The organism is Saccharopolyspora shandongensis (assembly GCF_900106995.1).
In the GTDB taxonomy this organism is placed as follows: Bacteria; Actinomycetota; Actinomycetes; order Mycobacteriales; family Pseudonocardiaceae; genus Saccharopolyspora; species Saccharopolyspora shandongensis.
Genome location: NZ_FNOK01000063.1, coordinates 1 through 55,847, shown reverse-complemented (window position 1 = coordinate 55,847; position 55,847 = coordinate 1). Strand labels below are relative to the sequence as shown.

Here is a 55,847-nt window from a genome sequence, read left to right as displayed (position 1 = left end):
CGCCCCGAGCGATCGCAGCTCGTCGCGGAGCTGTGCCGCGCCCGGTGCGGCTGGACCTTGGCGGCTGGCCAGGAGGAGGTGTGCGGGGTGTTGTGCGGCGAGGTGGCGGGCGAGAACGGTGCCGAGTGAGCCGGTGCCGCCGGTGATGAGGATGGTGCCGTGTGGATCGGGCGTGGTCGGGATGGTGAGTGCGAGTTTGCCGGTGTGGCGGGCGTTGCTGAGGTGGCGGAAGGCTTCCGGGGCCTGGCGGATGTCCCAGGCGGTCACCGGCAACGGGGTCAGGTCGCCGCTGGCGAACAGCGTGGTTAGGTCGCCGAGCATGGCCTGGAGGTGTGTCGGGTCGGCCTCGGTGAGGTCGAAGGCGTGGTAGCGCAGTCCGGGGTGTTCGGCGGGGTCGCGGGGGTCGGTCTTGCCGAGTTCGATGAAGTGCCCGCCGGGTGTGAGGAGGTCGAGCGAGGCGTCGAGGAGGTCTCCGGTGAGCGAGTTCAGGACGACGTCGACCGGCGGGAACTGCGTGGCGAAGTCCGGGGTTCGGGACGAGGCGATGTGGTCGTCGGGGATTCCGAGTTCTCGCAGGGTTTCCCATTTGCTGGGGTGGGCGGTGGCGTAGATGTCGGCGCCGTAGTGCTGGAGCAGCTGGATGGCGGCCATGCCGACACCGCCGGCGGCGGCGTGCACGAGCACGCGCTGCCCGGGTTGGACCTGCGCGAGGTGGTGGAGTGCGTGGTAGGCGGTCAGGAAAACCGCGGGTGTGGCGGCGGCCTGGGCGAACGTCCAGTCCTCCGGTAGGAGGGCGAGCAGCCGGTGGTCGGTGATCGCGAGCGGGCCCATCGCGCCGGGCAGGATGCCCCACACCCGGTCGCCGACCCGCAGACCGGTGACGTCGTTGGCGATCTCCGCGATGACACCGGCGCCTTCGGCGCCGAGCGGCGGGGTGCCGGGGTACATGCCGAGGGTGTTGAGGACGTCGCGGAAGTTCAGCCCCACGGCCCGCACCGCGACTCGGGCCTGACCCGCTTCCAGCGGTGCTGCGACCTGCGGGAACGAAGTGAGGTGGAGGTTGTCGATGCTGCCGCGCTCGGTCACGTCCAGCCGCCACGCACGCCCTTCCGGCGGGGTGAGAGCGACCTGGGCGCGGGTCAGCCGCGGCACGAGCATCGCGTCACCCCGCACCGCGAGCTGCCACTCGCCGTGACGCAGCGCCATGCCGACAGCGCGCCCAAGCACATCGTCGAGATCGGCGCCGAGGTCGACGTCGACGAGCAGGATGCGATCCGGGTGTTCGTTCTGCGCCACCCGCAGCAGGCCCCACAGTGGGCCGGTGACCAGGTCTGGGACCTCTCCCGGCTGCGCCGCCACCGCGTTCCGGGTCAGCAGGACCAGCCGGGTCGGGGCGAACTCCTCGCGGGCCAGCCACGACTGCACCAGATCCACGGCCTGCTGCGCCGTGCGGGCCACCGCTCCCGGCACATCGGGGTCGCACGGCTCATCGGTGCGGAAGTCGGCGACCACCACATCCGGCACCGGCTCGCGGCAGAGCTCGTCCAGGTTCGCGTCCGGCTCGATGCGCACCCACTGCGCCGGGGCGGCTTCCTCCGCGGGGCCGTGCGGTAGCCAGGAGAGGCGGAACAGTGGGTCGTGCGCCGGGGCGGTCACCGGGCGCAGGGCCAGCGAGTCGATACCGGCGACGAACCGGCCGCGGTCGTCGGCGGTGACGACCTGCAGCGCGTCGCCGGTCCGGCGCAGCCGAACCCGAAGCCGGGTGGCGCCGCGGCGCGCGCGAACTCCCTTCCAGGAGAAGGGCAATCGGAGACCGGTGTCCCAACCGATCAGGAACGCGGTGTGCAGAGCGGCGTCGAGCAGCGCCGGGTGAACGGTCCATTCGCCTCGATGGTCCTCGTCGAGGCCGACCTCGGCGTAGATGTCGTCCCCGCGTTGCCACGCGCTGTGCAGCCCTTGGAACGTGGGCCCGTACTCGAATCCATGGTCGGCCAGATCGTCGTAGAGCCCGACGACGTCGACCGGCGTTGCGCCGTGCGGCGGCCAGGTCTCGAAGACCGTTTCCTCGTCGGGGGAAGTGCCGTGTGCGACGAGCGTTCCCGTGGCGTGGCAGACCCAGTCGTCGTCGGACCGGGAGTGGATCGTGATGGCGTGGCGGCCCGGCTCGTCGCGGGCGACGACGAGGGTCAGCGTGACCTGATCGTCGTCGGACAACGTCAACGGGCTCTGCAGGACCAGCTCCTCGACCTCGTGGCCGCCGAGGTCCCCGGCCGCGTGCAGCGCCATCTCGGCGAACACCGTGCCGGGGAGGACCACTCGGCCTTGGACCACGTGCTCGGCCAGCCACGGGTGCGTCCGAGCGGAAACCCTGCCGGTGAACACGATTTCGCCGGTGCCGGGCACGTCGGTGCGGGCGGTGAGCAGCGGATGCCCGGTGGCCGTCAGGCCGAGTCCGCCGGGATCGCCGGCGGACCGGCGCGGCGACAGCCAGAAGTCCTGGTGCTGGAAGGCGTAGGTGGGCAGGTCGATGTGCCGGGGGTTCGGGAGGTGCGGCGTCCAGTCGACGGCGACGTGGTGGGTGTGCGCGAGAGCGACGTTGGCGAGCAGCTGGTGCTCGCTGTCGTGGTCCCGGCGAAGGGTCGTGATGGTGATCGCGTCGGGGTGGTCGATGTGGTGGGTGAGCGTCGGGTGCGGGCTGGGTTCGAGGTAGACGTGGTGCCCGGTGGTGTGGAGGCGGGTGATGGTGTCGTGGAAGTGCACGGTGGTGGCGAGGTTGGTGTACCAGTAGTCGGCATCCAGGGTGGTGGTGTCGAGTGCTTTGCCGGTGACGGTGGAGTGGAACGGGATTTCGGCGGGCTGTGGGGTGAGTCCGGCGAGTTGTTCTAGTAGTGGTTGTCGGAGTGTTTCGACGTGGTGGCTGTGGGAGGCGTAGTCCACCGGTAGCACGCGGGAGCGCACGCCTTGGTCGGTGAGTGCGCTGTGCAGGGTGCGGATGGCGTCGGTGTCGCCGGAGAGCACGGTGGCGGTGGGGCTGTTGATCGCGGCGACCGAGATCCGCTCGTCGAGGTGCGGTTCGAGGTCGTCGACCGAGAGTGCGGTGGAGAGCATGCTGCCGTGTCCGGCGAGGTGGGTGCGGATCAGCTGGGATCGCAGGGCGACGACACGCGCGGCTTGCTCTAGGTCGAGCGCACCTGCGATGTGTGCGGCGGCGATTTCGCCTTGGGAGTGACCGATGACGGCTGCGGGCCGGACTCCATAGGATTGCCAGACCCGGGTCAGGGAGACCATGACGGCGAACAGGGCTGGTTGGATGACATCCACCCGTTCCAAGGCATCCCCGTTGCGGAGCAGGTCGGTCACCGACCAGTCCTGGTATCGAGATAGCGCCTGATCGCACTCGTCGAGGGCCGCGGTGAACACGGGGTTGGTGTCGAGCAGTTCGCGGCCCATGCCGGGCCATTGACCGCCTTGCCCGGGGAAGACCATGACGATGCGATCGGCGCCGCGAGTGGGAATCTGCGTCGGCCGGATGATGCCCGGCGCCTCGGCGCCGCTGGCGAGATCGCGCAGGTGCTGCAGCAGATCGTGCCGGTCCTTGCCGAGGAGGACGGCGCGGTGCGCGAAGCTGCTGCGCTTACTCAGGGCGGCCCCGACATCCACCGGATCCCAGGCGGCCTGACCGCTGAGGTGCGCGTGCAAGCGCTTCGCGTGCGCTGCGAGAGCCTCCGGTGTCTTGGCGGAAACCACCCACGGAACCAATGCACTACCGACGTCCTGGGATTCAAGACTGTCCCTTGTGGACTTATGGTCGGGTGCTGGCTGTTCCAGGATGACGTGGGCGTTCGTGCCTGAGACGCCGAAGGACGACACGGCGGCCCGGCGAGGCCGGTCGACATCCGGCCAGGGCTGCGGCCGCGAAAGGAGAGCGACGGTGCCGTCGCTCCAGTCGACGTGCGTCGAAGGCGTCTCGGCGTGCAGCGTGGCGGGCAGTTCGTCGTGGTGGAGCGCCTGGACCATCTTGATGATCCCGGCGACGCCTGCGGCGGCCTGGGTGTGGCCGATGTTGGACTTCAGCGACCCCAGCCACAACGGGCGGTCGGTGGTGCGGTGTCGGCCGTAGGCGGCGAGAAGCGCCTGCGCCTCGATCGGATCGCCAAGCGCCGTCCCGGTTCCGTGCGCTTCGACGGTGTCGATGTCGCCTGGGGCGAGCCCGGCGTTGGCGAGCGCCTGCTCGATGACGCGTTCCTGGGAAGGCCCGTTGGGTGCGGTGAGGCCGTTGCTGGCGCCATCCTGGTTCACCGCGCTGCCGCGCACCACCGCGAGGACGCGGTGTCCGTTGCGTTCGGCGTCGGAGAGTCGTTCCAGCACCACCACGCCGACACCCTCGGAGAACACCGTGCCGTCCGCGCCGGATCCAAAGGCCTTGCACCTGCCGTCCCGCGCCACGCCCCGCTGGCGGCTGAACTCCAGGAAGATGCCGGGCGTGGCCATCACGGTCGCGCCCCCGGCCAGGGCCAGGCCCGATTCGCAGGACCGCAGCGACTGGCACGCCAGGTGCATCGCCACCAGCGACGACGAGCACGCGGTGTCCACCGTGACAGCCGGGCCTTCCAGGCCGAGCGCGTAGGAGATGCGGCCCGACATGACGCTCGCGGTGTTCCCGGTCGCGACGAACCCCTCGAACTGCTCGTGGTCCTGGCGCAGCACGGCCGCGTAGTCCTGGCCGTTGGTGCCGGTGAACACGCCGGCGTTCGCGCCGCGGAGGGAGTCGGGGTCGATCCCGGCGTTCTCGACCGCTTCCCAGGTGGTTTCGAGCAGCAGGCGCTGCTGCGGGTCCATGGCGAGGGCTTCGCGCGGGCTGATGTTGAAGAAGGCCGCGTCGAATCCCGCCGGGTTGTCGAGGAATCCGCCGTGCCGCGAGTACGACTTCCCGACGGCGTCGGGGTCCGGGTCGAAGAGGTCGTCCAGGTTCCAGCCGCGGTTGGTGGGGAACCCGGTGATCGCGTCGGTGCCGGAACTGACCAGGTCCCACAGGTGCTCGGGCGTGTTCACGCGGCCGGGGAAGTGGCATGCCATGCCGACGATCGCGATCGGCTCGTCCGCCACGACCGCCCGCGCCGCCTGAACAGTCGAGTGTGGACTGTCGGGAGCCAGCTGGGACAGGACGAAGGTGGCCAGCTGGGCCGGTGTGGGGTGGTCGTAGATGAGGGTGGTGGGGAGGGGGACCTGGGTGGTGGCGGTGAGCTGGTTGCGGAGCTGGATCGCGGTGACGGAGTCGTAGCCGAGCTGGTGGAAGGTGTGGTGGCTGGGGATGGCGTTGGGGTCGGGGTGGTTGAGGATCTCGGCGGTGTGGTGGGTGATGTGGTCGAGCAGGTGGGCGTGTCGCTGCTGCTGCGGGAGCCCGTCGAGCTCTTGGCGGAACGTCGTGGTGGGGCGGGTGTCCTCGGTGGCGGGCGCGAACTGCGCGAGGAGCGGGCTGGGGCGGGTCGCGGTGTAGGCGTCGTGGAACCGGTCCCAGTTCACATCGGTGATGATCTGCGCGGTGTGCCGGTGCGTGAGGGCCGTGTGGAGGGCCCGCAGCGCGGTCTCGGGCGCCATGGGCTGGATGCCGTGGCGGATACCGGTGTTGTGGATCTCGCCCATGCCCTGGTCGTGCCACAGGCCCCAGTTGATGCCGATCGTGTTGTGGCGGTGGTGTTCGACGAACGCGGTGAGGTAGGCGTGCGCGGGCGAGTAGTTGCCCTGCCCGGGGGCTCCGAACGTGGCGGCGATGGAGGAGAACAGGACGATCAGCGGGTCCTGGTGCCGGGTCAGTTCGTGGAGGTGGGCGGTGCTGTCGATGCGGTGGCGGAGGATGTGCGCGATCTGCTCGGGCCGGATGGTGTTGATGGTGGCGTCGTCGAGGGTGCCCGCGGTGTGGAACACCGCTGACAGCGGGAACTCCTCTGGCACGGATCCGAGCAGCTCCGCCACGTCGGCGCGATCGGTGACGTCGCAGCCGGCGATCGTGACGCGGCTGCCCAGTCCGGCCAGTTCCTCCCGGAGTTCCAGCGCGCCGGGCGCGTTCTCGCCGCGGCGGCTGGCGAGCACGATGTTCGGGGCGCCGAGCCGGGCCAGCCAGCGGGCTACCTGGCTTCCGATGCCGCCCGTGCCGCCGGTGACCAGGGTGGTGCCGGTCGGCTTCCAGGGCGCGGTGCCGGTGCTGGGTTTGGGGGTGCGGGCGAGCCGTGCGGCGTGGGTGCCGGTGGGGCGGATGGCGGCTTGGTCCTGGGTCCGGTCGTGGAGGAGCGCGGCGAGTCGGGTGGCGGTGCGGTGATCGGGCGTGTGGGGGAGGTCGATGAGCCCGCCCCAGCGGTGGGGGTGTTCGAGCGCGGTGACGCGGCCGAGCCCCCAGACCGTGCTGTGCGCGGGGTGGGTGAGCGGGTCGTGCGGGCCGGTGGTGACGGCGCCCCGGGTGAGGCACCACAGCGGCGCGGAGATGTCGAGGTCGCCCAGGGCCTGGATGAGCGCCACGGTGGACGTGACCGCGCGAACGGCGGTTTCCGCCGTTGTGTCCTCTGTGGATGAATCGTCGGGCACGGCGAGGAGCGAGATGATCCCGGCCGGTGGTGCGGCGAGTTCGCGGTGGATGAGCTCCGCGAAGGCGTCGCGGTCGAGCGGTTCGACGGTGTCGAGGACCAGTTCTCGTGCGTGCGCGCCGTGGGCGTTGATCGCTTCGGTCACGACTTGCGTTCGCGCCGCATCGGGCGGCGTGATGATGAGCCAGGTGCCGGTGAGGGTCGCGGCGGGCGGTTCCGGGAGCGCTTCCCAGGTGATGTCGTAGCGCCAGTTGTGGGCCGTGGTGTCGTGCCGCTGCTGGTCTCGCCAGGCGACGAGTGCGGGCAGCACGTCGCGGAGCGGGGTGGTCTCGTCGACGTCGAGGGCGGCGGCGAGTGCGGTTGCGTCGCGACTCTCGACGGTTTCCCAGAACCCGGTGTCGTCCTCCGCTTCCGCTGCGTGGTCGGCGGCCGGTTCGAGCCAGAAGCGCTCCCGCTGGAAGGGATACGTGGGAAGCGCGACGCGTTCACGGCTGGGCACGACCGCCTCCCAGGCGATGGGTGTGCCGTGGGCCCACAGGTGAGCGGCGTTGGTGAGAAGGGTCTCCGCGCTGGGGTGATCGCGGTGGAGGCTGGTCGCGGTGACGACGTCGGCCGCCGCGGTGTTGATGTGGTGCATGAGCGTGGGCTGCGGGCTCGGCTCCAGGTAGACCCGGTGCCCGGTGGCGTGGAGCCGGGTGATGGTGTCGTGGAAGTGCACGGTGGTGGCGAGGTTGGTGTACCAGTACTCGCCGTCGAGTCCGGTGGTGTCGAGTGCTTCGCCGGTGACCGTGGAGTGGAACGGGATTTCGCCGGCCTGCGGGGTAATTCCGGCGAGTTGTTCCAAGAGCGGTTGCCGGAGGTTCTGGACGTGGTGGCTGTGGGAGGCGTAGTCCACGGGCAGCAGCCGCGAACGGATGCCCTCGTTCGTCAGCGTGGCGTGGAGGCCGTGGATGGCGTCGGTGTCGCCGGAGAGCACGGTGGCGGTGGGGCTGTTGATCGCGGCCACCGAGACCCGCTCGTCGAGATGGGGCTTGAGGTCGTCGAGGGGCAACGGGGCGGAGAGCATGCTGCCGTGTCCGGCTAGATGCGTGTGGATGAGTTGGGATCGCAGGGCGACGATGCGGGCGGCTTGGTCGAGGTCGAGCGCGCCCGCGATGTGTGCGGCGGCGATCTCTCCTTGGGAGTGGCCGACGACGGCTGCGGGCTGAACCCCGAGCGCCTGCCACAGCCGGGCGAGGGAGACCATGACGGCGAACAGCGCCGGTTGGACGATGTCGACGCGCTTCAGGGAGCCTCCGTTGCGGAGCAGGTCGGCGACCGACCAGTCCTGGAACCGGGACAGCGCCTGATCGCATTCGGCCAGGGCGGCGGCGAAGACCGGGCTGGTGTCGAGCAGTTCCCGGCCCATGCCGGACCACTGGCCGCCCTGGCCGGGGAAGACCAGCACCACGCGGTCGGCATCGGCCGCCACCGGGTCCGCGTTGCGCACCAGGCGCGGCGACGATTCGCCCCCGGCGAGCGCGTGCAGCCGGGCCGGGAACTCGTCGACGCTGCCGCCGAGCACCACGGCGCGGTACTCGAACGCGGCCCGGGCGGTGGCCAGCGACCACGCCACATCCGATGGATTCCAGTCGCCCCGATCGCGGAGGTGGGTGTGCAGGCGCGCGGCCTGGTCGCGCAGCGCGTCCGGTGTCTTGGCGGAAATCACCCACGGCACCAGCGCATCGCCGATCCTGTCCGCGAACACGACCTCGCCGGTTGTGTCCTTTGTGGACTCGACGCCTCGCGCCGGTTGTTCGAGGATGAGGTGCGCGTTGGTGCCGGAAACGCCGAAGGAGGACACGGCGGCGCGACGCGGCCGGTCGCTCTCCGGCCACGGCTGAGACTCGGTGAGCAGCGCGAGAGTTCCGCTGCTCCAGTCGATGTGCGGCGATGGTTCGTTGGCGTGCAGCGTGACGGGCAGTTGGTTGTGGTGGAGGGCCTGGATCATCTTGATGACGCCTGCGACGCCCGCGGCGGCTTGGGTGTGGCCGATGTTGGACTTCAGCGACCCCAGCCACAACGGTCGTTCGGCGCTGTGGTGCTGGCCGTAGGTGGCGAGCAGTGCTTGAGCCTCGATGGGATCGCCCAGCGACGTCCCGGTGCCGTGCGCTTCGACGGCGTCGACGTCGGCGGCCGTGAGCCCGGCGTTGGCCAGCGCCTGCAAGATCACGCGTTCCTGCGACGGCCCATTGGGCGCGCTGAGCCCGTTGCTGGTGCCGTCCTGGTTGACCGCACTGCCGCGGATCACGGCCAGGACCTGGTGACCGTTGCGCTGCGCGTCAGACAGCCGTTCCAGCACCACGACCCCGGCGCCTTCGGCCCAGCCGGTGCCGTCGGCGTCGGCGGAGAACGGCTTGCACCGGCCGTCCTGCGCCAGTCCGCGCTGGCGGCTGAACTCGATGAACATCCCGGGCGTCGCCATGATCGTGGCACCGCCGGCCAGCGCGAGCGCGGATTCGCCCGATCGCAGCGACTGGCACGCCAGGTGCATCGCCACCAGCGACGACGAGCAGGCGGTGTCCACGGTGACCGCTGGGCCCTCCAGGCCCAGCAGGTAGGAGATCCGGCCGGACGCGACGCTGCCCGCGTTGCCGAGGTATCCCTCCGCCTCCGGCGGCGCCTGCCCGGCGAACCGGATCCCGTAGTCCTGGTACATCAGGCCGGTGAAGACGCCGGTGGCGCTGGTGCGCAGCCCGGTCGGGTCGATGCCCGCGCGCTCCAGCGCCTCCCAGGTGGTTTCCAGCAGAAGTCGCTGCTGCGGGTCCATGGCCAGTGCTTCGCGTGGGCTGATGCCGAAGAACGCCGGGTCGAACTGGTCGGCGTCGTGCAGGAACCCGCCGTGGCGGACGTAGGACTTCCCCGACGCATCGGGATCCGGATCGAAGATCGCGTCCAGGTCCCAGCCGCGACCGGTGGGGAAACCGGAGATCGCATCGGTCCCCGAAGCCACCAGCTCCCACAGCCGTTCCGGCGAATCCACGCCGCCCGGCAGGCGGCAGGCCATGCCGACCACGGCGATCGGTTCGTCGGCGGCCGCACGCGCGACCACCGCGCGGGAACGGTGCGTGAGCAGCTCGCCGTGCAGGAACGCGGCGAGCGCACTGGGCGTGGGATGGTCGAAGACGAGGGTGGTGGGCAGCCGCAGTCCGGTGGCCGCCCCGAGCCGGTTGCGCAGCTCCACCGCGGTGAGCGAGTCGAAGCCGAGCTCGGCGAACGCGCGGTCGGCGGGAATCCCGTCCGGGCTGTCGTGGCCGAGCACGGTCGCGACGTTGTCGCGCACCAGGGCGACGAGGACGCGCACGCCGTCCTTTTCGGACATTCCGGCTAGACGTCCGGCGAGAGAGCGGGAGTTGGTGCTCCTGCGCCGGTGTGGAACCAGATCGCTCAGCAGCGGCGGAAGGGTGGACGACCGCGCCAGGGCACGCAGCGCCCCGGTGTCCAGCCGCAGCGGCACCAGAACCGGCCGCGCCGTGCCGCAGGCCGCGTCGAACAGCCGCATGCCTTCGTCGGGTTCGAGCGGGAGGACACCCGAGCGGGCCAGGCGATCCCGGTCGGCGGCGGACAGGTGCTCGGTCATGCTCTGGCCGGTGTTCCAGGTTCCCCACGCCAGGGAGTGAGCCGGAGCGCCGTGGGCGACCCGGTGCTGGGCGAGGGCGTCGAGGAAGGCGTTGGCCGCCGCGTAGTTGGCCTGACCGGGTGCGCCGAAGACCCCGGCTGCGGACGAGAACAGCACGAACATCGCCAGGTCGTGGTCGCGCGTGGCCTGGTGCAGGTGCCACGCGGCGGTGACCTTCGGTGCGAGGACGGCTGCCAGTTGCTCGGGACGCAGGGCGTGCACCGGCGCGTCGTCGAGGACACCGGCGGTGTGGATGACACCGGTGAGGGGGTGCTCGGCCGGGACGTTGCCGAGGAGCTCCCGCACGGCGTTGGCGTCGGTGAAGTCGCAGGCCGCGATGCTGACGCTCGCTCCCATGGCCTGCAGCTCGTCGTGGAGCTCGGCTGCTCCGGGCGCGGTTGGGCCCTTCCGGCTCGCCAGGAGCAGGTGCCCGGTGTGCCGGGCGGCGAGGTGGCGGGCCAGGGCGCTGCCGAGGCCTCCGGTGCCGCCCGTGATCAGAATGGTGCCGTTGCCGGGCAGCGCGACGTCGTCCTGCGGATCGACCGCAGTCAAGCGCGGAGCGACAATTGCGTTGCCACGCAAGGCGATCTGCGGTTCCTCGTGTCGCAACGCGGTTGCGATAGCCCGGTGCACCGCGTCGTCGTCACCGAGCCGATCGGTGTCGACGAGCAGGAAGCGGTCCGGGTGCTCGGTCTGCGCCGAGCGCAGCAGCCCCCACAACGCGGCGGTCGCCGGATCAGGAGCTTCGGACTCGTCGACCGCGACCGCGCCGCGGGTGAGCAGCACCAGCCGAGCGGCAGTGGTCTCGGCGCGGCTCAGGAAGTCCTGCACCGCTCCGAGGACCTGCCGGGTCAACCGCTCCACCAGCTCCGGCAGCGCTTCGCCGTCACCGGGAGCCCGGTGGTCGAGCAGGAGGAGCTCCGGGAGTTCGGCGTCGTCGACCGTTCCGGCCACGGGCGTCCAGGTGACCTGGAACAGGCCGCCCCGTGCTTCGGTCCGCACGGCGGGCAGCGGGCGCAGTGTCAACGACTCGACGGTCGCCACCAGGCGGCCGGTGTCGTCGGCGGTGCTGATCCGGATGGTGTCGGCGCCGGTGCGGGTCATGCGGACACGCGCCGGTATCGCGCCGTGCTGGTGCAGGCGCACGCTGGACCAGGAATAGGGCACTCGGGGCTCGGTGTCCTCGGCCTGGCCGACGAACGCGGTGTGGAGGGCGGCGTCGAGCAGGGCGGGATGGACCGCCCACTCGCCCGCGCCCCGGAGGGCATCGTCGGTCCCGATCTCGGCGTAGACGTGATCGCCGAGTCGCCAGGCGGTGTGGAGCCCTTGGAACGCCGGACCGTAGTCGAAGCCGTGCTCGGACAGGGCGTCGTAGAGATCGCCGATGTCGATCGGCGTCGCGCCCGGCGGCGGCCACGCGGTGAACGCATCTTCTCCTTCATCGAGCGGGGTTTCGAGAAGCGCACCCGTGGCGTGGCGTGTCCAGGAACCGTCGCTTTCGTCCCTCGAATGCAAGCTCAAGGCGGGCTCGCCGGACGCGATGGTCAGGTGCACGGTGAGCCGGCCATCCACCGGCATCACGAGCGGTGCGTGGAGGGTCAGCTCGTCGACGCCCTCGTATTCGAGCTGTGCGGCGGCATGCAGCGCCATGTCGAGGAACGCCGTGCCGGGGAGCAGGACCGTCCCATTCACCGCGTGGTCGGCCAGCCACGGGTGCGTGTCGAGCGAGACGCTGCCGGTGAACACGGTCTCCCCGGTGTCTGGCACCTCCGTGCACGCGGCGAGTAGCGGGTGACCCGTGCCCGTCAGTCCCAGCTGCGCCGGTTCGCCCGTGGCGCTCGGCGCGGTCAGCCAGAAGTCCTCGCGCTGGAAGGGATATGTCGGGAGCGCGATGTGCCGCTCGGCGGGCAGGACGTCGGCCCAGGCGATCGGCGTGCCGTGGGTCCAGAGGCGGGCGGCGTTGGCCAGGAGGGTGCCGGTGTCGGGCCGGTCGCGCTGCAGGGTGCTCGCGGTGATCGCGTCGGGGTGGTCGATGTGGTGGATGAGCGTCGGGTGCGGGCTCGGTTCGAGGTAGACCCGGTGCCCGGCGGCGTGCAGCTGGGTGATGGTGCGGTGGAAGTGCACGGTGGTGGCGAGGTTGGTGTACCAGTACTCGGCGTCGAGGCTGGTGGTGTCGAGCGCGTCGCCGGTGACGGTGGAGTGGAACGGGATTTCGCTGGGCTTCGGGGTGAGTCCGGCCAGCTTTTCCAGCAGTTGCCGTTGAAGGCCGTGGACGTGGTGGCTGTGGGAGGCGTAGTCCACCGGTAGCAGCCGCGCTCGAATGCCTCGTTCGATCAGCACCTGGTGGAGGCGGCGGATGGCGTCGGTGTCGCCGGAGAGCACGGTCGCGGTGGGGCTGTTGATCACGGCGACCGAGATCTGCTCCGGGTCGAGGTACGGCTGGAGATCGTCGACCGACAGCGCGGTGGAGAGCATGCTGCCGTGTCCGGCGAGATGAGTGTGGATCAGCTGCGACCGCAACGCGATCACCCGGGCGGCCTGGTCGAGATCGAGTGCGCCCGCGATGTGCGCGGCGGCGATCTCGCCCTGGGAATGCCCGACGACGGCGGCGGGCCGCACCCCGTAGGACTGCCACACCCGGGCCAGGGACACCATGACGGCGAACAGCGCGGGCTGGATGACATCCACTCGTTCCAGCTCGTCCTCGTTGCGGAGCAGCTCCGCGACCGACCAGTCCTGGTATCGAGATAGCGCCTGATCGCACTCGTCGAGTGCTGCGGTGAACACGGGGTTGGTGTCGAGCAACTGGCGTCCCATGCCGGGCCATTGGCCGCCTTGCCCGGGGAAGACCAGCACCACGCGGTCCGGGTCCGGTGTCGTGGCCCCGGTGCGCTGGACGATCCGGGGAGAGTCGCTGCCGCGGGTCAGGGCGTGGAGTTCGGCCAGCAGCTCGCCGCGGTCGCGCCCGAGGATCACGGCCCGGTGGTCGAGCGCGGCACGGGTGGTGGCCAGTGACCACGCCACCTTCGACGGCGTCCAGCCGGCGTCGAGCACTAGGTGGTTGTGCAGTCGTTCTGCTTGTGCCGCAAGGGATTCCGGGCTCTTTGCGGAGATCACCCACGGAACGACGTCGTCACCGGCGTCCGCGCGATCCACCACCGTGATCTCCGCGGGGGAGCCGGATTCCGAACCGTCCGGTTGTTCGAGGATGAGGTGCGCGTTGGTGCCGGAGACGCCGAAGGCGGAGACGGCGGCGCGCCGTGGCCGGTCGGCTGCCGGCCAGGGCTGGGATTCGGTGAGCAGCGCGAGATTTCCGCTGCTCCAGTCGATGTGCGGCGATGGTTCGGCGGCGTGCAAAGTCGCGGGCAGTTCGCCGTGCCGGAGGGCCTGGACCATCTTGATGACACCCGAAACACCCGCGGCGGCCTGGGTGTGGCCGATGTTGGACTTCAGCGATCCCAACCACAACGGGCGGTCGGTGGTGTGGTGCTGGCCGTAGGTGGCGAGGAGAGCCTGGGCTTCGATCGGGTCGCCCAGCGAGGTCCCGGTGCCGTGGGCCTCGACCACGTCGATGTCGGCTGGAGTGAGCCCCGAATTCGCGAGTGCCTGGTGGATGACGCGTTCCTGCGATGGCCCGTTGGGCGCGGTGAGGCCGTTGCTGGCGCCGTCCTGGTTGACTGCGCTGCCGCGAATGAGCGCCAGGATGTGGTGTCCGTTGCGTTGTGCGTCGGAGAGGCGTTCTAGCACGATGATTCCGGCGCCTTCGGCCCAGCCGGTGCCGTCGGCGTTGGCGGAGAATGCTTTGCAGCGGCCGTCTTTCGCCAGGCCGCGTTGGCGGCTGAATTCGATGAAGATTCCGGGTGATGCCATGACGGTCACTCCGCCTGCGAGGGCGAGTGTCGATTCCCCGGATCGGAGCGATTGGCAGGCGAGGTGCATGGCGACCAGGGAGGAGGAGCAGGCGGTGTCGACGGTGACCGCCGGGCCCTCCAGGCCGAAGGTGTAGGAAACACGGCCGGACGCGACGCTGCCCGCACTCCCGTTGCCGAGGAAGCCTTCCAGCTCCCCGAGCGGACGACCGGCCAGCCGGGTGGCGTAGTCCTGGTACATCATGCCCAGGAACACCCCGGCGCTGGTGCCTCGCAGCGCCTCGGGGTTGATCCCGGCGCGTTCGAGCGCTTCCCAGGTGATCTCCAGCAGCAGCCGCTGCTGCGGGTCCATCGCCAGCGCTTCGCGCGGGCTGATCCCGAAGAACGCGGCGTCGAAAGCCGCCGGGGCGGCCAGGAATCCGCCGTGCCGGGCGTACGACTTGCCGATCGCGCCCGGGTCCGGGTCGAAGAGGTCGTCCAGGTTCCAGCCGCGGTCGGCGGGGAACCCGCAGATGGCGTCGGTGCCGGAGCTCACCAGCTGCCACAGCTCGTCCGGCGAGCTCACGTTCCCGGGGAGCCGGCAGGCCATGCCGACGATCGCCACCGGTTCGGCATCGGAAGCCCGGGAGGCGACGACGGTGCGCCGGGTGCCCGTGTTCGTCAGGACGACCCGGATGTGCTCGGCCAGCCGGGCGGGAGTCGGGTGGTCGAAGACGGCGGTGGTCGGCAGGCTCAGCCCGGTGGCGGCCATGAGGCGGCTGCGCAGTTCGACGGCGGTGAGCGAGTCGAAGCCCAGCTCCAGGAACTGCTTGTCGCCCGGGATGTCCTGGCTCCCGCTGTGGCCGAGCACGGCGGCGGCCTGAGCGCGCACGAGATCCAGCACCGCGCGTGCCCGCTCCTGTTCCGGCAGGTTCGCCAGCCGGTGGATGGGCGCATCCGGCTTCCGGCGCCGCTGCGGGACCAGTTCCTGCAATAGCGGCGGAACTCCTTGGGCGCGGGCGTGGGCGCGCAGGCTCGTCATGTCGAGGCCGAGCGGCACGAGGTAGGGCAGCTGCGTGCGGCACGCGTCGTCGAACAGGCGAAGCCCCTCGTCGGGGGCGAACGCCCGCAGACCCGCGCGTTCCGCTGCTGCTTGGCCGAGTTGCCCCGCCATGCCCTCCGGCGAGGCCCACGCGCCCCACGCGAGGGACTGCGCCGGCAGGCCGTGGGCCGACCGGTACTCGGCGAGCGCGTCGAGGAAGGCGTTCGCGGCGGCGTAGTTCGCCTGCCCCGGGTTGCCGAGCACGGCGCCCGCGGAGGAGAACAGCACGAAGAGAGCGAGGTCGTGGTCGAGCGTGGCCCGGTGCAGGTTCCACGCGGCGTCCACCTTGGGCCGCAGCACCGCGGTCAGCTGCTCCTCGCGCAGGGTGTGCACGGGCGCGTCGTCGAGCACGCCCGCGGTGTGGATGACACCGGTCAGCGGCTCATCGGCCGGGATGGCGTGCAGGAGTCGGTCCAGAGCCTCGGGATCGGTGACATCGCAGGCCACGATGTCGGCCGATGCGCCCAGCTCGCGGCCGAGCGCCTCGGCTCCCGGGGCGGCAGGACCCTGCCTGCTGACGAGCAGCAGGCGCCCGGTGTGCCGGGCGGCCAGGTGCCGGGCCAGGGCGCTCCCGAGCGCTCCTGTGCCGCCGGTGATGAGGATCGTGCCGTTCGGGTCCGGTGCGGTCGCCGCGCCGGGCTCCGGTGCGGGCCGCAAGCGCGGTACGAACATCGCGCCGTCGCGGACCGCGATCTGCGGCTCGTCGTGGTGCAGCGCATCGGAGATCGCTTGCTCGACCGCCTCGTTCTCGGTCGCGGTATCCACATCGATCAGGAGGATGCGGCCGGGGTGCTCGTTCTGCGCCGGGCGCAAGAGGCCCCACACGGCCGCCGTGGCCGGATCGGGGACGTCGCCCGGGCGCACCGCCACCGCGCCCGCGGTCAGCAGTGCGAGGCGGGGGAACGAATCGTGGGCAAGCCACGACTGCACCTGGGTGAGCGCTTCGCATGTCAATCTCGTTGCAGTACAGGCGAGATCGTCGTCCGCCGACCGGAAGTCCAGGACCACGACCTCGGAGTCCGTGGCCGGCGCGTCGCCGGGCAGGTGGAACGCACACCGCTGCGCCGGGCCGGTGGAGTTCCACGTGCGCGGGGACCAGGCGAGCTGGAACAGGCTGCCCTGCCGGTCGGGATCGACCGGCACCGTCAGCGCCCGCAAGGTCAGGGACTCGATCGCGCCGACGGGCTGCCCGGTTTCGTCGGCGAGGTCGACGCGCAGGCTTTCGGGACCGGTGCGACGCAGATGCACGCGCAGCCGCGAGGCGCCGCCGCCGTGGAAGCGGACGCCGCTCCACGAGAAGGGCAGCGCGCCTTCGCCGTCCTCGGCGAGGAACGCGGTGTGCAGGGCCGCGTCCAGCAGCGCCGGGTGGATGCCCCACGTGCCCGTGCCGTGGTCCTCCGGGAGCGCGACCTCGGAGTAGAGGTCGTCGCCGAGCCGCCAGGCGGCGTGGAGACCCTGGAAGGCCGGGCCGTAGTCGAAGCCGAGGTCGGCGAGGCGGTCGTAGAGGTCGCCGACGTCGACCGGCTCCGCCTCCGCCGGCGGCCAGCTGGTGAGGTCCGGCTCCGGCGCCGGATCGAGCACCCCGAGGATTCCGGCGGCGTGGCTGGTCCACGGCCCGTCGTCGCGGCGCGAGAACACGTTCAGCGCGAAGCGGCCGGAGTCGTCCGGTTTTACGGTCAGGCGCAGCGTGACGTGGTCGTGCCGGGGAATCGGGAGAGCAGTGTGGACGGTGAGGTCCGCCAGCTCCTGGTCCAGTTCCGCGGCGGCGTGGACGGCCATGTCGAGGAAGGCCGTGCCGGGCAGCAGCGCGGTACCCCGCACGGCGTGGTCGGCCAGCCAGGGGTGGGTGTCGAGCGAGATCCGCCCGGTGAAGACGATCTCGTCGGTGTCCGGCGACTCGACGCGGGCCGGGAGCAGCGGGTGCGCGGCGGCGGTCATGCCCAGGTGCTCCGCCGCGCCACCGGGCGGCGCCTCCAGCCAGAAGCGCTGGCGTTGGAAGGCGTAGGTGGGCAGGTCGAGGACCCGGCCCTGCGGCAGCAGCGCCGCCCAGCGGGGCGACAGGCCGGTGGTGTGGGCACGGGCGAGGGCGGCGAGGTACGCGGTGGCGTCGTCGGTGCCGGCCTGCAGGGTGGCGTGCGCGGGCGTGTCGAGGGCGGACCGGGCGAGGGTGCTGAGGGTTGCGTCGGGCCCCAGTTCCAGGTGGTGCGTGACGGCGTGGTTCTCGTGCAGCCAGGTGAGCGCCGGGTGGAAGCGGACCGGCCGGCGGATCTGCCGGGCCCAGTGGTCCGGGGTGGCGATGTCGTCGGTGGGGGTTCCGGTGACGGTCGAGACGATCGGGATCGTCGGCGGGTGGTAGGTCAGCTGCTCGGCGATCAGCGCCAGCTCGTCGACGAGCGGATCGCAGTGCGCGGAGTGGAACGCCCGGCTGGTGTGCAGTTCCCGGACCGTGCGGCCCCGGCTCCGCCAGTGGTCGGCGATGGCCCGCACCGGGCCGGGGTCGCCGGAGATGACGGTGGACCGGGGCGCGTTGATCGCGGCGATGCCGACGCCGCTGCGCGGGTCGAGGAGCTCGGGATGCGCCTCGGTGAGCTCGTCCGCACCGGCCTGGATCCCGGCCATCACACCGGTGTCGGGCAGCGTGTGCATCAGCCGGGCCCGCCCGGCCAGCAGCGCCGCCGCGTCCGGCAGGGAGAACACACCGGCCAGGTGGGCGGCGGTCAGCTCGCCGACGGAATGGCCGATGAGGTGGTCCGGGGTGATGCCGTGGTGTTCCAGCAACCGGAACAGTGCCACTTGCAGCACGAACAGCGCGGGCTGTGCGACGAGCGTCTGCTCGACCTCTTCGTCCCGGCCGTGGAACACGATCTCCGACAGCGGCCGGTCCAGCCCCAGCAGCGGGTCCAGCTGCGCACACGCCTCGTCCCAGGCCTGTGCGAACACCGGGAACGCCTCGTGGAGACCTCGGCCCATGCCGGGCCGCTGGCTTCCCTGGCCCGACAACAACATCGCGGCGCTCGGATCACCCACCGCGGTACCGCGCACCACGCCGGGGCCTTCTCCGGCGCGGGCGATGGACTCCAACCCGGCCAGCAGCTCCTCGTGGTCGCTGCCCAGGACCGCTGCGCGGCAGTCGAAGCTCGCCCGTGAGCTTAGCGACGAGCCGACCGCCTGCGGTGTCCAGTCGGTGTCCTCGCGGAGGCGGGCGAGCAGCCGCGCCGCCTGATCCTGGAGCGCTTCGGGGCTCTGCGCGGAGACGATCCACGGAACAGCAAGCGACGATTCGTCCTGTGTGGACTCTGCTGTCGGCGCCTGCTCGATGATGAGGTGGGCGTTGGTGCCGGAGACGCCGAAGGAGGACACGGCGGCGCGTCGCGGCCGGTCGCCTTCGGGCCAGGGCCGGGCTTCGGTGAGCAGCGCGACGCTGCCGCTGTTCCAGTCGACGTGCGGTGAGGGTTCGTCGGCGTGCAGCGTGGCGGGCAGTTCTTCGTGGTGCAGGGCTTGGATCATCTTGATGACGCCCGCGACGCCCGCGGCGGCCTGGCTGTGGCCGATGTTGGACTTCAACGACCCCAGCCACAGGGGCTGCTCGGCGGTGTGGTCCTGGCCGTAGGTGGCCAGTAGCGCTTGGGCCTCGACGGGATCACCCAACGACGTCCCGGTGCCGTGCGCTTCGACCACGTCGACATCGGCCGGGGTGAGTCCGGCGTTGGCGAGTGCTTGCAGGATGACGCGTTCCTGCGATGGCCCGTTGGGTGCGGTCAGGCCGTTGCTGGCGCCGTCCTGGTTCACCGCGCTACCGCGCACCACCGCGAGCACGCGGTGGCCGTTTCGCCGGGCGTCGGAGAGCCGCTCCAGCACCACGACGCCTGCGCCTTCGGCCCAGCTCGTCCCGTCCGCAGCTGCGGAGAAGGACTTGCAACGGCCGTCCTGCGCGAGCCCGCGCTGACGGCTGAACTCCACGAACACCGTCGGCGTGGACATGACCGTGGCGCCGCCCGCCAGGGCCAGCGTCGACTCGCCGGCGCGGAGGGACTGGCAGGCCAGGTGGATCGTGACGAGCGACGACGAGCAGGCGGTGTCGACGGTGATGGCCGGGCCCTGCAGCCCGAAGGTGTAGGCGATGCGGCCGGAGGCGATGCTGCCCGCGCTGCCGTTGCCCACGTAGCCCTCGAACTCCGGCGGGATGCGGTGGACCAGCCGCGCCCCGTAGTCCTGGTACATGATCCCGGTGAACACGCCGGTGCTGGTGGTGCGGAGGGCATGGGGGTCGATTCCCGCGCTTTCGAGCGCCTCCCAGGATGTTTCGAGCAGCAGCCGCTGTTGCGGGTCGATCGCGGCGGCTTCGCGAGGGCTGATGTTGAAGGGCGTGGGGTCGAACTGGTCGGCCTCGTGGAGGAATCCGCCGTGCCGGGTGTAGCTGGTGCCGGGGTTGTCCGGGTCGGCGTCGAAGAGGGTGGCGAGGTTCCAGCCGCGGTTGGTGGGGAAGCCGGTGATGGCGTCGGTGCCGGCGGCGACCAGCTGCCACAGCTCGTCCGGCGAGTGCACCCCGCCGGGCAGGCGGCACGCCATGCCGACGATCGCGATGGGCTCGTCGGTGGCGGCGGTGCGAGCCGGTGCGGCGGCGGCCTGCCGGGCCTGGGGGACGAGCTGGCGGTCGAGGTAGGTGGCGAGCGCTTCCGGGGTGGGGTGGTCGAAGGCGAGGGTGGTGGGGAGTTGCAGGCCGGACGCGGTGGCGAGCCGGTTGCGCAGCTCGACCGAGGTGAGGGAGTCGAATCCGAGGTCCAGGAACGGGCCGTCGGCGGGGATCGCGGCGGCGCCGGCATGGCCCAGCACCGCAGCCGCCTGCGTCCGGACCAGATCCAGCAGGGCCCTGTGCCGCTGCCGGTCGGGCAGAGCCGCGAGTTGCTGGGTGAGGGCGCCGGATTGGCCGGCGGTGCGCCGGGACACCAGCTCGCCGAACAGCGGCGGGAGGGAAGCCGAGCGCGAGTAGCGCCTGAGCGCCGCGCGGTCCAGGTCCAGGGGCACCGGATTCGGCCGGGCAGAACGCAATGCGCTGTCGAACAGCGCGAGGCCGTCGGCCTCCGCCAGCGGCATGACCCCGGCGCGGGTGAGGCGCTCCACGTCGCCCCGGTCCAAGCCGCTCGTCATGCCGTCGCTGGTGTCCCAGGGGCCCCAGGCGAGGGAATGCGCGGGCTGGCCGTTGGCGTGGCGGTGTTGGGCGAGGGCGTCGAGGAAGGTGTTGGCGGCGGCGTAGTTGGCCTGGCCGGGGTTGCCGAAGATCCCCGCGATGGAGGAGTAGAGGACGAAGAATTCCAGTTCGTGTTGCTGCGTGGCGAGATGGAGGTTCCAAGCCGAGTCCACTTTGGATTTCAGAACGGCAGCGAGCTGTTCGGACGTGAGCGCGTGGACGGGGCTGTCGTCGAGAACTCCGGCGGTTTGGACGACGCCGGTCAGCGGTCGCTCGGCGGGGATGCTGTCGATCAGTTCGGAGAGCCGGTGCGGGTCGGTGACGTCGCAGGCGGCGATGGTGACCCTGGATCCGAGCTCGTCGCGCAGGGCGTCGGCGTTGGGTGCGGCCGGGCCTTGGCGGCTCGTCAGGAGGAGGTGGCAGTCGGGGTGCTGCGCGGCGAGATGCCGGGCCAATGCGCTGCCGAGGGCGCCGGTACCGCCGGTGATGAGCACGGTCCCGCCGGAGAACTCCACCGAGCCGGTCGCCGGTGCCGAGGCCGTCAACCGCGGCACGAACACCGCGTCGCCTCGCGCGGCGAGTTGCGGTTCGTCGTGAGTCACGGCCGTGGCGATCAACCGCTCGACGGCGTCGGCGTCGGCATCGACGTCGATCAGCAGGATCCGGCCCGGATGCTCGGACTGCGCGGACCGCAGCAGCCCCCACAACGGCGCGGTCCCCAGATCCGGCGTCTCCTCGGCGCTGACGGCGACCGCTCGATCGGTGAGCACCACCAGCAGCCGGCCGGACGTTTCGCCCTCGCGCAGCCAGTTCTGCACGCGGATCAGCAGCTCGTCGGCCAGCCGCCCGGCCAGTGCCGGGACGTCTTCGTCCGCGTCGGCCCCGGCGCGCCGGTAGTCGAGCAGCACGACATCGGCGTCGAGGTCGGCCGCCCGGTCGTCGGCGATCGGCAGCCAGTCGAGCTCGAACAGGCGGCCCGATTCGGCGCGCCGCGGCGCTCCGGCCAACTGCCGCAGGGTCAGCGACTCGACCATCACCACCGGATGCCCTGCGTCGTCCGCGGCCGTGATCCGCACCGCGTCGGCGCCGATGCGGGACGTCCACACCCGCAACCGCGACGGGCACCGGCCGTGCAGCCGGACGTCCGCCCACGAGAACGGCAGCCGGATCCGGTCGTCGTCGCCGCTCCAGTCCAGCAGGAACGTGGTGTGCAGGACCCCGTCGAACAGAGCCGGGTGCACCGCCCACTCCCGGGTGTCGTGCTGCTCGGGGAGGTCGACCTCGGCGAAGACCTCGCCATCGCGTTCCCAGGCGGCGTGCAGCCCCCGGAAGGCCGGGCCGTAGTCGAAGCCCAGGTCGGTCAGCCGGTCGTAGAGATCCGCGGTGTCAACGGGAATCGCGCCTTCCGGCGGCCACGATGCGAACGCGTCCGCATGCGAGGCGTCGTCGGGCACGAGGGTGCCGGTGGCGTGGCGCGTCCAGAACTCCTCGGGCTGCACCTCGTCGGCCGAGACGTCCTGCGACCGGCAGTAGAGGGTGAACGTCCGCCGGCCGGAGTCGCCGTCGGCGGTGATGGCCGTGTGCAGCGCGACGTGCCCGTGGTCGGGCAGCGCGAGCGGCGCGTGGATGCTCAGGTCGGCGAGCCGGCACCCGACCTGCGCGGCGGCGTGGAGCGCCATGTCGAGGAACGCGGTGCCGGGGAGCAGGACGTTGTTCTGAACGGTGTGGTCGGCGAGCCAGGGGTGGGTGTCGAGCGAGATCCGCCCGGTGAGGATGGTTTCGCCGGTGTGGGGCGTGGTGATCCGTGCGCTGAGGAAAGGATGGCCGGTGGTGGCCATGCCGAGCTGTTCGGGACGCTCGGTGGTCGGCGGATTGAGCCAGAAGCGCTGGTGCTGGAACGCGTAGGTCGGCAGGTCGAGCGTCCGAGCCGGTGGCAGGAGCGCGGCCCAGCCGGGGCTGAGCCCGGTGGTGTGCGCCCTGGCGAGCGCGGTGAGGTACGCGGTGGTGTCGTCGGTGCCGGGATTCAGCGTGGCGTAGCCCGGTGTGTCGTGGGCGGTGCCCGCCAGCGTGGTGAGGGTGGTATCGGGCCCGAGCTCCAGGTGGTGGGTGACGTTGTGCTTCTGGTGGAGCCAGGAGAGAGCGGGCGCGAAGCGCACGGCTTGGCGCACCTGGCGGGCCCAGTAAGCGGGTGTGGTGAGGTCGTCGGTGGGGGTTCCGGTGACGGTGGAGATGATCGGGATCTTCGGCGTGCGGTAGGTCAGCTGGTCGGCGGTGCGTTCCAGCTCGTCGAGGATGGGCTCGCAGTGGGGTGAGTGGAACGCTCTGCTGGTGTGCAGTTCGCGGGTGGTGCGGCCCTGGTTTCGCCAGTGCTCGGCGATGGCGTGCACGGGATCGGGTTCGCCGGAGACCACTGTGGACTGGGGGCTGTTGATGGCGGCGATGGAAACGTCGCTCTGTGGGTCCAGGAGTTCGGGATGTGTCTCGGTGAGTTCTTGTTCGCTTGCGTTGATGCTGGTCATGGCGCCGTGTGCGGGGAGGGTTTGCATCAGGCGGGCTCGGGTGGCTAGCAGTGTTGCGGCATCAGTCAGGTCGAGGACTCCGGCGAGGTGGGCGGCGGTGAGTTCGCCGATGGAGTGGCCGATGAGGTAGTCGGGGGTGATGCCGTGGTGTTCGAGCAGTCGGAACAAGGCGATCTGTAGCGCGAACAGTGCGGGTTGTGCGATGAGTGTCTGCTTGACTTCGGTGTCTTGGCCGTGGAAGACGATGTCGGTGAGCGGCCGGTCCAGTCCGAGCAGCGGGTCCAGATGCGCGCATGCTTCGTCCCAGGCTTGGGCGAAGACGGGGAATGCCTCGTACAGTCCGCGGCCCATCCCCGGGCGCTGGCTGCCCTGCCCGGAAAGAAGCATGGCCACGCGGCTGCGGCGGCTGCTTGCCAGGCCGCGGATGATGCCGTCCCGGCCTCGCGCCAGATCATCGAGGCCGGACAGCATTTCCCGGCGATCACCGACGATCGCGGCGCGGTGCGGGAAGTGGGTGCGGGTGGTGGCCAGCGACCGGGCCACCTCGGCGGGCGCCCAGCCATCCCTTTCGCTGAGGCCGGCAAGCAGGCGTTCTGCTTGCGATGCAAGAGCTTCCGGCGTCTTCGCGGAGATCACCCACGGCACCGGACCATCGGCTTTCCCTCCGGCGACCCCGATCTCGGTGTCTTGAGGTGGTGCCTGTTCGAGGACGAGGTGGGCGTTGGTGCCCGAAACGCCGAAGGAGGAGACGGCGGCGCGACGCGGCCGTTCGACCTCGGGCCATGCCTGCGGCTCGGTGAGCAGCGCGAGGCTGCCGCTGCTCCAGTCGACGTGGGGCGAGGGCTCCTCGGCGTGCAGGGTGGAAGGCAGCTGTCCGCGCTGGAGGGCCTGCACCATCTTGATGACGCCCGCCACCCCGGAGGCGGCCTGGGTGTGGCCGATGTTGGACTTCAACGATGCCAGCCACACCGGTCGCTCGGCGCTGTGGTGCTGGCCGTAGGTCGCCAGCAGCGCCTGCGCCTCGATCGGATCGCCCAACGACGTTCCGGTGCCGTGGGCTTCGACGGCGTCGACATCGGCCGGGGTGAGTCCGGCGTTGGCGAGTGCTTGCAGGATGACGCGTTCCTGCGACGGGCCGTTGGGTGCAGTGAGGCCGTTGCTGGCGCCGTCCTGGTTTACGGCACTGCCGCGAACCACCGCGAGAACGTGGTGGCCGTTGCGCACGGCTTCCGACAGCCGTTCCAGCACGACGATGCCGACGCCTTCGGCCCAGCTCGTGCCGTCGGCCTCGGCGGAGAACGCCTTGCAGCGTCCGTCTTTCGCCAGCCCGCGCTGGCGGCTGAACTCGATGAACGGGGTCGGCGTCGCCATGATCGTGACGCCGCCCGCCAGCGCGAGGGTCGATTCGCCCGACCGCAGCGACTGGCAGGCGAGGTGCATCGCCACCAGCGACGATGAGCACGCGGTGTCCACTGTGACCGCCGGGCCTTCCAGCCCGAGGGTGTAGGACACGCGGCCGGAGGCGATGCTGCCCGCGCTGCCGTGACCGAGGTACCCCTCGAACTCCTCCGGGATGCACAGCGCGAGGCGACCACCGTAATCCTGGTAGTTCACGCCGGCGAACACACCGGTCCGACTGCCCTGCAGCGCCGCCGGCGCGATCCCGGCGTGCTCCAGGGCTTCCCACGACGTCTCCAGCAGCAGCCGCTGCTGCGGGTCGATCGCCACCGCCTCGCGGGGGCTGATGCCGAAGAACGCGGGGTCGAACTCGTCGGCCTCGTGCAGGAATCCGCCGTGGCGGGCGTAGGACTTCCCGGGAACATCGGGATCGGGGTCGAACAGCGCGTCCAGGTCCCAGCCGCGGTTGACCGGGAAGCCGGAGATCGCGTCCACGCCGGAGCTCACCAGCCGCCAGAGCTGCTCGGGCGAGCGGACGCCGCCCGGCAGCCGGCACGCCATGCCGACGATCGCGACCGGCTCCTTGGCCGCCGCGGTGAACTTCTGGTGCTGTTGGCGCAGCGACTCGTTCTCCTTGAGCGACAGCCGCAGCGCTTCGACGAGCTTGTCCCGTGAGGTTTCCATTTCGGTCCCTTGGTTCCCGGGGGCTAGCGCCCGCTACTCTCGAATGCCTTCTGCACCAGGCTTTCCACGTCCATGGCGTCGATGTCCGCCGCGGGCTCCGCGGCGGGTCGGCCGCCCTGCGGCGGGATGTCGGTCGGCTCGCCGAAGAACTTCCGGTGCAGGAGGGCGGCGACCTTGGCGGGTGTCGGGTGGTCGAAGACGAGGGTGGTGGCCAGCGGCAGGTCCGTGGCTGCGGTGATCCGGTTGCGGAGTTCGACGGCGGTCAGCGAGTCGAAGCCGAGGTCGAGGAAGGGTCGTTCCTCGGGCACGTCGTCCCGGCCGGTGTGGCCGAGCACGCCCGCCACCTGATCCCGCACCAGCTCCAGCAGCGCCTCCAACTGCTGCGTCTCCGGCATCCCGGCCAGCCGCCGGTGCAGCGGCTCGGCCGCGGAGCGTTGTGCCCGCTGCGGCGGGAGGAACTCGGTCAGCAGCGGCGGCACGGGGTTCGCGCGGGCGTAGGCGCGGAGGGTCGTCGCGTCGAGGTGCAGGGGGAGCAGGTGCGTGCTGGGCGTCCGGCAGGCCTCGTCGAACAGCCGGAGGCCGTCGTCGGGTTGCAGCGGCACGATGCCGGCCTGCGTCATCCTCGCCAGGTTGACCTCGCTCAGGTCGGTGGACATGCCGCTGGAGACCTGCCACGGCCCCCAGGCCAGGGCGTGCGCGGGCAAACCGAGATCGCCCCGGTGCTGGGCGAGGGCGTCGAGGAACGCGTTCGCGGCGGCGTAGTTCGCCTGCCCCGGGTTGCCGAAGATCGCCACGGCGGAGGAGAACAGGACGAACACGTCCGGTTCGTACCGCCGGGTGACCTCGTGCAGGTTCCACGCCGCCGTGACCTTGGGGGCCAGCACCGCCGTCAGGTCGTCGGGCCGGAGGGCGTGCACCGGGGCGTCGCGCAGGACGCCAGCGGTGTGGATGACGCCGGTCAGCGGGTGTTCACCGGGAATGCTTTCGAGCAACCCGGCCAGGGCCGCCGGATCGGTGAGGTCACAGGCGGCGATCTCCGCATCGGCACCGAGTGCGACCAGGTCGGCGAGGAGCTGCTCGGCGCCGGAGGCTGCCGGTCCCTGGCGGCTGACCAGCAGCAGCGGCCCGTGGTGCGCCGCCGCGAGGTGGCGGGCGACCAGGCTGCCCAGCGCGCCGGTGCCGCCGGTGATGAGCACGGTGCCGCGCGGGTCGAGCCCGCGAGCGGAACCGCCGTCGCCCGGCTCGGCTGGCGCCAGGCGCTGGGCGAACAGCTCCCCGTCCCGGATCGCGACCTGCTGTTCCCCGTGGTGCAGCGCGGTTGCGACGGCCCGGCCGATGGTTTCGGGTGCCGCATCCGGATCGTCGACGTCCATCAGCAGGATCCGGTCGGGATGCTCGGTCTGCGCGGGGCGCAGCAGCCCCCACAGCGAAGCGGTGCCGAGGTCCGGTGCTTCGCCGGGGTGGACGGTGACCGCGTTGCGGGTGAGCAGCACGAGTCGCGAGCCCGATTCCTGGCCCAGCCAGGCTTGCACGAGGTCGAGGAGCCGCTGGGTCCGCCGACCCACGAGCGCCGGGATGTCGGCCGCAGCCGGGTGATCGCGCTGGTCGATCACGACGATGTCGTTGTCGGGCACCGGGTCTTGCCCGGGCGCGATCCAGCCCAGATCCACCGCTTCGGCCTGCTGGGCGAGGGGCCGCCAGGCGAGCCGGAACAGGCGGTCGGGGTCGGCCGGGCCTGCGGTGAGGGCCTTGAGGTCGAGCCGCACGGCCGCCACCGGAAGGCCGGTCTCATCCACGACGTCGAGCTGCACATCGGTCGGGCCGTCGTGGTGCCATGCGGCTTGCAAGCCTGGAGTCCCGGCCCGGTGGGCCTCGCCGTCGGCGATCTCGTCGTAGAAGTCCTGGAGATCGACAGCAGCGATGTCGGCTGCTTCCGGAGTGGCGCTGCGCAGGTGGCCGGATGCGTGCAGTGCCCAATCGTCGTCCCCGCAGCGTGAGTGGAGGGTCAGGGCGAGGTCGTCGTTGTCGCCTGGCGTGGCGACCAGCTGCAGCACGGTGCGGCCCTGCCGAAATCCATTGTGGATGGTGAGTTCGTCGAGCACGTGCCCTAGCCGGCTGGCTGCGTGCAGCGCCATGTCGAGGGCGGCGGTGCCCGTCAGCGGCGCGTCTTGCGCGGTCTGGCCGGTGAAGATCACCTGGCCGGTCTGCGGCACGTCGATGCGCGCGCTGAGCAGCGGATGGCCGGTGCTCTCGAAGCCCAGATCCTCGGCGCGGCTCGATGGCTGCGGTGACGCCCAGAAGTCGCGCCGCTGGAAGGGATAGGTGGGCAGGTCGAGAGTTCGGGCAGGGGCGAGGAGTGCGGCCCAGTCGGGGCTGAGGCCGGTGGTGTGGGCGTGGGTGAGGGCGGTGAGGTAGGCGGTGGTGTCGTCGGTGCCGGGTTCGAGGGTGGCGTGGCTCGGTGTGTCGTGGGCGGTTCGGGCGAGCGTGGTGAGTGTGGCGTCGGGTCCTAGTTCGAGGTGGTGGGTGATGGCGTGGTGTTGGTGGAGCCAGGTGAGGGCGGGCGCGAAGCGGACGGCTTGGCGCATTTGGCGGGCCCAGTAAGCAGGGGTGGTGAGGTCGTCGGTGGGTGTTCCGGTGACGGTGGAGATGATCGGGATCTTCGGTTGGTGGAAGGTCAGTTCGCGGGCGGTCCGTTCCATTTCGGCGAGCAGTGGCTCGCAGTGGGGTGAGTGGAACGCTCTGCTGGTGTGAAGGTTCCGGGCGGTGCGGCCCTGGTTCCGCCAGTGGTCCGTGATCGCCTGCACTGGGGCGGGTTCACCAGAGATCACTGTGGACTGTGGGCTGTTGATGGCGGCGATGGAAACGCCGCTGTGTGCGTCGAGTAGTTCGGGATGTGTCTCGGTGAGTTCTTGTTCGCTGGCGTTGATGCTGGTCATGGCGCCGTGTGCGGGGAGGGTTTGCATCAGGCGGGCTCGGGTGGCTAGCAGTGTTGCGGCGTCGGGGAGGGTGAGTACTCCGGCGAGGTGGGCGGCGGTGAGTTCGCCGATGGAGTGGCCGATGAGGTAGTCGGGCCTGATCCCGTGGTGTTCGAGCAGTCGGAACAGCGCGACTTGCAGTGTGAACAGTGCGGGTTGTGCGATGAGCGTCTGTTTGACTTCGGTGTCTTGGCCGTGGAAGACGATGTCGGTGAGCGGCCGGTCCAGTCCGAGCAGTGGGTCGAGGTGTGCGCACGCGTCGTCCCAGGCCGCAGCGAACACCGGGAACGTCTCGTGCAAGCCGCGTCCCATGCCGGGCCGCTGGCTGCCCTGCCCGGACAGCAACATGGCCACAGCGGGCTCGTCTACCGCGATACCCCTCGCCGTGCCGGTGCTTCCTCCTTGATGAGCCAGGTTCTTCAACCCCGTCAACAGTTCCTCGCGATCACCGCCGACAACAGCGGCGCGGTGCGAGAAGGCGGTCCGCGCGGTGGCCAGCGACCACGCCACCTCGACGGGCGACCAGCCCGGGTCCTCCATCAGCCGGGAGTGCAACTGTTCCGCCTGTGCCTCAAGAGCTTCCGCAGTCTTCGCGGAGATGACCCAAGGTGCGAGCCCGCCGCCAGGATCAGCGGTCGCCGTGCGCTCCACGGCCTGGGAAGGCTGTTCGAGGATGAGGTGTGCGTTGGTGCCGGAGACGCCGAAGGAGGAGACGGCGGCGCGTCGCGGTCGGCCGGTCTCCGGCCAGGGCTGGGGTTCGGTGAGAAGTGTGAGTGTTCCGCTGCTCCAGTCGATGTGCGGTGAGGGTTCGTCGGCGTGCAATGTTGCGGGCAGTTCTTCGTGGTTGAGTGCCTGCACGGTCTTGATGACGCCTGCAACGCCTGCGGCGGCCTGGGCGTGGCCGATGTTGGACTTCAACGACCCCAGCAGTAGGGGTCTCTCGGCGCTGTGGTGCTGGCCGTATGTGGCCAGCAAGGCTTGGGCTTCGATCGGATCGCCCAGCGATGTCCCGGTGCCGTGGGCTTCGACGGCATCGACATCGGCTGGGGTGAGTCCGGCGTTGGCGAGTGCTTGCAGGATGACGCGTTCCTGCGACGGACCGTTGGGCGCGGTCAAGCCGTTGCTGGCGCCGTCCTGGTTGACGGCGCTACCGCGAACCACCGCGAGCACGCGGTGGCCGTTGCGCTCGGCGTCGGAGAGCCGCTCCAGCACCACCACCCCGACGCCCTCGGCCCAGCTGGTTCCGTCGGCCTCGGCGGAGAACGCCTTGCAGCGCCCGTCTTTCGCCAGCCCGCGCTGGCGGCTGAACTCGATGAACACGTCCGGCGTGGCCATGATGCTGGCACCTCCGGCGAGCGCCAGGCTCGACTCGCCGGAGCGCAGCGACTGGCACGCCAGGTGCATCGCCACCAGCGACGACGAGCAGGCGGTGTCCACGGTCACCGCCGGGCCCTCCAGCCCCAGGATGTACGCGATGCGTCCAGACAGGACGCTGGCCGTGGTGCCGGTGCCGACGAACGGCTCCAGCTCGCCCGGCGTCGGCTTGCGCCGCAGCACCGCCGCGTAGTCCTGGCCGTTCGTTCCCGCGAAGACGCCGGTCGGTGTGCTCCGCAGCGTCGCCGGGTCGATTCCCGCACGTTCCAGGGCTTCCCAGGAGGTTTCCAGCAGCAGCCGCTGCTGCGGGTCCATCGCCAGCGCTTCCCGCGGGCTGATGCTGAAGAACTCCGGATCGAACGCCGCCGCGTCGTGCAGGAACCCGCCGCTGCGGACGTAGGTCCTGCCGACGGCGTCCGGGTCGGGGTCGAAGATCCCGGCGAGGTCCCAGCCGCGGTTCGCCGGGAACGGCGTGATCGCGTCGGTCCGGGAGCCGACCAGGTCCCACAACCCCTCCGGCGAATCCACGCCGCCGGGCAACCGGCACGCCATGCCCACGATCGCGATGTCCTCGCCCGCGGCCGCCTGAGCGGTAGCGGGTGCGGCGACCGGCGCCTCGGGCGTGAGCCGGCCGAGGACGTGGTCGGCGAGTGCCGTGAGCGTCGGGTGGTCGAAGGCCAGCGTCGCCGACAACCGCAACGCGGTGCTCTTGGCGAGGCGGTTGCGCAACTGGACCGCGGTGAGCGACTCGAAGCCGAGTTCCTGCAGCGGCCGGTTCGCCGGGACCGCGGCCGGATCGGCGTGCCCCAGCACGGCGGCGACCTCGCCGCGCACCAGCTCCACCACGGCCCGGCGCCGTTCCTTCTCGGGAAGGCCGGTGATCCGCTCGCGCAGCGCGGAGTGCGGCTCGTCGGAGCTCGCGGCCACGTCGTGACCGGCATCGGCGAGGCCGGCGAAGCAGCGAGACGCGTTCGACGCGACGAACCGGTTCCAGTCGACGTCCGCGACGGCGACGACGTGGTCGTCGTTGCCGATGGCCTGCCGCAACGAGGCGATGGCCAGCTCCGGGGACATCCCGAGCAGACCCCGCCGCCGCGCGGCCTCGACGTCGTCCGAGCCGTCCCACGGGCCCCACTCGACCGAGACCACCCGCAGCCCAGCGGCCCTGCGTCGACGCACCAGCGCGTCGACCCAGGCGCTGGTCGCGGCCCCGGCCGCGTAGCCCTCGGCGCCCCAGGCATCGGTCACGGCGGAGAGCACGACCAGCGTTTCGATCCGCCCGTTGACCAGCAGTTCATCGAGGTGGGCGAGCTCGATGATCGAGCGTCGCAGCTCCGCTTCGACGTCCGCCGCGTCCGTGGTGGCCAAGAGCCCCGTGGCCGTTTCGCCGGGAACGATGTGGACCACCGTGCGCCCGGAGTCCGAGGTCGTGGCAATGCCCTGCTCGCTCAGCAGCCCGGTCAGGCGCTCCACGCCGGGCGAAGCCCCGGTCACCTGGACGGCTTCGTCGGGCTGCCAGGCGGAATCGGCAGATGCGGGCACCCGGGCCAGCCGCGCGACGTGGGCGCCTGCCTGCCGGATGGCGACCTGGTCCTCCGCGCGGTCGGAGAGGATCGTGGCGAGGGACGCGGCGGCGCGGCGGTCGGGGCGCAGGGGCAGGTCGACCAGCCCGCCCCAGCGGTCGGGGTGTTCGAGCGCGATCACCCGGCCCACGCCCCACATCGCCGCGAGCTCGGGGTTGGGTGGCTCGTCGTGTTCGTCGACGCCGACCGCGCCGCGCGTCAGGCACCACAACGGGGCCGTGACGCCTGCGTCGCCGAGCGCCTGGACGAGCGTGATCGTGGCGGCGACCGCGCCGAGCAGCGAGACGACACCCGTCGGGGCTTCGTCTCGGAGGAGGTCGGCCAACTCGCTCCGGGAGGGTTGATCGTCGATCAGGATCGGGTGCGCCTCGGCCCCGGTCATGGCCCGCGTGACGGTGTCGAGCACGTCCCGGTCCGTGTCGTGCGCGCTGATGATCAGCCAATTCCCGCGCAGGACAGGGGGATTCTCCGAGGTGGGTGGTGCGGGGTGCCACTGGACTTCGTAGCGCCACGAGCTCAACGTGACCTCGTCGCGCCGACGCCGCCGCCATGCCGACAAGGCGGTCACGACGTCGTGCAGCGGGGTCTCGGGGGCGATGTCGAGGGCCTTCGCGACCGCGCCCGGGTCGTTGTCCTCCACGGCGGTCCAGAAACCGGCGTCGGAGCCGATCTCGGCGCGGTCGTCCGGCGGGTCGAGCCAGAAGGACTGGCGCTGGAAGGCGTAGGTGGGCAGGTCGACGGTCCGGGCCGGGGTGAGGACCGCGGCCCAGTTCGGCGAGAGTCCGGTGGTGTGGGCGTGGGTGAGGGCGCTGAGGTAGCCGGCGGCGCCGTCGACGCCGGGTTGCTGCGTGGGGAGGCTGAGCGTCTCGTCGTGGCTGGTCAGGGCATGGGTGGTGAGGGTGGTGTCGGGCCCGAGCTCCAGGTGGTGGGTGACGTTGTGGTTCTGGTGGAGCCAGGCGAGGGCGGGCGCGAAGCGGACGGGCCGGCGTACTTGTCGGGCCCAGTAGGCCGGGGTGGTGATGTCGTCGGTGGGGGTTCCGGTGACGGTGGAGATGATCGGGATCTTCGGCGTGCGGTAGGTCAGCTGGTCGGCGGTGCGTTCCAGTTCGTCGAGGAGGGGCTCGCAGTGGGGTGAGTGGAACGCGCGGCTGGTGTGCAGTTCGCGGGTGGTGCGTCCCTGGTTTCGCCAGTGCTCGGCGATGGCGTGCACGGGATCGGGGTCGCCGGAGACCACTGTGGACTGGGGACCGTTGATCGCCGCGATGGAAACGCCACTCTGTGGGTCCAGGAGTTCGGGATGTGTCTCGGTGAGTTCCTGTTCGCTTGCGTTGATGCTGGTCATGACGCCGTGTGCGGGGAGGCTTTGCATCAGGCGGGCTCGTGCAGCCAGCAGTGTTGCGGCGTCGGGGAGGGTGAACACTCCGGCGAGGTGGGCGGCGGTGAGTTCGCCGATGGAGTGGCCGATGAGGTAGTCGGGCCTGATCCCGTGGTGTTCCAAAAGCCGGAACAGCGCGACTTGCAGTGTGAACAGTGCGGGTTGTGCGACGAGCGTCTGTTCGACCTCGGTGTCTTGGCCGTGGAAGACGATGTCGGTGAGCGGCCGGTCCAGTCCGAGCAGCGGGTCCAGATGCGCGCACGCGTCGTCCCAGGCCGCAGCAAAGACGGGGAACGCCTCGTGCAGGCCGCGGCCCATACCCGGACGCTGGCTGCCTTGCCCGGACAACAGCATCGCCACGCTCGGATCGCCCGCTGCGACACCTCGTGCCACGAACGGGCTTTCCCCGCTGCGGGCGAGGGTTTCCAGTCCGGCCAGGAACTCCTGGCGGTCATCTGCGAGAACGGCGGCGCGGTGCTGGAAGGTGGCCCGGGTGGTGGCCAGTGACCAGGCCACCTCGACGGGCGACCAGTCATCCCGGTCGCGGAGCTGGGCGTGCAGTCGTTCTGCTTGCGCTGTCAGGGCTTCCGGCGACTTCGCTGAGAACACCCACGGAACGATTGCCGAGGGATAGTTGTCCTGTGTGGACTCCGCCGGTGGTGCCTGTTCGAGGATGAGGTGCGCGTTGGTGCCGGAAACGCCGAAGGAGGACACGGCGGCCCGGCGCGGCTGGTCGCCTTCGGGCCAGGGCTGAGGCTTGGTGAGCAGTGCGAGCGCTCCGCTGCTCCAATCGACGTGTGATGAGGGTTCGTCGGCGTGCAGCGTGGCGGGCAGTTGGTTGTGCTGGAGGGCTTGGATCATCTTGATGACGCCCGCGACTCCGGCAGCCGCTTGGGTGTGGCCGATGTTGGACTTCAGCGAGCCCAACCACAGCGGCCGTTCACCAGTGTGGTGCTGACCGTAAGTGGCCAGCAGTGCTTGGGCTTCGATGGGATCGCCCAGCGATGTCCCGGTGCCGTGCGCTTCGACGGCGTCGACATCGGCGGGCGTGAGTCCGGCGTTGGCGAGCGCTTCCAGGATGACGCGTTCCTGCGAGGGACCATTGGGTGCGGTCAGGCCGTTGCTCGCGCCGTCCTGGTTGACGGCACTTCCCCGGATCACGGCCAGGATGCGGTGACCGTTGCGCCGCGCGTCGGAGAGCCGTTCCAGCACCACGACCCCGGCGCCTTCGGCCCAGCCGGTGCCGTCGGCGTCGGCGGAGAACGCCTTGCAGCGGCCGTCCGGCGCCAGCCCGCGCTGGCGGCTGAACTCGATGAACGGGGTCGGCGTGGCCATGACGCTGGCACCGCCGGCCAGTGCGAGCGCGGATTCGCCGGAACGCAGCGACTGGCACGCCAAGTGCATCGCCACCAGCGACGACGAGCATGCCGTATCGACGGTGACCGCCGGGCCTTCCAGACCGAAGGTGTAGGACACCCGGCCCGAGGCGATGCTGCCCGCACTCCCGTTGCCGAGGTAGCCCTCGAACTCCGGGAGCACCCGGCCGGCGAGCCGCCCCGCGTAATCCTGGTAGATCACGCCCGTGAACACCCCGGTTCGGCTGCCTGGCAGCGAGGCCGGGTTGATCCGCGCGTGTTCGAGCGCTTCCCACGACGTTTCGAGCAGCAGCCGTTGCTGCGGGTCGATCGTCGCGGCTTCCCGGGGGCTGATGCCGAAGAACGCGGCGTCGAACTCGTCGGCCTCGTGCAGGAATCCGCCGCGCCGGGCGTAACTGGTGCCCGGGTTGTCGGGGTCGGAGCTGAAGAGGGTGGCGAGGTTCCAGCCGCGGTTGGTGGGGAAGCCGGTGATGGCGTCTGCGTTGCCGGCGAGGAGCTGCCACAGCTCGTCCGGGGAATGGACACCGCCGGGCAGGCGGCACGCCATGCCGACGATGGCGATGGGCTCGTCGGACGCCGAGGCGCGGGCCGGGGCGGTGATCTGCTGCGCTCGGGGGAGGAGCCGCTGGCGGAGGTGGGCGGCGAGTGCTTCGGGCGTGGGGTGGTCGAAGGCCAGCGTGGTGGGCAGCCGCAGGCCGGTCGCCGCGGCGAGCCGGTTGCGCAGTTCGACCGAGGTGAGCGAGTCGAACCCGAGGTCCAGGAACACGCGGCCGGCCGGAATCGAATCGGCCCCGGAATGCCCGAGAACGGCGGCGGCCTCGCGCCGGACGACCTGCAGGAGGGCTTGCTCGCGCTGGTTGTCGTCGAGACCGTCGAGGAGCTGTTCCAAGGTCCGGTTCGCTTCGCCCGAACGCCGCTTGGCGGTCTGCCTCGGCTTGAGATCGCCGAGAATCGGCGGGGCGTCCCGAAGCCTCGACGTGTCGAGGCGGAGCGGGACGAGGAACGGCGCTGGCCGTCGGCACGCCGCGTCGAAAGCGGCCACGCCGCCGTCCGGATCGAAGGGCAGGGCGCCGATGCCCGCCATGCGTTGCTGGTCGGCATGCGTGAGGTGCCGGGTCATGCCGTCGCTGGTGTTCCAGGGGCCCCAGGCGAGGGACTGGGCGGTGAGTCCGTGGGTGTGGCGGTATTGGGCGAGCGCGTCGAGGAAGGTGTTGGCGGCGGCGTAGTTGGCCTGGCCGGGGTTGCCGAAGATTCCGGCTGCTGAGGAGTAGAGGGCGAAGAAGGCGAGGTCGTGGTGCTGCGTGGCGAGGTGGAGGTTCCAGGCGGAGTCCACTTTGGATTCCACAACTGCGGCGAGCTGTTCCGAGGTGAGGGCGTGCAGCGGTGCGTCGTGGAGTACGCCGGCGGTGTGGACGACGCCGGTCAGCGGTTGTCCGGCGGGGATGCTGTCGATCAGTTCGGAGAGCCGGTGCGGGTCGGTGACGTCGCAGGTGGCGATGGTGACCCTGGATCCGAGTTCGTCGCGTAGGGCGTCGGCGTTGGGGGAGGCAGGGCCCTGGCGACTGGCCAGGAGGAGGTGGCAGTCGGGGTGCTGCGCGGCGAGGTGCCGGGCGAGAACGCTGCCCAGCGCGCCGGTGCCGCCGGTGATCAGGATGGTGCCCCGCGGATCGGGCACCGCGGGAACGGTGAGCGCGAGCTTGCCGATGTGACGTGCGTTGGCGAGGTAGCGGAACGCCTCCGGGGCCTGCCGGATGTCCCACGCCGTGACCGGCAACGCGGTGAGCCGCCCGCGTTCGAAGAGGCCGGTGAGATCGGCCAGCATGCCCTGCATGTGGGCGGGATCGATCTCGGAGAGGTCGAAGGCGTGGAAGTGCGACCCGGGATGTTCGCCGGGGTCGCGGAGGTCGGTCTTGCCGAGCTCGATGAAGTGCCCGCCCTCGTTGAGCAGGCCCAGCGAGGCGTCGAGGAGTTCCCCGGTGAGCGAGTTCAGGACGACGTCGACCGGTGGGAACTGCGCCGCGAAGTCCGGCGTGCGGGACGAGGCGATGTGATCCGCGGGAATGCCGAGTTCGCGCAGGAGAGCCCACTTGGTGGGGTGGGCGGTCGCGTAGATGTCGGCGCCGCAGTTCTGGAGGAGCTGGACGGCGGCCATCCCGACCCCGCCCGCGGCGGCGTGCACCAAGACCTTCTGCCCGGGCTGGACGGTCGTGAGGTGGTGCAGGGCGTAGTAGGCGGTCAAGAACACCGCAGGAGTTGCGGCGGCCTGGGCGAAGCTCCACCCGTCGGGCACCGGCGCCAGCAGCCGGTGGTCGGTGACCGCCAGCGGACCCATCGAGCCGGGCAGGACGCCCCACACCCGGTCGCCGACCCGAATGCCGGGCACGTCGCCGGCGACCTCGGTGATCACCCCGGCGCCTTCGACGCCGAGCGGCGGAGTCCCGGGGTACATGCCGAGGGTGTTGAGGACGTCGCGGAAGTTCACGCCGACCGCCCGCACCGCGACCCGCACCTGCCCGCCCGCAAGCGGTTCCTGCGCCTCCGGGAACTCCGCCAGGCGCAGATTGTCGATGCTGCCGCGCTCCGACACGTCCAGTCGCCACGACACCGAGTCCGGGGCCACCAGCTCGTTCCGCGAGTCGGCGCGGACCAGCCGGGGCACGAACACGGCATCGCCGCGCAGCGCGATCTGCGCCTCACCGTGGCTCAGAGCCGCACCGACGGTCCGCCGCAGCTCCTCGTCGCCGGTGGAGTCGGTGTCGACGAGCACGAAGCGGTCGGGATGCTCGTTCTGCGCTATCCGCAGCAGGCCCCACAGCGGGCCGGTGACCAGGTCCGGAACCTCGCCCGGCTGCACCGCCACGGCCCCGTGGGTCACCAGCACCAGGCGAGTTCCGGCGAGGTGCGGTGCCGCCAACCAGGCCTGCAGCTCCGCCACCACCCGCTGCGACACCTCGCCGACGCGCCGCGCGACGTCGTCATCGGCGGCGAGGCCGCGCTCGTCGAGCACCGCGATGTCCGGAGCCGGTTCGCCGGATGCCACGGCATCGCTCAGCGCCGCCACGCCCGAGTCGATCAGCGCCCAGCACGACTGCGGGGCGTCGGTGTCGTCGAACGCCTGCGGAACCCAGTCCAGGCGCAGCAGGCCGTTGTCCTCCGGGACCGCGTTCGACACGCGCCGAAGTGCGAGCGATTCGATGGTGGCGACCGGAAGTCCATCGTGGTCGGCCAGGTCGAGCTGGAACGCGTCGGTCCCGGCATGCCGGAGGTGGACCCGAAGACCGGTCGTCGCGGAGCCGTGGATGCGCACGCCCGACCACGAGAAGACCAGGCGGGCTCGGCGATCCTGCGAATCGACGCCGATCAGCCCGGCGTGCTGCGCGGCGTCGAGGAGTGCGGGGTGGACCGCCCAGCCGCCGGTGCCGTGATCGTCGGGGAGCGCGACGTCGGCGTAGATGTCGTCGCCGTGCTGCCAGGCGGTGTGGAGCCCTTGGAAGGCCGGGCCGTAACCGAAACCGTGGTCGGCGAGGCGGTCGTAGAGGTCGCTGACGTCGACCGGCGCCGCACCCGCCGGCGGCCAAGCAGCGAGGTCCACAGTGGATGAGGCCTCGGGAGCGGTGGCGAGCGTGCCGGTGGCGTGGCGCGTCCAGACCTCTTCCGTCCCGGGAGCACGGGAGTAGAGCGCGACGGTTCGCCGACCGTCGTCCTCGGCGCTGATGGCCATGTGGAGGGCGACGTGTCCGTGGTCGGGGAGTTCGAGCGGCGTGTGGAGGGTGAGTTCTTCGACGGCGCAGTCGAGTTGTGCGGCGGCGTGCAACGTCATGTCGAGGAACGCGGTGCCGGGGAGCAGGACGTTGCCCTGGACGGCGTGGTCGGCGAGCCAGGGGTGCGAGTCGAGCGAGACGCGCCCGGTGAGGGTGGTTTCGCCGGTCTGCGGTGTGGTGATTCGCGCGGTGAGCAGGGGATGGCCGGTGGTGGTCATGCCGAGCTGTTCGGGGCGCCCCGCCGTCGGCGGGTTGAGCCAGTACCTCTCGTGCTGGAACGCGTAGGTCGGCAGGTCGAGAACCCGGCTTCGCGGGAGGAGCGCGGCCCAGTCGGGGTTGAGGCCGGTGGTGTGCGCGTTGGCGAGGGCGGTGACGTATGCGCGAGTGTCGTCGGTGCCGGGGTTCAGCGTGGCGTGGCTGGGCGTGTCGTGAGTGGCGCGCGCGAGAGTGGTGAGGGTGGCGTCGGGCCCCAGTTCGAGGTGGTGGGTGACGCTGCGGTTTTGGTGCAGCCAGGCGAGGGCGGGCGCGAAGCGGACGGCCGTGCGCACCTGGCGGGCCCAGTAGGCCGGGGTCGTGATGTCGTCGGTGGGAGTTCCGGTGACCGTGGAGATGATCGGGATCTTCGGCGGGTGGAAGGTCAGCTCGCGGGCGGTCCGTTCCAGCTCGCCGAGCAGTGGCTCGCAGTGCGGTGAGTGGAACGCTCTGCTGGTGTGGAGGTTCCGGACGGTGCGGCCCTGGTCCCGCCAGTGACCGGCGATGGCCTGCACCGGATCTGGATCACCGGTGACCACTGTGGACTGCGGGCCGTTGACCGCGGCGATCGAAACGCCGCTGTGCGCATCGAGCAGTTCGGGATGTGCCTCGGTGAGTTCTTGCTCGCTCGCGTTGATCCCGGCCATGACGCCGTGCGCGGGGAGGTTCTGCATCAGCTTGGCCCGTGCAGCCAACAAGGTGGCCGTGTCCGCCAAGGTGAGCACCCCGGCGAGGTGGGCGGCGGTGAGTTCGCCGATGGAGTGCCCGATGAGGTAGTCCGGGCCGACACCGTGCTGTTCCAGCAGCCGGAACAACGCCACCTGGAGCACGAACAGCGCGGGCTGCGCGACGAGTGTCTGCTCGACCTCAGCGGGCTGCCCGTGGAAGACGATGTCGGTGAGCGGCCGGTCCAGTCCGAGCAGTGGGTCGAGGTGTGCACACGCTTCGTCCCATGCCTGTGCGAACACCGGGAACGCCTCGTACAGTCCACGTCCCATGCCGGGCCGCTGGCTGCCCTGCCCGGACAACAACATGACGATGCCCGGGTTGTTTGCCGAAGCGCCATGCGTCACCGCAGCGCTTGTCTCGGCACGGGCGATGGCTTCCAGCCCTGATAGCAATTCCTGCCGATCAGCGCCGATGATCGCGGCGCGGTGCGGGAAGTGGGTGCGGGTCGTGGCCAGCGACCGGGCGACCTCGGCAGGCATCCACCCGTCCCGGCCGCGGAGATGGGCGTGCAAGCGTTCTGCCTGTGCTTCAAGAGCCTCTGGTGTTCTCGCCGAGATCAACCACGGCAGCACTCCAGCCTTGGTCTCCGTTCCCTCGGCCGGTTCGGCGGCCCCTTGAGGCGCCTGTTCGAGGATGAGGTGTGCGTTGGTGCCGGAGACGCCGAAGGAGGAGACGGCGGCGCGTCGCGGTCGGCCGGTCTCCGGCCAGGGCTGGGGTTCGGTGAGCAGCGCAAGACTGCCGCTGCTCCAGTCAATATGAGGCGAGGCTTCGCCGGCGTGCAATGTTGCGGGCAGTTCGTCGTGGTTGAGTGCCTGCACCGTCTTGATGACGCCTGCAACGCCTGCGGCGGCCTGGGTGTGGCCGATGTTGGACTTCAACGATCCCAACCACAGCGGACGTTCAGCGGTGTGGTGCTTGCCGTAGGTCGCCAGGAGTGCCTGAGCCTCGATGGGGTCGCCCAGCGAGGTCCCGGTCCCATGGGCTTCGACGGCGTCGACGTCGGCGGGTGTCAGTCCAGCGTTGGCGAGCGCTTCTTGGATGACACGCACTTGCGATGGCCCGTTGGGTGCGGTGAGGCCGTTGCTGGCGCCGTCCTGGTTGACTGCGCTGCCGCGAATGAGCGCCAAGACGTGATGTCCGTTGCGCTTGGCGTCGGAGAGCCGTTTCAGCACCACGACCCCAGCGCCTTCGGCCCAGCCGGTGCCGTCGGCGTCGGCGGAGAACGCCTTGCAGCGGCCGTCCGGCGCCAGCCCGCGCTGTCGGCTGAACTCGATGAAGATCCCGGGCGATGCCATGACGGTCACTCCGCCCGCCAGGGCGAGCGTCGATTCCCCGGATCGCAGCGACTGGCAGGCGAGGTGCATGGCGACCAGGGAGGAGGAGCAGGCGGTGTCGACGGTGACCGCCGGGCCTTCCAGCCCGAGCGAGTAGGCGACCCGGCCGGACACCACGCTCAGCGCCTTGCCGGTGAGGAAGTAGCCCTCGAACCCCTCCAGCGGCTCGCGCAGCGGCGGGCCGTACTCCGGCAGCACCGTTCCCGCGAACACCCCGGTTCGGCTGCCGCGAAGACCGCCGGGGGCGATCCCGGCGTTCTCGACGGCCTCCCACGAGGTCTCCAGCAGCAGCCGCTGCTGCGGGTCCATCGCCGTCGCCTCGCGCGGGCTGATCCCGAAGAACGCGGCGTCGAAAGCCGATGCGCCCCGGAGGAATCCGCCGTGCCGGACGTACGACTTCCCGGCGGCGTCCGCATCCGCGTCGTACAGCTCGTCCAGGTCCCAGCCGCGATCGGCGGGGAACTCCGAGATCGCGTCGGTGCCGGTGCGAACCAGCTCCCAGAGCTCGTCCGAAGTGGTGACGCTGCCGGGGAAGCGGCATGCCATGCCCACGATCGCGATCGGCTCGGCCGCGTCGTCCTCCGCTGCGCGCAGCCGGTTGCGCGTGTCGTGCAGCTCAGCGGTGACCCGAGCGAGCAGGTGTCGCATCTGATCGTCGGTCGTCATGCGCAGCAACCTCTTTCTGCCGGTCAGTTGATGCCGAGCTCGCGGTTGATGAATTCGACGATTTCTTCGTTCGACGCGGATTCGAGCCTCGTGGCGACCCCGTCCGGTCGCGGCGCACCGGGCAGCCAGGAGTCGGCGATCGCCGCCAGCCGTCGCCTGTCCACTTCGGACATCGTCTGCCCGGACAAGGCGGATTCCAGGCCGTCGAGCGCGGCCGAGATCGACGGTGCCGGGACGAGGTCGGCGAGCAACCGTTCGACCAGCGCCTCCACCGTGGGATGGTCGAACAGGACGGTGACCGGTAGCCGAAGGCCGGTGACGGCGTTGAGCCGGTTGCGGAACTCGACCGCGGTGATCGAGTCGAAGCCGAGTTCCTTGAACGGCTGGCCGGGCGCGATCCGCTGCGGCTCAGCATGCCGAAGCACGACGGCGGCCAGGGATTGCGCGGCCGCCAAGAGGATCTTCCGCTTCTCGCCGCCCGGCGCGGCGGCGAGCCGTGCGGCGAGGTCACCGGGCCGACCGGCTTCCGCACCACCCTCCGGCTCCATGGACGGCTCGCGCCGGAACAGCACGATCGAGGTTTCGTCGTGATCGAGCGCCTGCTTCAGGGCACCCGCGACGGGAGCCGCGCCAGGACTCCAGGTCATCGAGACCGCCGGTAGCCCGTGCGCCCGCCGCTGCCGGGCGACCGAGTCCAAGACCTCGCCGACGGCGCTGCCGGTGGTCGAGAGGAGCACGAAGGCATCGAGATCGTGACCGCGAGTCAGCTCGTCCAGGTTCAGCGCGCCACGAGGTTCGGCGAGCGGCGACGCCGCGATGTGCAGGACAGTCCTCAGTGGATACTGCTGCGGGATCGACGAAAGCACTTCGTCCAGCCCGGCGTGATCGGTCGGGGCGCAGCGGGCGACGGTCACCTTGGCGCCCCGCTCGGTCAGCGCGGCTTCGAGCTCGACCGGGTCGGGCTGATCGGGGTCGGCGAGCAGCACCAGGTGCTCCGCCCCACGCCGGGCCAGCCACTCCGCGAGGTGCAGACCGCTCTCGGACGTGCAGTCGGTGACGAGCGCGGTATCGCGCGGGCACCAGTCGCGAACCGGCCGGGCGTTGTCGACCGGCGCGTGGACCAGTCGCCGGACGAGGAGCCCGGCCTCGCGAAGGGCGAACTCGCCACCGGGCTGCGACAGGCAGCCGGCCAGATCCGAGGGCGAGAGCTCATCCGGGCCTGCGGGGAGATCCAGCAGGCCGATGTCCGGCCGTTCTCCGGCGGCCTCCCGCGTCAGCCCGAGCAGGAGGGCCCGTTCGAGATCGGCCGCGGGTTCGGACGGGCTCGTCGAAACCGCTCCGCTCGTCAGGAACCACAACGGCACGCGGAGACCGGCCTCCACCAGCGCATCTGTCGCGACCACGTGGCGTGCGGGCTGCGGCCGCTCGGTCAGGGCGAGCAGGGAGACGACGCCTTCGAAAGAGCCTTGTGCGGCGAGCACTTCTGGCAGTTTCGGCTCGACCGCTTCATCGAACGTCAGCTGCCGCACGGTCGCGCCGGCTGCGGTCAACGCATCGGAGACGACCTCTGTCCATGGGTCCGCGACATCGGGCGGCGAAACGATCAGCCAGGTCCCGCTCGGCCGCCGGGGCGGCGTGGGAACGGGATGCCAAGCGACGCGATGCCGAACCTCGCCCAGGCCGTCGTGCCGCGGCCCGTCGAGCCAGTAGCGCTCGCGCTGGAAGGGATACGTCGGAAGTTCGACGTGCTCGCCGGCGGGCAGCACGGCCTGCCAGGTGATCGGCGCGCCGTGGATCCACAGGTGCGCGGCGTTGGTGAGGAGCGTGTCGGTGCCGGGGTGGTCGCGGTGCAGCGTGCTGGCGGTGACCACGTCCGGCAAGGCGGTGACGTGGTGGGTGAGGGTGGGGTGCGGGCTGGGTTCGAGGAAGGTGTCGTGACCAGCGGTGTGGAGGCGGGTGATGGTGTCGTGGAAGTGCACGGTGGTGGCGAGGTTGGTGTACCAGTAGCCGGCATCCAGGGTGGTGGTGTCGAGTGCTTTGCCGGTGACGGTGGAGTGGAACGGGATTTCGCTTGGTTTCGGGGTGAGTCCGGCGAGTTGTTCCAGTAGTGGTTGTCGGAGTGTTTTGACGTGGTGGCTGTGTGAGGCGTAGTCGACGGGCAGGATCCGCGAGCGCACTTCTTGGTCGGTCAGAACGTTGTGCAGGGCGCGGATGGCGTCGGTGTCACCGGAGAGCACGGTGGCCGTGGGGCTGTTGATCGCGGCGATCGAAACGCGTTCCGGGTCGAGATGGGGTCGGAGATCATCGACGGAGAGCGGGACCGACAGCATGCCGCCGTGTCCGGCGAGGTGGGTGCGGATCAGTTGCGACCGCAAGGCGACGACACGCGCGGCTTGGTCTAGGTCGAGCGCACCTGCGATGTGTGCAGCGGCGATTTCGCCTTGGGAGTGGCCGACGACGGCGGCAGGCTGTATCCCGAGCTCCTGCCAAACCCGGGCCAGTGACACCATGACGGCGAACAGCGCCGGTTGGATGATGTCGACGCGGTCCAGCGGGGATCCGTTCCGCAGCAGGTCGACGACCGACCAGTCCTGGTAGCCGGATAGCGCTTGATCGCATTCGGCCAGTGCCGCGGCGAAAACGGGGTTGGTGTCGAGCAGCTGGCGGCCCATGCCGGGCCATTGGCCGCCCTGCCCGGGAAAGACCATGACGATGCGGTCGGTGTTGTGGGCCTGGGCTTGCGTGGGCCGGATGACGCCGGGCGTCGCGGTGCCGCTGGCGAAATCGCGCAGGTGTTGCAGCAGATCGTGCCGGTCCTTGCCGAGGAGGACGGCGCGGTGCGCGAAGCCGCTGCGCTTGCTCAAAGTCGCCCCGACCTCCACGGGCGTCCAATCCTTGCTCGCGGACAGATGCTCGCGCAGCCGCCCCGCGAATGCCGCAAGCGCCTCCGGCGTCTTACCGGAGATCGCCCACGGCACCGGCTCGTCCCCAACGCCCGAAGCACGATCCACGACCACGATCTCCGGACGCGAATCGTCCTGTGTGGACTCTGCGTCACGAGTCGGCAGTTCGAGGACGAGGTGCGAGTTGGTGCCGGAGACGCCGAAGGACGACACGGCGGCCCGGCGCGGCCGGTCGGCATCCGGCCAGGGCCGGGATTCGGTGAGCAGCGCGAGCGCCCCGCTGCTCCAGTCGACATGCGGCGAGAGCGCTTCGGCGTGCAGCGATGCGGGCAACTCGCCGTGCCGGAGGGCCTGGACCATCTTGATGACGCCGCCGACCCCGGCCGCGGCCTGGGTGTGGCCGATGTTGGACTTCAGCGACCCCAGCCACAACGGGCGTTCGGCGGTGCGGTGCTTCCCGTAGGTCGCCAGCAGCGCTTGGGCTTCGATCGGATCCCCCAGCGAAGTGCCGGTGCCGTGGGCTTCGACGGCATCGACATCGGCGGGCCCCAGCCCCGCGGCCGCCAGCGCCTTCGAGATCACCCGCTGCTGCGAAGACCCGTTGGGCGCGGTCAACCCGTTGCTCGCGCCGTCCTGGTTGACCGCGCTGCCCCGGATCACCGCCAGCACGGGATGGCCGTTGCGCTCGGCCTCCGAGAGCCGCTCCAACACCACGACGCCGACGCCCTCGGCCCAGCTGGTGCCGTCCGCCGCCGCGGCGAACGGCCTGCACCGGCCGTCCGGCGACAGGGCGCGCTGCCTGCTGAACTCCACGAACATGGTGGGTGTCGCCATGAGAGTGGCCCCACCCGCCAACGCGAGCGTCGACTCCCCGGCCCGCAGCGACTGGCAGGCGAGGTGGATCGCCACCAGCGACGACGAGCAGGCGGTGTCCACGGTGACCGCCGGCCCCTCCAGGCCGAGCGTGTAGGACACGCGGCCGGACGCCACGCTGCCCGCGCTGCCGTGGCCCACGTACCCCTCGAACTCGGCCGGGATGAGCGGCGCCAGCCGCGACCCGTAGTCCTGGTACATGACGCCGGTGAACACGCCGGTCGGGCTGCCGTCCAGCGACAGGGGATCGATGCCGGCGTGTTCGAGCGCCTCCCAGGAGGTTTCCAGCAACAACCGCTGCTGCGGATCGATGGCCGGGGCTTCGCGCGGGCTGATGCCGAAGAACGCGGCGTCGAACTCCGCGGCGTCGTGCAGGAATCCGCCCTCCCGGACGTAGCTCGTCCCGCGGTGCTCCGGGTCCGGGTGGTACAGCGCGTCGAGGTTCCAGCCCCGGTCGGCGGGAAACCCGGAGATCGCGTCCCGGCCGGCCGCCACGAGCTCCCACAACTGCGCCGGCGAGGCGACACCGCCCGGGAACCGGCACCCCATCCCGACGATGGCGATCGGCTCGGGGACCGCAGCCGCGCTCAACCGCTGCCGCGCCTGCCGCAGCTCGGCGGTGACGCGCTTGAGGTAGCTGCGGAGCTTCTCCTCGTTCGCCATCGCGGTGTCCTCCTCCTTCGGGGCGCTCGGGTCAGGACTGTTCGAGGTCGCGGTCGATGAGTTCGAAGATCTCCTCGTCGGACGCCGAGTCGATCGAGTCGTCGGCGGTGCCGCGCTCGCCGTGGTGCGCCCCGAGCAGCGCGGTCAGCCTCGCCAGGACCTCGCTCCGCGAGTCGGCCGGCAAGGGGATCGTCGCCAGGACGTCTTCGAGGTGGCTGAGCGCGGAGAGCACGGACGCGGCGTCGTCATCCCCGCCGACCAGCTCGCCGCGCAGGTGGGTGGCCATCTTGTGCGGCGTCGGGTGCTCGAAGACGAGGGTGGTGGGCAGCCTCAGTTCGGTCGCGGTGGCGAGCCGGTTGCGCAGTTCCACCGAGGTGAGCGAGTCGAAACCGAGCTCCAGGAACGGGCGATCGGCGGGGATGTCGTCGAAACCGGCGTGCCCGAGAACGGCGGCGGCGTGCATCCGGATGACTTCCAGCACGGTGCGGTGCTGGTGCTGCTCGGGCATCCCCTGCAGCCGGGCCATGAGCGGCTCGGCGTTCCGCGGCTGCGCCTCCCCGCGCTGCTCGGGGATTCGGCCGGCGAGCGACGTGGGGGCGTGGTGGCGCCGGAGCGCCTTCGGATCGATCTTGATCGGCAGCAGCATCGGCTCGGAACTGCCGAGCGCCTCGTCGAACAGCCGGATCCCGTCCTCGGGCTCGAACGGCAGGGCGCCGCTGTTCGCCATGCGTTGCTGGTCGGCATGCGTGAGGTGCTGGGTCATGCCGTCGCCGGTGCTCCAGGGGCCCCACGCGAGCGAGTGCGCGGGAAGCCCTCGGATGCGGCGGTAGCGGGCGAAGGCGTCGAGGAAGGTGTTGGCGGCGGCGTAGTTGGCCTGGCCGGGGTTGCCGAGGAATCCGGCGGCGGAGGAGTAGAGGACGAAGAACGCGAGATCCTGCCGCTGGGTGGCGCGATGCAGGTTCCAGGCGGAGTCCACTTTGGATTTCAGGACCGCGGCGACCTGCTCGGCGGTGAGGGCGTGCACCGGTGCGTCGCCGAGAACACCGGCCGTGTGGACGACCCCGGTGAGCGGGTGCTCGGCGGAGATGTCGTCGATCAGCTCGGTGACTTGGCGGGCGTCGGTGATGTCGCAGGCCGCGATGGTGACCTTCGCTCCGAGCGCGATGAGCTCGTCGCGGAGGCTCTCTGCGCTGGGTGCGGTCGGCCCTCGGCGACTGGCGAGCAGGAGGTGGCAGCCGGGGTAGCGGGTGGCGAGGTGCCGGGCCATGACGCTGCCGAGGGAGCCGGTGCCGCCGGTGATGAGGATGGTGCCGTTCGGCTCGGGTGCGGTGGGGATGGTGAGTGCGAGTTTGCCGGTGTGGCGGGCATTGCTGAGGTGCCGGAACGCTTCCGGGGCCTGGCGGATGTCCCACGTGGTCACCGGCAGCGGGCGGATGTGCTCTTGATCGAACAGCGCGGTGAGGTCGCCGAGCATGGCCTGCAGGTGGGCCGGGTCGACCTCGGTGAGGTCGAAGGCGTGGTAGTGCAACCCGGGGTGCTCGGCCGGGTCTCGGGGATCGGCCTTGCCGAGCTCGATGAAGTACCCGCCGGGCGTGAGCAGGTCCAGCGAGGCGTCGAGGAGCTCGCCGGTGAGCGAGTTCAGCACGACTTCGACCGGCGGGAACTGCGTGCCGAAGTCCGGGGTGCGGGAGGACGCGATGTGATCTGCGGGAATGCCGAGTTCGCGCAAGGTCGCCCATTTGCTCGGGTGTGCGGTGGCGTAGATGTCGGCGCCGCAGTGCTGGAGCAGCTGGATCGCGGCCATCCCGATGCCGCCCGCGGCGGCGTGCACGAGGACCTTCTGTCCTGGTTGGACCTCCGCCAGGTGGTGGAGGGCGTGGTAGGTGGTGAGGAAGACCGCAGGCGCGGTGGCGGCCTGGGCGAAGCTCCACCCGTCGGGCACCGGCGCCAGCAGCCGGTGGTCGGTGACCGCGAGCGGGCCCATCGAGCCGGGCAGGATGCCCCACACCCGGTCGCCGACCGACAGATCGCCGACATCACCGGCGACCTCGCTGATCACGCCGGAGCCTTCGATGCCCAGCGGCGGGGTACCGGGGTACATGCCGAGGGTGTTGAGGACGTCGCGGAAGTTCACGCCGACCGCCCGCACCGCAACTCGCACCTGACCGGCCGCGAGCGGCGCCTCGGCCTCCGCGAACGAGGCCAGGTGGAGGTTGTCGATGCTGCCGCGCTCGGTCACGTCCAGCCGCCAAGCACCGCTCTCCGGCGGCTCCAGCTCCTGCCTGGAATCGGCGCGGCTCAAACGGGGCGTGAACACCGCGCCACCCCGCAGCGCGAGTTGCCACGAGCCCGAGGCGATGGCCCTCCGCAGCAGGTCCGGCACGTCCTGGTGGGACTCGTCGGTATCGACGAGCAGGATGCGATCCGGGTGCTCGTTCTGCGCCACCCGCAGCAGGCCCCACAACGGGCCCGTGACCAGGTCCGCCGTCTCGGCCGGGTGCACCGCCACCGCGCCCCGGGTCACCACCACCAGGTGGGTCGCCGGCTGTTCCGCATCCGACAGCCATTCCTGCACCTGCTCCAGGACCTCCTGCACCAAGCCCTCGACCCGGGCCGGAACGGAGCCGCTGCCCGCGGGCGACCGGTAGTCGAGAACCAGTGCCTCGGGGGCCTCGTCGCCCGGTTCGGCGACGTGCGGCACCCAGTCGACGTGGAACAGCTCGCCGCTCCGCTCGCTGGTCGACCGCCGAAGGGTCAACGCCCCGATGGTCGCCACCGGGCGTCCGGTGTGGTCGGCCATGGCGAGCGCCATGGTGTCCTCGCCGGTGTGGCGCAGCCGGACGCGAAGCCGCGAGGAACCGGCGAGGTGCAGGCGGACATTCGCCCAGGAGAAGACCAGTCGGGTGCGCCCGTCGCCCCGGTCGTCGCCGATGACGGCGGCGTGCTGGGTGGCGTCGAGGAGCGCGGGATGGATCGTCCAGCCCGGCGCGCCGCTCTCGTCGGGCAGGGCGACTTCGGCGTAGATGTCGTCGCCGAGCCGCCAGGCGGCGTGCAGGCCGCGGAACGCCGGGCCGTAGTCGAAGCCCTGCCCGGCGAGCACGTCGTACAGATCGCCGACGTCGACGGCGACCGCCCCTTCCGGAGGCCAGGCAGCCAGATCCGGTGTGTCGTCGTCCTCGGCGCCGCTGGTGGTGGCGGTCGCGTGGCGGGTCCAGGACTCGCCCTCGCCGCGCGAGTGGATCGACAGGCTCCGCCGGCCGTCGTCGTCAACGGCCGTGGCGGTCACGTGGAGCGCGATGTGGCCGTGCTCCGGGAGTTCGAGGGGCGCGAGGACGGTGAGGTCGTCCAGTTGATGCCCGAGCCCGGCGGCGACGTGGAGCGCCATGTCGAGGAACGCGGTGCCGGGCAGCAGGACGGTGCCCTGGACGACGTGGTCGGCGAGCCAGGGGTGGTCGTCGAGCGAGACGCGCCCGGTGAAGATCACCTCGCCGGTGCCGGGCACATCGGTGCGCGCGGACAGCAGCGGGTGCCCGCCGCTGTCCAGCCCCAGCGCCTCGGGGCTCCCGGCGGAAGCCGTCGGACTGAGCCAGTACCGCTGGCGCTGGAAGGCGTAGGTGGGCAGGTCGAAGGTCCGGGCCGGGGCCAGGAGGGTGGCCCAGCGCGGGCTGAGTCCGGTGGTGTGCGCGCAGGTCAGGGCCGTGAGGTACGCGGTGGTGTCGTCCGTGCCGGGTTTGAGGGTGGCGTGGCTGGGTGTGTCGTGGGTGGTCCGGGCGAGGGTGGAGAGCGTGGTGTCCGGCCCGAGCTCGATGTGGTGCGTGACGGTGTGGTTCTGGTGCAGCCAGGTGAGCGCGGGGTGGAACCGGACGGCCCGCCGGATCTGCCGGGCCCAGTAGGCCGGAGTCGCGATGTCGTCGGTGATCGTCCCGGTGGCGGTCGAGATGACCGGGATCGTCGGCGGGTGGTAGGTCAGCTCCCGGGCGGTCTGTTCGAGCGCGTCGACCAACGGCTCGCAGTGCGGCGAGTGGAAAGCGCGGCTGGTGTGCAGTTCCCGGGTGGTGCGGCCTTGGTTCCGCCAGTGTCCGGTGATGGCCCGCACCGGGCCGGGGTCGCCGGAGATGACGGTGGATTGCGGGCTGTTGATGGCGGCGATGGAAACGCCGCTGTCCGGGGCGAGGAGTTCGGGGTGGGCGTCGGTGAGCTCGCCTTCGCCGGCCTGGACGCTCGCCATGACCCCGGTGCCGGGCAGCGTGCGCATCAGCTGGGCCCGTGCGGCCAGCAGGCGTGCCGCGTCGGGGAGGGTGAGCACTCCGGCGAGGTGGGCGGCGGTGAGTTCGCCGATGGAGTGGCCGATGAGGTAGTCGGGAGTGATGCCGTGGTGTTCGAGCAGCCGGAACAACCCGACCTGAAGCGCGAACAGCGCGGGCTGCGCGATCAGCGTGTCTTCGACTTCTTCGGGCTTGCCGTGGAAGACGATGTCGGTGAGCGGCCGGTCCAGTCCGAGTAGCGGGTCGAGGTGTGCGCATGCTTCGTCCCAGGCTTCGGCGAAGACGGGGAACGCCTCGTGCAGGCTCTGTCCCATGCCGGGGCGCTGGCTGCCTTGCCCGGACAGCAGCATCGCCACGTGGTTGCGGCGGTTCGTCGCCAAGCCGCGGATGACTCCGTCCGCGTCCCGATCACTGGCCAGATCCTCCAGCCCTGCCAGCAATTCCTCGCGATCGGAGCCCAGGATCGCGGCGCGGTGTTCGAAGGTGGCCCGGGTGGTGGCGAGTGACCAGGCCACCTCGGCGGGCGACCAGTCGTCCCGGTCGCGGAGCAGGGAGCACAGACGTTCTGCTTGAGCTGTCAGGGCTTCCGGTGTCTTCGCGGAGATCATCCACGGAACTTGAACCGAGCCCGCGAGTTCCTCTGTGGACTCTTCCGGTGGTGCCTGTTCGAGGATGAGGTGTGCGTTGGTGCCGGAGACGCCGAAGGAGGAGACTGCGGCCCGTCGCGGTCGGTCGCCTTCGAGCCAGGGCTGAGGCTCGGTGAGCAGTGCGAGCGTGCCGCTGCTCCAGTCGATGTGGGCCGACGGCTCTTCCGCGTGCAGCGTGGCAGGCAGCTGGTTGTGCTGGAGGGCTTGGATCATCTTGATGACGCCCGCAACGCCTGCGGCTGCCTGGGTGTGACCGATGTTGGACTTCAACGACCCCAGCCACAGGGGCTGTTCGGCGTTGTGGTGCTGGCCGTAGGTGGCCAGCAGTGCCTGGGCCTCGATGGGGTCGCCCAGCGATGTCCCGGTGCCGTGGGCTTCGACGGCGTCGATGTCGGCGGGCGTGAGTCCGGCGTTGGCGAGCGCCTGCTGGATGACGCGTTCCTGCGACGGGCCGTTGGGTGCGGTCAGGCCGTTGCTCGCGCCGTCCTGGTTGATCGCGCTTCCCCGGATCACGGCCAGGATGCGGTGGCCGTTTCGCTGGGCGTCCGAGAGCCGTTCCAGCATCACGACCCCGACGCCTTCCGACCAGGTGGTCCCGTCCGCCGCGGCGGAAAACGCCTTGCAGCGCCCATCCCGAGCCAGGCCCCGCTGGCGGCTGAACTCCAGGAAGATGCCGGGAGCCGCCATGATCGTCACCCCGCCGGCCAGCGCCAACCGAGCCTCGCCGGAACGCAGCGATTGGCAGGCGAGGTGCATCGCCACCAGCGACGACGAGCACGCCGTGTCCACCGTGACCGCCGGGCCTTCCAAGCCGAGGGTGTAGGCGACTCGCCCCGACATGACGCTCGGCGTCGTGCCCGTGAGCGCGTGGCCGGCCGAATCCGGCGCCACCTGGTGCAGCGGCGGCCCGTAGTCCTGCGCGGTCGCGCCGACGAAGGTGCCGGTGGCGGTGCCGCGGAGCGTCGCCGGGTCGATTCCGGCGTTCTCGATCGCTTCCCACGTGGTTTCGAGGAGCAGGCGCTGCTGGGGATCCATGGCGAGCGCTTCGCGCGGGCTGATGCCGAAGAACGCCGGGTCGAATTCCGCAGCGTCCAGCAGGAATCCGCCCTGCCGGCAGTACGTCGTCCCCGGGTTGTCGGGATCGGGGTGGAAGAGGCGTTGGAGGTCCCAGCCGCGGTTCGGCGGGAAGTCCGAGATCCCGTCCGTGGCGGCGGCGACCAGGTCCCACAGCTGGTCCGGAGACGTGACGCCGCCCGGCAACCGGCACGCCATGCCGACGATCGCGATCGGCTCGCGCTCGTCGACCGGCGCGGAGTCCTGCGTGGACCGCGAACCCGGCTCGCCGAGCAGCAGTTCCAGCAGGTGGTCGGCGAGCTGGGTGGGCGTGGGGTGGTCGTAGATCAGGGTGGCGGGGAGGGAAATCCGGGTGGTGGCGGCGAGTTGGTTGCGGAGCTGGATCGCGGTGACCGAGTCGTAGCCGATCTGCTGGAACGTGTGGTGGGTGGGGATCGCCTCGGGATCGGCGTAGTTGAGGACGGCGGCGGCGTGGCGGATGACGTGGTCGAGGAGGTGCGTGTGCCGTTGGTGCGCGGGGAGCCGGGCGAGCTGCTGGTGGAGCTTGGCAGTGGACGCCGTATCGCCCTTGGGGCGCCCGGTGTCCTCGCTCTCCGCCACGCGGGTGGTGGCCGGTGCGATCCAGAACCGTTCGCGCTGGAAGGGATACGTGGGGAGGGCGATGCGCTCGCAGGCGGGCAGGACGGCCTGCCATGCGATGGGGGTGCCGTTGGCCCAGAGGTGCGCGGCGTTGGCGAGGAGCGTGTCGCGGCCGGGGTGGTCGCGGTGGAGCGTGGTCGCGCTGGTCGCGTCGGCGGCGATGGTGCTGATGTGGTGGCTAAGCGTGGGGTGTGGGCCGGGTTCGAGGTAGGTGTGGTGCCCGGCGGCGTTCAGCTGCGTGATGGTGCGGTGGAAGTCGACGGTGGTGGCGAGGTTGGTGTACCAGTAGTCGGCGTCGAGTTCGGTGGTGTCGAGTGCTTCGCCGGTGACGGTGGAGTGGAATGGGATTTCGCTTGGTTTCGGGGTGAGTCCGGCGAGTTGTCCCAGCAGTGGCCGTCGGAGTGTTTCGACGTGGTGGCTGTGGGAGGCGTAGTCCACCGGTAGCACGCGGGAGCGCACGCCTTGGTCGGTGAGTGCGCTGTGCAGGGTGCGGATGGCGTCGGTGTCGCCGGAGAGCACGGTGGCGGTCGGGCTGTTGATCGCGGCGACCGAGATCCGCTCGTCGAGGTGCGGCTTGAGGTCGTCGACCGAGAGTGCGGTGGAGAGCATTCTGCCGTGTCCGGCGAGGTGGGTGCGGATCAGTTGGGATCGCAGGGCGACGACGCGGGCGGCTTGGTCTAGGTCGAGTGCGCCTGCGATGTGCGCGGCTGCGATCTCACCCTGGGAGTGGCCGACGACGACTGCTGGCCGAACCCCGAGTGCCTGCCAGACCCGGGTCAGGGACACCATGACGGCGAACAGCGCGGGCTGGATGACATCCACTCGTTCCAAGGCATCGCCGTTGCGGAGCAGGTCGGTCACCGACCAGTCCTGGTACCGCGACAGCGCCTGATCGCATTCGGCCAGAGCTGCGGCGAAGACTGGGCTGGTGTCGAGCAGTTCCCGGCCCATGCCGGGCCATTGGCCGCCCTGGCCGGGGAAGACCAGCACCACGCGATCCGGATCAGGCGTCATGGGGCCGGTGCGCGGCATGATCCGGGGGGAGACTTCGCCGCGGGCCAAGGTGCGCAGCTCGTTCAGCAGCTCGTCCCGATCGCGCCCGAGGATCACGGCCCGGTGTTCGAGCGAGGCCCGGGTGGTGGCCAGCGACCACGCCACCGTCGAAGGCGTCCAACCGGAGTCCTGCACCAGGTGGTCGTGCAGCCGTGCTGCTTGCGCGGCGAGGGCGTCGGGCGTTCTGGCGGAGACCACCCACGGCACCAGATCACCAGTACCGACGATGATCTCCGCAGGGCTACTGTCCTGTGTGGACTCTTCTGGTGACGCCTGTTCGAGGATGAGGTGCGCGTTGGTGCCGGAGACGCCGAAGGACGAGACCGCGGCGCGGCGTGGCCGACCGGTTTCCGGCCAGGGCTGAGGCTTGGCGAGCAGTGCGAGTGCGCCGCTGCTCCAGTCGATGTGCGGTGACGGTGCGTCGGCGTGCAGCGTCGCGGGGAGTTCGTCGTGGTGGAACGCCTGCACCATCTTGATGACGCCCGCAACGCCCGCGGCTGCCTGGGAGTGGCCGATGTTGGACTTCAGCGACCCGAGCCACACCGGTCGTTCGGCGGTGTGGTGCTGGCCGTAGGTGGCGAGGAGCGCTTGGGCTTCGATGGGGTCGCCCAGCGAGGTTCCGGTGCCGTGGGCTTCGACGGCGTCGACGTCGGCGGGTGTGAGTCCGGCGTTGGCGAGTGCTTGCAGGATGACGCGTTCCTGCGACGGCCCGTTGGGCGCGGTGAGCCCGTTGCTCGCGCCATCCTGGTTCACCGCGCTACCGCGGATCACGGCCAGAACGCGGTGACCGTTGCGCTGCGCGTCGGAGAGCCGTTCCAGCGCCACGACTCCGGCGCCTTCGGCCCAGCTCGTGCCGTCGGCGTCGACGGAGAACGGCTTGCAGCGCCCGTCCTGCGCCAGTCCGCGCTGGCGGCTGAACTCGATGAACATTCCGGGCGTCGCCATCACGGTGGCTCCGCCCGCCAACGCCATGCTCGACTCGCCGGAGCGCAGCGACTGGCACGCCAGGTGCATCGCCACCAGCGACGACGAGCAGGCGGTGTCCACGGTGACCGCCGGGCCTTCCAGACCCAGCAGATAGGCCACGCGCCCCGAGATGGCGCTGGACGTCGTGCCGGTCAGGACGTGCCCTTCCACGTCCTTCGCCGCATTGTGCAGCCGCGCCCCGTAGTCCTGCGGGATCGCTCCGACGAAGACGCCGGTCGGGCTGCCGCGCAGCTCGCCGGGGTCGATGCCCGCGTTCTCGAGGACTTCCCAGGTGGTTTCCAGCAGGAGTCGCTGCTGCGGGTCCATGGCCAGTGCTTCGCGGGGGCTGATGCCGAAGAATGCCGGGTCGAATTGGTCGGCGTCGTGCAGGAATCCGCCGTGCCGGGCGTAGGACTTCCCCGACGCGTCGGGATCCGGGTCGAAGAGGTCGTCCAGGTTCCAGCCGCGGTTGGTCGGGAAGCCGGTGATGGCGTCGGCACCGGAGGCGACCAGCTGCCACAGCTCGTCCGGCGAATGCACGCTGCCGGGCAGCCGGCACGCCATGCCGACGATGGCGATCGGCTCGTCGTCGGCGCGCCGCGTTGTCCTCGGGCCCGGCTGGGGCTTCGGGCGATCGGCCAACAGGAGGGCGCACAGCCGGTCGGACAGCGTCCAAGGCGTGGGGTGGTCGAAGATCAGCCCAGGCGGCAGGGACAGGCCCGTGGTGGCGGCGAGCCGGTTCCGCAGCTCCACCGAGGTCAACGAGTCGAACCCCAGGCTCTTGAAGCTCGACCGCGCGTCGATGCTCGCCGGATCGGAGTGGCCCAGGACCGCAGCGGCGTGGGTTTGGACGAGCTCCAGCACCACGCGGTGACGCTGCGCCTCGGGAACGGCCGCGAGCCGGCCTGCCAACGACGACGGTGCCGCGGCCCGCCGCGTTCGAGCCAGGCCGGGAGCCAGCTCGCTCAGCAACGCGACCGGCCGGCGCTTGTTGTCGAGCCGGAGCGGCACCAGGTACGGGTCCGGGTTGCCACGGGCTTGGTCGAACAGGCGGAGGGCCTCGTCGGGATCGAGGAAGTGCATCCCGATGCCCGCCATGCGCTCCCGCTCGCCGCGGGTGAGGTGCTGCGTCATGCCGTCGCTGGTGTTCCAAGGTCCCCAGGCGAGCGACTGCGCCGGAAGCCCTTGGGCGTGGCGGTGTTCGGCGAGGGCGTCGAGGAAGGCGTTGGCGGCGGCGTAGTTGGCCTGTCCGGGATTGCCGAGAAGTGCGGCGGCGGAGGAGTAGAAGGCGAAGAACGCGAGATCGTGCTTACGGGTGGCGTGATGCAGGTTCCAGGCGGAGTCCACTTTGGATCTCAGAACCGTGGCCAGCTGCTCGGCGGTGAGCGCGTGTACCGGGGCGTCGTGGAGGGCGCCGGCGGCGTGGACGACTCCGGTGAGCGGCCGGTCGGCCGGAATGGTGTCGAGAAGTCGTTGCACAGCATCGGAATCGGCGAAATCGCAGGCCGCGATGCTGACGTCCGCCCCGAGCGATCGCAGCTCGTCGCGGAGCTGTGCCGCGCCCGGTGCGGCTGGACCTTGGCGGCTGGCCAGGAGGAGGTGTGCGGGGTGTTGTGCGGCGAGGTGGCGGGCGAGAACGGTGCCGAGTGAGCCGGTGCCGCCGGTGATGAGGATGGTGCCGTGTGGATCGGGCGTGGTCGGGATGGTGAGTGCGAGTTTGCCGGTGTGGCGGGCGTTGCTGAGGTGGCGGAAGGCTTCCGGGGCCTGGCGGATGTCCCAGGCGGTCACCGGCAACGGGGTCAGGTCGCCGCTGGCGAACAGCGTGGTTAGGTCGCCGAGCATGGCCTGGAGGTGTGTCGGGTCGGCCTCGGTGAGGTCGAAGGCGTGGTAGCGCAGTCCGGGGTGTTCGGCGGGGTCGCGGGGGTCGGTCTTGCCGAGTTCGATGAAGTGCCCGCCGGGTGTGAGGAGGTCGAGCGAGGCGTCGAGGAGGTCTCCGGTGAGCGAGTTCAGGACGACGTCGACCGGCGGGAACTGCGTGGCGAAGTCCGGGGTTCGGGACGAGGCGATGTGGTCGTCGGGGATTCCGAGTTCTCGCAGGGTTTCCCATTTGCTGGGGTGGGCGGTGGCGTAGATGTCGGCGCCGTAGTGCTGGAGCAGCTGGATGGCGGCCATGCCGACACCGCCGGCGGCGGCGTGCACGAGCACGCGCTGCCCGGGTTGGACCTGCGCGAGGTGGTGGAGTGCGTGGTAGGCGGTCAGGAAAACCGCGGGTGTGGCGGCGGCCTGGGCGAACGTCCAGTCCTCCGGTAGGAGGGCGAGCAGCCGGTGGTCGGTGATCGCGAGCGGGCCCATCGCGCCGGGCAG

The 55,847-nt window shown here is 70.9% G+C and carries 3 protein-coding genes and 1 pseudogene; all 4 read right to left on the bottom strand.

What is annotated here, in order from left to right:
• On the bottom strand, positions 1 to 24,975 hold a 24,975-nt coding region (locus BLW84_RS49590; RefSeq protein ID WP_245761693.1), incomplete at its 3' end, for a type I polyketide synthase.
• Between the two features lie 23 nt (positions 24,976 to 24,998).
• Entirely contained in the window at positions 24,999 to 40,409 is a 15,411-nt protein-coding gene (locus BLW84_RS48630) for an SDR family NAD(P)-dependent oxidoreductase (RefSeq protein WP_425441816.1), read from the bottom strand.
• 14 nt (positions 40,410 to 40,423) lie between these two features.
• A pseudogene (locus BLW84_RS39125) lies at positions 40,424 to 44,827 on the bottom strand (type I polyketide synthase); the annotation flags it as partial.
• 43 nt (positions 44,828 to 44,870) lie between these two features.
• The gene (locus tag BLW84_RS50045; protein ID WP_218157648.1) at positions 44,871 to 55,835 is read right to left on the bottom strand and encodes a type I polyketide synthase; all 10,965 of its coding nucleotides are present in this window, start codon (positions 55,833 to 55,835) and stop codon (positions 44,871 to 44,873) included.
• Positions 55,836 to 55,847: the final 12 nt, after the last annotated feature.

Bases quoted from the DNA above. Each gene is read 5' to 3' on its own strand.
- BLW84_RS50045 (WP_218157648.1), bottom strand. From the start codon at position 55,835: ATGGGCCCGCTCGCGATCACCGACCACCGGCTGCTCGCCCTCCTACCG.